Annotated in this window: 49 protein-coding genes and 1 other RNA gene (2 of these 50 running past the window's edge); 32 read left to right on the top strand and 18 right to left on the bottom strand. The window is 71.4% G+C overall.

Features of this window, described 5'->3' with window-relative positions; all coding sequences use genetic code 11:
• The 4 genes from ABZ463_RS03145 to ABZ463_RS03130 form a co-directional block, all read right to left on the bottom strand.
• Nucleotides 1–96: the 5' end (the start) of an Rv3235 family protein gene (locus tag ABZ463_RS03145; RefSeq protein ID WP_352009844.1), read on the bottom strand. The gene continues 390 nt to the left of window position 1, outside the view; 96 of the gene's 486 nt are visible here — the first part of the coding sequence; its start codon is at nt 94–96; the stop codon falls past the left edge of the window.
• 206 nt (nt 97–302) lie between these two features.
• Nucleotides 303–1610, bottom strand: a complete 1308-nt coding sequence (locus ABZ463_RS03140) for a PTS transporter subunit EIIC (RefSeq protein WP_352009843.1) — start codon at nt 1608–1610, stop codon at nt 303–305.
• Nucleotides 1611–1691: 81 nt separating this feature from the next.
• Nucleotides 1692–3095, bottom strand: a complete 1404-nt coding sequence (locus tag ABZ463_RS03135; protein ID WP_352009842.1) for a PTS transporter subunit EIIC — start codon at nt 3093–3095, stop codon at nt 1692–1694.
• A gap of 37 nt (nt 3096–3132) precedes the next feature.
• On the bottom strand, nt 3133–3873 hold the full coding sequence (locus ABZ463_RS03130) for a GntR family transcriptional regulator (RefSeq protein ID WP_352009841.1): 741 nt from the start codon (nt 3871–3873) through the stop codon (nt 3133–3135).
• 160 nt (nt 3874–4033) lie between these two features.
• Between ABZ463_RS03130 and ABZ463_RS03125 the strand changes: the two genes are divergently transcribed.
• The 7 genes from ABZ463_RS03125 (at nt 4034) to ABZ463_RS03095 (ending at nt 9979) form a co-directional block, all read left to right on the top strand.
• Nucleotides 4034–5068, top strand: a complete 1035-nt coding sequence (locus ABZ463_RS03125; RefSeq protein WP_352009840.1) for an SIS domain-containing protein — start codon at nt 4034–4036, stop codon at nt 5066–5068.
• A gap of 52 nt (nt 5069–5120) precedes the next feature.
• A complete protein-coding gene (locus ABZ463_RS03120; RefSeq protein ID WP_352009839.1) occupies nt 5121–5357 on the top strand; it encodes a PTS glucose/sucrose transporter subunit IIB in 237 nt (78 codons plus the stop codon).
• Nucleotides 5358–5422: 65 nt separating this feature from the next.
• Nucleotides 5423–5869 (top strand): PTS glucose transporter subunit IIA, encoded by a 447-nt coding sequence (locus ABZ463_RS03115; protein WP_352009838.1) that lies wholly within the window; start codon nt 5423–5425, stop codon nt 5867–5869.
• Nucleotides 5870–5946: 77 nt separating this feature from the next.
• Nucleotides 5947–6585, top strand: a complete 639-nt coding sequence (locus ABZ463_RS03110; protein ID WP_352009837.1) for an HAD family phosphatase — start codon at nt 5947–5949, stop codon at nt 6583–6585.
• 44 nt (nt 6586–6629) lie between these two features.
• Nucleotides 6630–6887, top strand: coding sequence for an HPr family phosphocarrier protein (locus ABZ463_RS03105; RefSeq protein ID WP_352009836.1), 258 nt, complete (start codon nt 6630–6632; stop codon nt 6885–6887).
• Nucleotides 6884–8566 (top strand): phosphoenolpyruvate--protein phosphotransferase, encoded by a 1683-nt coding sequence (gene ptsP / locus ABZ463_RS03100; RefSeq protein ID WP_352009835.1) that lies wholly within the window; start codon nt 6884–6886, stop codon nt 8564–8566. The genes ABZ463_RS03105 and ptsP overlap by 4 nt, the downstream gene beginning before the upstream one ends.
• Nucleotides 8567–8662: 96 nt before the next feature.
• Nucleotides 8663–9979: a glycoside hydrolase family 3 protein gene (locus ABZ463_RS03095; RefSeq protein WP_362772391.1), complete on the top strand. Its 1317-nt coding sequence runs from the start codon at nt 8663–8665 to the stop codon at nt 9977–9979.
• Nucleotides 9980–10022: 43 nt separating this feature from the next.
• Here the strand turns inward: ABZ463_RS03095 and ABZ463_RS03090 are convergent, their stop codons facing one another.
• The 3 genes from ABZ463_RS03090 to ABZ463_RS03080 form a co-directional block, all read right to left on the bottom strand.
• Nucleotides 10023–10148 (bottom strand): hypothetical protein, encoded by a 126-nt coding sequence (locus tag ABZ463_RS03090; protein WP_352009833.1) that lies wholly within the window; start codon nt 10146–10148, stop codon nt 10023–10025.
• 80 nt (nt 10149–10228) lie between these two features.
• Nucleotides 10229–14734 (bottom strand): HAD-IC family P-type ATPase, encoded by a 4506-nt coding sequence (locus ABZ463_RS03085; RefSeq protein ID WP_362772388.1) that lies wholly within the window; start codon nt 14732–14734, stop codon nt 10229–10231.
• A gap of 128 nt (nt 14735–14862) precedes the next feature.
• Nucleotides 14863–15117 carry a hypothetical protein gene (locus tag ABZ463_RS03080; protein ID WP_362772385.1) on the bottom strand — a complete coding sequence of 85 codons (255 nt, stop codon included), beginning with the start codon at nt 15115–15117 and terminating at the stop codon, nt 14863–14865.
• Nucleotides 15118–15133: 16 nt separating this feature from the next.
• On the opposite strand from ABZ463_RS03080, the gene ABZ463_RS03075 reads away from it, so the two are divergent.
• Nucleotides 15134–15742: a hypothetical protein gene (locus ABZ463_RS03075; RefSeq protein WP_362772382.1), complete on the top strand. Its 609-nt coding sequence runs from the start codon at nt 15134–15136 to the stop codon at nt 15740–15742.
• A gap of 198 nt (nt 15743–15940) precedes the next feature.
• On the opposite strand, the gene ABZ463_RS03070 is transcribed toward ABZ463_RS03075, so the two are convergent.
• Nucleotides 15941–17143, bottom strand: a complete 1203-nt coding sequence (locus ABZ463_RS03070; RefSeq protein WP_362772379.1) for an acyl-CoA dehydrogenase family protein — start codon at nt 17141–17143, stop codon at nt 15941–15943.
• An 82-nt stretch (nt 17144–17225) separates the two neighbouring features.
• Between ABZ463_RS03070 and ABZ463_RS03065 the strand changes: the two genes are divergently transcribed.
• The 7 genes from ABZ463_RS03065 (at nt 17226) to ABZ463_RS03035 (ending at nt 24656) form a co-directional block, all read left to right on the top strand.
• Complete coding sequence (locus tag ABZ463_RS03065) at nt 17226–17873, top strand: HAD family phosphatase (protein ID WP_362772376.1); 648 nt, start codon at nt 17226–17228, stop codon at nt 17871–17873.
• 103 nt (nt 17874–17976) lie between these two features.
• A complete protein-coding gene (locus ABZ463_RS03060) occupies nt 17977–18483 on the top strand; it encodes a hypothetical protein (RefSeq protein ID WP_362772373.1) in 507 nt (168 codons plus the stop codon).
• Between the two features lie 28 nt (nt 18484–18511).
• Entirely contained in the window at nt 18512–19162 is a 651-nt protein-coding gene (locus ABZ463_RS03055) for an HAD hydrolase-like protein (protein ID WP_362772370.1), read from the top strand.
• 111 nt (nt 19163–19273) lie between these two features.
• A complete protein-coding gene (locus tag ABZ463_RS03050; RefSeq protein WP_362773267.1) occupies nt 19274–19987 on the top strand; it encodes a haloacid dehalogenase-like hydrolase in 714 nt (237 codons plus the stop codon).
• A 555-nt stretch (nt 19988–20542) separates the two neighbouring features.
• Complete coding sequence (locus tag ABZ463_RS03045; RefSeq protein WP_362772367.1) at nt 20543–21400, top strand: hypothetical protein; 858 nt, start codon at nt 20543–20545, stop codon at nt 21398–21400.
• Nucleotides 21397–22590, top strand: a complete 1194-nt coding sequence (locus ABZ463_RS03040; RefSeq protein WP_362772364.1) for a S8 family serine peptidase — start codon at nt 21397–21399, stop codon at nt 22588–22590. Before ABZ463_RS03045 ends, ABZ463_RS03040 begins: the two co-directional genes overlap by 4 nt.
• A 107-nt stretch (nt 22591–22697) precedes the next feature.
• The gene (locus tag ABZ463_RS03035) at nt 22698–24656 is read left to right on the top strand and encodes an acetoacetate--CoA ligase (RefSeq protein ID WP_352009823.1); all 1959 of its coding nucleotides are present in this window, start codon (nt 22698–22700) and stop codon (nt 24654–24656) included.
• On the opposite strand, the gene ABZ463_RS03030 is transcribed toward ABZ463_RS03035, so the two are convergent.
• On the bottom strand, nt 24637–25287 hold the full coding sequence (locus tag ABZ463_RS03030; RefSeq protein ID WP_362772361.1) for a GNAT family protein: 651 nt from the start codon (nt 25285–25287) through the stop codon (nt 24637–24639). The genes ABZ463_RS03035 and ABZ463_RS03030 overlap by 20 nt on opposite strands.
• A 174-nt stretch (nt 25288–25461) precedes the next feature.
• Between ABZ463_RS03030 and ABZ463_RS03025 the strand changes: the two genes are divergently transcribed.
• Nucleotides 25462–26103, top strand: coding sequence for a hypothetical protein (locus tag ABZ463_RS03025; protein ID WP_362772358.1), 642 nt, complete (start codon nt 25462–25464; stop codon nt 26101–26103).
• Here the strand turns inward: ABZ463_RS03025 and ABZ463_RS03020 are convergent.
• The 3 genes from ABZ463_RS03020 to ABZ463_RS03010 all read right to left on the bottom strand — a co-directional run bounded on the left by ABZ463_RS03020 (nt 26075) and on the right by ABZ463_RS03010 (nt 30266).
• Nucleotides 26075–26716: a response regulator transcription factor gene (locus ABZ463_RS03020; protein WP_362772355.1), complete on the bottom strand. Its 642-nt coding sequence runs from the start codon at nt 26714–26716 to the stop codon at nt 26075–26077. The two genes, ABZ463_RS03025 and ABZ463_RS03020, sit on opposite strands and share 29 nt — an antisense overlap.
• Entirely contained in the window at nt 26694–28754 is a 2061-nt protein-coding gene (locus ABZ463_RS03015; RefSeq protein ID WP_362772352.1) for a histidine kinase, read from the bottom strand. Before ABZ463_RS03015 ends, ABZ463_RS03020 begins: the two co-directional genes overlap by 23 nt.
• A gap of 90 nt (nt 28755–28844) precedes the next feature.
• Entirely contained in the window at nt 28845–30266 is a 1422-nt protein-coding gene (locus ABZ463_RS03010) for an FAD-binding oxidoreductase (protein ID WP_362772348.1), read from the bottom strand.
• Between the two features lie 798 nt (nt 30267–31064).
• Between ABZ463_RS03010 and ABZ463_RS03005 the strand changes: the two genes are divergently transcribed.
• Nucleotides 31065–35945: an NAD-glutamate dehydrogenase gene (locus ABZ463_RS03005; RefSeq protein ID WP_352009817.1), complete on the top strand. Its 4881-nt coding sequence runs from the start codon at nt 31065–31067 to the stop codon at nt 35943–35945.
• Nucleotides 35946–35999: 54 nt separating this feature from the next.
• Here ABZ463_RS03005 and ABZ463_RS03000 read toward each other — a convergent pair whose 3' ends face one another.
• Nucleotides 36000–37061 (bottom strand): hypothetical protein, encoded by a 1062-nt coding sequence (locus ABZ463_RS03000; RefSeq protein ID WP_362772344.1) that lies wholly within the window; start codon nt 37059–37061, stop codon nt 36000–36002.
• 95 nt (nt 37062–37156) lie between these two features.
• Between ABZ463_RS03000 and prfB the strand changes: the two genes are divergently transcribed.
• Complete coding sequence (gene prfB, locus ABZ463_RS02995) at nt 37157–38275, top strand: peptide chain release factor 2 (protein WP_352009815.1); 1119 nt, start codon at nt 37157–37159, stop codon at nt 38273–38275.
• Nucleotides 38276–38309: 34 nt separating this feature from the next.
• Here the strand turns inward: prfB and ABZ463_RS02990 are convergent, their stop codons facing one another.
• Nucleotides 38310–38498, bottom strand: a complete 189-nt coding sequence (locus ABZ463_RS02990) for a hypothetical protein (RefSeq protein WP_352009814.1) — start codon at nt 38496–38498, stop codon at nt 38310–38312.
• Between the two features lie 235 nt (nt 38499–38733).
• Between ABZ463_RS02990 and ftsE the strand changes: the two genes are divergently transcribed.
• The 6 genes from ftsE to ABZ463_RS02960 all read left to right on the top strand — a co-directional run bounded on the left by ftsE (nt 38734) and on the right by ABZ463_RS02960 (nt 44440).
• Nucleotides 38734–39423 carry a cell division ATP-binding protein FtsE gene (gene ftsE / locus ABZ463_RS02985; protein WP_184713049.1) on the top strand — a complete coding sequence of 230 codons (690 nt, stop codon included), beginning with the start codon at nt 38734–38736 and terminating at the stop codon, nt 39421–39423.
• A gap of 36 nt (nt 39424–39459) precedes the next feature.
• The gene (gene ftsX / locus ABZ463_RS02980) at nt 39460–40368 is read left to right on the top strand and encodes a permease-like cell division protein FtsX (protein ID WP_352009813.1); all 909 of its coding nucleotides are present in this window, start codon (nt 39460–39462) and stop codon (nt 40366–40368) included.
• A gap of 80 nt (nt 40369–40448) precedes the next feature.
• Entirely contained in the window at nt 40449–40916 is a 468-nt protein-coding gene (smpB, locus tag ABZ463_RS02975) for an SsrA-binding protein SmpB (RefSeq protein ID WP_352009812.1), read from the top strand.
• Nucleotides 40917–40918: 2 nt separating this feature from the next.
• Nucleotides 40919–42802: a penicillin-binding transpeptidase domain-containing protein gene (locus ABZ463_RS02970; protein WP_362772338.1), complete on the top strand. Its 1884-nt coding sequence runs from the start codon at nt 40919–40921 to the stop codon at nt 42800–42802.
• A gap of 271 nt (nt 42803–43073) precedes the next feature.
• Nucleotides 43074–43458, top strand: a transfer-messenger RNA (tmRNA) gene (ssrA, locus tag ABZ463_RS02965).
• A 148-nt stretch (nt 43459–43606) separates the two neighbouring features.
• Nucleotides 43607–44440, top strand: coding sequence for an isocitrate lyase/phosphoenolpyruvate mutase family protein (locus ABZ463_RS02960; protein ID WP_362772335.1), 834 nt, complete (start codon nt 43607–43609; stop codon nt 44438–44440).
• 9 nt (nt 44441–44449) lie between these two features.
• Here ABZ463_RS02960 and ABZ463_RS02955 read toward each other — a convergent pair whose 3' ends face one another.
• The gene (locus ABZ463_RS02955) at nt 44450–45586 is read right to left on the bottom strand and encodes a trypsin-like peptidase domain-containing protein (protein ID WP_352009809.1); all 1137 of its coding nucleotides are present in this window, start codon (nt 45584–45586) and stop codon (nt 44450–44452) included.
• A 138-nt stretch (nt 45587–45724) separates the two neighbouring features.
• Between ABZ463_RS02955 and ABZ463_RS02950 the strand changes: the two genes are divergently transcribed.
• The 5 genes from ABZ463_RS02950 to ABZ463_RS02930 all read left to right on the top strand — a co-directional run bounded on the left by ABZ463_RS02950 (nt 45725) and on the right by ABZ463_RS02930 (nt 52579).
• Nucleotides 45725–46975, top strand: a complete 1251-nt coding sequence (locus ABZ463_RS02950) for a hypothetical protein (protein ID WP_352009808.1) — start codon at nt 45725–45727, stop codon at nt 46973–46975.
• Between the two features lie 56 nt (nt 46976–47031).
• Complete coding sequence (locus ABZ463_RS02945) at nt 47032–49365, top strand: acyl-CoA dehydrogenase (protein WP_362772330.1); 2334 nt, start codon at nt 47032–47034, stop codon at nt 49363–49365.
• Nucleotides 49366–49519: 154 nt separating this feature from the next.
• Complete coding sequence (locus ABZ463_RS02940) at nt 49520–50485, top strand: decaprenyl-phosphate phosphoribosyltransferase (RefSeq protein WP_352009806.1); 966 nt, start codon at nt 49520–49522, stop codon at nt 50483–50485.
• A complete protein-coding gene (locus ABZ463_RS02935; RefSeq protein WP_362772327.1) occupies nt 50482–51807 on the top strand; it encodes an FAD-binding oxidoreductase in 1326 nt (441 codons plus the stop codon). The genes ABZ463_RS02940 and ABZ463_RS02935 overlap by 4 nt, the downstream gene beginning before the upstream one ends.
• A gap of 28 nt (nt 51808–51835) precedes the next feature.
• Nucleotides 51836–52579: an SDR family NAD(P)-dependent oxidoreductase gene (locus ABZ463_RS02930; RefSeq protein ID WP_362772324.1), complete on the top strand. Its 744-nt coding sequence runs from the start codon at nt 51836–51838 to the stop codon at nt 52577–52579.
• Here ABZ463_RS02930 and ABZ463_RS02925 read toward each other — a convergent pair.
• Nucleotides 52576–53223 (bottom strand): TetR/AcrR family transcriptional regulator C-terminal domain-containing protein, encoded by a 648-nt coding sequence (locus ABZ463_RS02925; protein WP_352009803.1) that lies wholly within the window; start codon nt 53221–53223, stop codon nt 52576–52578. The genes ABZ463_RS02930 and ABZ463_RS02925 overlap by 4 nt on opposite strands.
• A gap of 89 nt (nt 53224–53312) precedes the next feature.
• Here ABZ463_RS02925 and ABZ463_RS02920 point away from each other — a divergent pair, with 89 nt between their 5' ends.
• The 3 genes from ABZ463_RS02920 (at nt 53313) to ABZ463_RS02910 (ending at nt 55522) form a co-directional block, all read left to right on the top strand.
• Nucleotides 53313–54800 carry an FAD-dependent monooxygenase gene (locus tag ABZ463_RS02920; protein WP_362772320.1) on the top strand — a complete coding sequence of 496 codons (1488 nt, stop codon included), beginning with the start codon at nt 53313–53315 and terminating at the stop codon, nt 54798–54800.
• A gap of 97 nt (nt 54801–54897) precedes the next feature.
• Nucleotides 54898–55254, top strand: coding sequence for a DUF1622 domain-containing protein (locus ABZ463_RS02915; protein ID WP_352009801.1), 357 nt, complete (start codon nt 54898–54900; stop codon nt 55252–55254).
• Nucleotides 55247–55522, top strand: coding sequence for a hypothetical protein (locus ABZ463_RS02910; RefSeq protein ID WP_362772316.1), 276 nt, complete (start codon nt 55247–55249; stop codon nt 55520–55522). Before ABZ463_RS02915 ends, ABZ463_RS02910 begins: the two co-directional genes overlap by 8 nt.
• 11 nt (nt 55523–55533) lie before the next feature.
• Here the strand turns inward: ABZ463_RS02910 and ABZ463_RS02905 are convergent, their stop codons facing one another.
• Both ABZ463_RS02905 and ABZ463_RS02900 read right to left on the bottom strand, forming a co-directional pair.
• A complete protein-coding gene (locus ABZ463_RS02905; protein WP_362772313.1) occupies nt 55534–56184 on the bottom strand; it encodes a LysE family translocator in 651 nt (216 codons plus the stop codon).
• A gap of 169 nt (nt 56185–56353) precedes the next feature.
• Nucleotides 56354–56586 carry the 3' end of a LysR family transcriptional regulator gene (locus ABZ463_RS02900; RefSeq protein WP_362772310.1) on the bottom strand. The gene runs 646 nt beyond the window's last position, so 233 of the gene's 879 nt are visible here — the last part of the coding sequence; its start codon lies beyond the right edge, outside the window; it ends in the stop codon at nt 56354–56356.

The raw sequence follows: 56586 nt of genomic DNA, 5'->3' as shown, positions 1-56586 counted from the left end.
CGCGGCGGCGGCCTTCGGGGAGGGCCGCTCGTCGTCGTAGAGCGGCTCCACGGTGGAGGAGGACGCGACGCGGGGGAGGTGCGAGGGGCGCGGCATGCTGGCTCCGGTTTCTCCTGCGAGGGGCTGACACAGCTAGGAGTTTCCGGTCCTGCCGCCGAATACGTGGCACGCCAGCTTTCCGGCGTCCGGTGGTGTTTCCTCCGTGAAGGGCCTGGAAAGGGCGTGGCGAATCACCCGAAGCTGGAGCGGTGCCCTGCGGTTCCGGCGTCCGGGCCGTTCCTTCCACGGACGACCGGAACGGGTCACGGCGAGGCGGCGGGGGCCTCCTCGGGCTCACGGCCAGGGGTCGCCAGGTTCAGCCTTCTGATCAGCACGGTGAACAGCAGGTAGTAGACGACGAAGTAGACCAGGCCGAAGCCGATGATCAGGGCGAGTTCGTGGGTGTTGGACTTGCCCGCGTTGAGAAGCATGTCGATGGCGCCGCCGGAGAAGGTGAACCCCAGCCTGGCCCCGAACTCGGCCATCAGGGCCATCGAGATCCCGGTGAGCACCGCGTGCACCGCGAACAGCGTGGGAGCGACGAAGATGAAGGCGAATTCGAGCGGTTCGGTGATGCCGGTCACGAACGAGGTGAGACCGGCCGAGAGCATGATGCCGCCCACGACGCCCCGCTTCTCCTTCGGGGCCGCGCGCCACATCGCGATGGCCGCGCCGAGCAGGCCGAACATCATGACCGGGAAGAAGCCGGTCATGAAGATCCCGGCGCCCTGCTCGCCCGCGAAGTAGCAGTTCAGGTCGCCCGCGGCGTTCTTGGTCGCGCCCTGGACCCCGGCGTGGCACTCGGGCAGGGTGAACCAGACGATCGTGTTCAGGAAGTGGTGCAGGCCGATCGGGATGAGCAGCCGGTTGGCCACGCCGTACAGTCCGGCGCCCGCGGTGCCGTGGGCGGCGAGCCAGTCGCCCACGCCCGCGAGCCAGTCGCCCACGGGCCGCCAGAGCAGGCCGAAGACGACGCCGAGGACGAGCGCGGAGACGGCGGTGACGATGGGGACGAACCTGCGCCCGCCGAAGAAGGCGAGCCAGGCGGGCAGTTTGATCCGGTAGTACCGCTCCCAGAGCAGGGCGGCGACGATGCCGATGACGATGCCCCCCAGGACCCCGGTCGGGTTCTGGACGCCGAGGTTGAGCGCGGGCACGGGCCGTCCGTCAGGGCCCACGACGGTCAGCGCCACCTTCTTGTAGACCTGGGAGGCCGGGGCCGAGGTGAAGAACAGCGTCCTGCTGACCCGGTCGAAGACGAGGTAGCCGACGAGCGCGGCGAGCGCGGTCGAGCCGTCGGCCTTGCGGGCGAACCCGATCGCCACGCCGATCGCGAACAGCAGCGGCAGGTTGTCGAACAGCGCGCCACCGGCCGCCGCGAAGACGCCCGCGACCTGGTCGAGGAAGAGGTTGTCCGTCCGCCCGAGCATGTCCTCCTGGCCGAACCTGAACAGCAGTCCGGCGGCGGGCAGCACCGCGATGGGCATCATGAGCGAGCGCCCGACGCGCTGCAGGATCGCCAGAGCCGACGCCCACCCCGAAGGGCCGCGCTCCACGGCCGCCGTGCCCATTGCCGGTCCCCCTGCCTGTCGATGGCGGGGGATGTCTGGTATCTACCACCGGGCGCGGCGGATACACGGCCTCAGGGCCGCTCAGCCTTCCGTTCTGCGGGGTACGGCCTCGGCGGGTTCGGGGGTCTCAGCGGGGGGCTCAGCGGGTTCGGGGAGTTGCTCGGGCGCCGCGGGGGAGCCGGACTCGGTGTCGGCCTCCGGCTCCCGGCCCGGCGTCATGATGTTCAGCTTCCTGATCAGGAAGCTGAACACGACGTAGTAGATCACCGCGTAGACCAGGCCCATCACGATGATGATCGGGATGCCCTCGGCGTTGGGGGCGGTGCCGTACAGGACGAGGTCGATCAGGCCGGAGGAGAAGCTGAAGGCGAGCTTGGCGCCCAGGGCCGAGGCGACCGCCAGGGAGATGCCGGTCAGGACGATGTGGACCACGAACAGGACCGGGGCGACGAAGACGAAGGCGAACTCGATCGGCTCGGTGATCCCGGTCAGGAAGGCGGTGAGGGCCGCGGAGACCATGATCGAGCCGACCGCGTTGCGGCGGTGCGGCGGCGCGGCCCGCCAGATGGCCAGGGCCGCGGCGGGCAGGCCGAACATCAGCACCGGGTACAGGCCCGCCTCGAAGCCGCCGAAGCCCGGGGCGCCGTTGTTGAAGCAGATCAGGTCCCCGGCGAGCCGCTTGCCGTTGACCACGCAGTCGGGGACCTGCGTCCAGACCACGTTGTTGACGATGTGGTGCAGCCCGAGGGGCAGCAGCGCCCGGTTGAACATGCCGTAGATCCCGGCGCCCGCGACGCTGTGGGCGGCGAGCCAGTTGCCGAACACGCTCATCAGGTTGCCGATGACCGGCCAGACGAAGCCGAACAGGACACCGATGATCAGACCGGCGAAGGCGGTGATGATCGGCACCAGGCGGCGTCCGCTGAAGAAGGCCAGCCAGGTCGGCAGTTTGGTCCGGTAGAACCGCTGCCACAGCGTCGCCGAGACCAGGCCCATCACGATGCCGCCGAGCACCCGGGTCGGGTTCTCCGCGCCGAGGTTGAGCACCACGTCGGGGACGCCCGGATGGGCCGGGTTGAAGAGCTTCTTGGAGATCGTGTCCTTCAGGGCGGGGTCGAACAGGTCGAAGAAGATGGTCATGCTGACCGCGTGGAAGACGAGGTAGCCCACGAGTGCGGCGAGCGCGGTCGAGCCGTCGGCCTTGCGGGCGAATCCGATCGCCACGCCGACGGCGAACAGCAGCGCCAGGTTGTCGAAGAGGGTCTGGCCCGCGGTGCCGATCACGTGGGCGATGTCGTCGAGCAGGACGTTGTCCGTACGGCCGATGAGGTCGTCGTAGCCGAGCCGCTGCAGCAGTCCCGCGGCGGGCAGGATCGCGATCGGCAGCATGAGGGAGCGTCCCAGGCGCTGGAGCACGCTCATCACGGCGGACCCGGCCGAGGGCGGGGCGGGAGGGCGTCCCGCGTCCGCTGAGGGGGAACTCATCGGACTTTCCTCCAGGGGGGTGGGGATCGCGAGGAGGTCAGGTGCGGCGTGCCGGGGTCTCCAGGACCGTGCGGAGCTGGTAGCGGTCGGCTCGGTAGGTGGAGACCCCGAGCTCGGCGCAGACGTTCCCGGCGAAGGAACGCCGCTGGAGCAGCAGCACGGCGCCGCCACGTGGCAGTTTCAGCAGGTCGGCGTCTCCGGGATCGGCGATTCCGCCGTCGATGGTCAGCTCACCTGCGTCGAGGATCAGACCGTACCGGCTTTCGAGCAGGGCGTACAGGGACCGGCCCGTCAGGTCGTGGGCGTCGAGGTCGGGGGCGAGGGACACCGGGATGTGGGCCCGCTCGATGCACATGGGCTCGTCGGCAGCGGTGCGCAGCCGCTCGATGAAGTGGACCTCGTCTCCGGGGTGGATGCCGAGTTCCCTGGCCAGGTGCGCGCTGGCCCTGACGATCCTGCGGTCGAGGTCGCGTGATCCCGGTTCCATGCCGCGGGCGCGCATCTCGTCGCTGAAGGAGGTCAGTCTGAGGGCCATCTCGATCTTGGGGCGGGCGACGAAGGTGCCCTTGCCCGCGACGCGCTGCAGCCTGCCCTCGGAGACCAGGTGGTCGACCGCCTGCCGTACGGTCATGCGGGACAGCTCGAAGCGCTGGCAGAGCTCGCGTTCGGACGGGATCGCCGCGCCGATCGGCAGCTCGTTGTTCTCGATCAGGTCAAGCAGGATCTCGCGAAGCTGGAAGTACTTGGGGACAGGGCTGTCCGGATCGATCTGGGCCACGAGATCCTCCCCTCTCGATCTGAGAAGTACGGATGAGTTATGGTTCGTACTGGTCTAGTCCGGACTAGACCACAGGCCGGAAAAGGGTGTCAATGTGCGGACCGGCGACGGATCGATAACGGCCCGATCTCCGTCCGTCCGACCGAAGGATGAGCGCGAGATGACGACCAAGATGCGCAGCGAGATCGCTGAGCAGCCCGCCGCTTTGCGAGCCACGCTGGACGCCCTCCTCCCCAGGGTCGAGGAGGTGGAACGGCTCGCGGGACAGACTCGCCAGCTGCTGTTCATCGCCCGCGGTACCTCCGACAATGCCGCAGTCTACGGCCGTTACCTCGCCGAGGCGCACGCGGGCCGCCTGTCGACCCTCGCCGCGCCGTCGATCGCCACCACCTACCGGCGCAAGCTCGACCTCGACGGGGTGCTCGCGGTCGCCCTCTCCCAGTCCGGCAGGACCGAGGAGATCGTCGAGACCCTCGCCTGGGCCAAGGACTGCGGTGCCAGCACCGTGGCCATCACCAACGGCGGCGAGCAGAGCCCCCTCGCCCAGGCCGCCGACCTGGCCCTGTGCACGCTCGCCGGTGAGGAGAAGGCCGTCCCGGCGACCAAGACCTACACCACCCAGCTCGCCGCGCTGGCCGTGCTCGGACTCGGTCTCGGCGCCGACGTCGACGCCGCCGACCTGCAGCGGGTCCCGGACGCGGTGGAGAAGCTGATCGCCGAGCCCGGCGACCTGGACGCGATCGTCGAGGGCCTGGCGGACAAGCCCGGCGTCGTGGTCTCCGGCCGGGGCCTGGCCTTCTCCACCGCCCTCGAACTGGCCCTGAAGCTCAAGGAGGCCTGCTACCTGCACGCCATGGGCCTGTCGTACGCCGACCTGCTGCACGGCCCGATCGCCGTGGTCGACGAGGACACCCCCGCCCTCCTGGTCGCCGCGGGCGAGGGCCCCACCCTGGCCGGGACCGTCGCGCTCGCCGAGCGGGTCACCGGGGCGGGCGCCTCCGCCTTCACCGTCGGCGGAGGCACCGCGCTCGCCGCGGCCGGCACCGCCGCGCTCAACGGCCCCGACCTCCCCGAGTGGGTCGCCCCCCTCGGCCTCATCGTCCCCGGCCAGCTGCTGACCGAGGCCCTGGCGCGCAGGCTCGGCATCGACCCCGACGCCCCCAGGGGTCTCAACAAGGTGACCCAGACGGACTGATCGTCTCGGGTCGTTTAGCCTGGTCAGAGACCGATGACGACTGGAGGACGACATGGCGGCTGACGCCCACGCGATCATCGCGGGACTGGGTGGCGCGGAGAACATCATCGAGATCGAGCCGTGCATCACCCGCCTGCGCACCGAGGTGCACGACGCCGCCAAGGTCGACCAGGCGGCTCTGCGGGCGGCGGGCGCGCACGGAGTGATGGCCGCGGGCAACATCGTCCAGGTGGTGGTCGGCCCCGAGGCCGACACCATCGCCAGCGACATCGAGGACATCATCGGCTAGGAGACGCCGGGCCGTCCTCTCACCCTCACCGGTGGGGGGACGGCGTGGGGCGCCAAGGGGGTGTGATGACCACCGTGCTTGCCCCGGTCGCGGGAGCGGCTCTCGCTCTGCGGGCCGTACCCGACCCGGTGTTCTCGCAGGGCCTCGTCGGGCCCGGGCTGGCGATCGAGCCGTTGAGGGAGCCGGGCCGGGCGGTCGCTCCCATCGCCGGTAAGATCGTGAAGCTCCACCCGCACGCCTTCGTCGTCGTCGGCGACGACGGCAGAGGGGTCCTGGTCCATCTGGGTATCGACACCGTCCAGCTCAGAGGTGAGGGTTTCGAGGTGCTCGCGTCGGAGGGTGACAGGGTGGAGGCGGGGCAGCCCGTGGTCGCCTGGAACCCCGCTGAGGTCGAGGCGGGCGGACGCTGTCCGGTCTGCCCCGTCGTGGCGCTGGACGCCGTCACGGAGGCCGTCACCAGGATCGCCGACGGTCCGGTGCGCACAGGAGACGAGCTCTTCGTGTGGACGTGAGCCCTTCCCCGGGGTGTGAGCCCTTCGCGCGGCAGTGGGGCCCGCGAAGACCACGACGATCTCTAGCGGGGACGACCATGGATGCTGCGTTGTTCGACCTGGACGGCACGCTCATCAACTCCGAGCGGCGGAGCCAGGCCATGTGGGCCATGTTGTTCGACAGGCACGGGGTCGGCCACGACCGCGACGCGTTACGCGGATTCATCGGGCGGCGGGGGCGTGACGTCCTGGCCGAGCGGACCGATCTCTTCCCCGGCGTCGCGATCGACGACCTGCTCGCCGAGGTCCGCTCCTTCCACGACCACCCGGGACTGCCCGAGGTCACCCAGGTTCCCGGCGCCGCCGACCTGATGCGCAGGGCCGCCGAGTACGGCGCGCGGATCGCCGTCGTCACCTCGGCCCACCCGGACTGGGCGGACAAGAGGCTCGCCGAGGCCGGGGTGAGCGACCTCGTGCTGACCGTCGTCTCCTCCCGGGACGTGACCGTCGGCAAACCCGACCCCGAGGGGTTCCTGCTGGCCGCGGAGCGGCTGGCCGTCGAACCCGCGCGGTGCGTCGTCTTCGAGGATTCGATCGCGGGGATTGCGGCGGCCAAGGCGGCGGGTATGACATGCGTGGGGATAGCGACGACCCACGAGGGCTCCGAGCTGGCCGAGGCGGACCTTGTGGTCACCGACCTGACGACGGTCGACTGGCCTCCATCCACCATTCGATGATCCGGGCGGTCTAGACCGCCCGGTCGACCCTGCAGGAGGAGCACGTGGCCCAGCGCCAAGTCACCGTTGAGTCCGAGGTCGGCCTGCACGCCCGCCCCGCCGCGACGTTCGTGCAGACCGCGGCCAAGGCGTCCCTTGAGGTGACCGTCGCCAAGAAGGGCGGGGAGCCGGTGAACGCCAAGAGCATCCTCGCGGTCCTCTCCCTCGACGTCCGGCAGGGGGACACCGTGGTGATCGAGGCGGAGGGCGAGGGGGCCGACGAGCTGCTGGACGAGCTCGCACTCATCGCATCGGCTCCATGAACGCGCTCACGGGGGTCGGCGTGAGCCCGGGTGTCGGATCCGGGCCCGGATACGTCCTTTCACGCGAGGTCCCCGTGCCGGACGCCGACGCCCGTCACGACGGTGACGCCGAGGCCGAGCGCGCCAGGGCCGCCCGCGCCCTCGAACGGGTCGCCGCCGACCTGGAGGAGCGGGGGGCCAGGGCGGGGGGCCAGGCCCAGGAGATCCTCAAGGCCCAGGCGCTGATGGCGCGCGACCCGGGGCTGGCCGTCGGGGTCGCCGGGCTGATCGACGCCGGGATGAACGCGTCGAGGGCCGTCTACGAGGGGTTCGGCGGATACCGCGAGATGATCGTCGGCGCCGGGGGATACCTCGGTGAGCGCGCGGCCGACCTGGACGACGTGCGGGACAGGGTCGTCGCCCTCCTTGAGGGACTGCCCGCCCCGGGGCTGCCCGCGCCCGGTGTCCGGCCGTACGTGCTGCTGGCCCGTGACCTGGCGCCCGCGGACACGGCGGCGCTGTCCAGGGAGGTGGTCGCGGCGTTCGTCACCGAGCAGGGCGGGCCGACCAGCCACACCGCGATCCTCGCCAGGGCCATGGGCGTGCCGGCCGTGGTCGCCTGCCCGGGGGCGGCCTCCGTCGCCGCGGGGACCGAGGTGCTCGTCGACGGCTTCTCCGGCCTCGTACGGCTCGACCCCTCCCCGGAGGAGGTGGAGACCGTGGCGAGGGCCGCGGCGGCGAGGCAGGCCGTGCTCGCGGCGGCCACCGGCCCCGGGGCCACCGCGGACGGTCATCCGGTGCCGCTGCTGGCCAACGTCGGCGGGCCGCGTGACGTGGAGGGGGCGTTGCGGCACGGCGCCGAGGGGGTCGGGCTCTACCGCACCGAGTTCCTCTTCCTCGACAGGACGGCGCCGCCCTCGGAGGAGGAGCAGGTCGCCGCCTATCTCGGGGTGCTCGACGCCTTCCCCGGCGGGCGGGTCGTGGTGCGCACACTCGACGCGGGGGCGGACAAGCCGCTGGCCTTCCTGCCGCCGCCCGGCAAGGAGCCCAACCCGGCGCTGGGCCAGCGCGGTCTGCGGCTCTTCCAGCGGTACCCGGAGATCATGGAGACCCAGCTCAGGGCGCTGGCCAGGGCGGCCGCGCGGTCTTCGGCCAAGCTCCAGGTGATGGCCCCGATGGTGGCGACCAGGCAGGAGGCCGCCTGGTACGTGGCGGCGTGCAAGGAGGCCGGGATCGCCTCGGCCGGGGTGATGATCGAGATCCCCTCGGCGGCCCTGCGCTCCGGTGACCTGGCGGCCGAGGCGGACTTCTTCTCCATCGGCACCAACGACCTTGCCCAGTACACCCTGGCCGCGGACCGGGAGGTCGGGGGACTCGGCATGCTGCACGACCCCTGGCAGCCCGCGCTGCTCGACCTGGTCCTCGCGGCCGTCAACGGCGCCGCCGAGCGCGGCAGGTCCTGCGGGGTCTGCGGGGAGGCCGCCGGGGACCCGGCCCTGGCCTGTGTGCTGGTCGGGATGGGCGTCACCTCACTGTCGATGGCGCCGACCGCGCTGCCCGCCGTACGGGCGGCTCTGTCGCTGCACACGCGGGAGCGGTGCGTGCTGGCCGCGCAGGCCGCGCTGGCGGCCTCCAGTCCGTCGGACGCCAGGGCCGCGGCCCGCGCCCACCTGCCGGAACTGGCCGGACTCGCCCTCTGAGGTCTTTTCCGTAACGGGGAGGCGCGGCGTGTCGGAGTCCGTGACGCGGATAGCGTGGAACCCATGGTTCGGTGTATTCGCACGACTGGTCTCGCAGTGATCGCGACGATGGTGGCCGGATGTGCCGCGACGGGGGCCTCGGCGCCTGTCAGGGCGGCGGAGAGCCAGGCCGGGAGCGCCTCGGCCCAGGCGGCCTCACCCTCGGTGGCATCTCCCTCCGCGTCCTCGCCTGAGCCGTCCACGGCCCCTCCTGCGGGCTCTCCCGCCCAGGTCGAGGCCGTGCTGCGGAAGATGAGCCTGGAGGAGAAGGTCGGCCAGCTCTTCATGCCGGTTCTGTACGGCCCGGCCGCCGACACCTCCTCGCCGGAGAACCGCGCCCGCTACGGGGTGGACACCCCGGCGAAGGTGATCGAGAAGTACCGTCCCGGCGGGGTGATCCTGTTCCCCTGGGCGAACAACGTCAAGGGCGTCCGGCAGGTCGTCGCGCTCACCAACGGGCTGCAGAAGGCCTCCCCGAGGATTCCGCTGCTCGTCGGCGCCGACCAGGAGAACGGCCGGGTGTCCCGCCTGGCGCCGCTGGTCACCGACATGCCGGGGGCCTCGGTCATCGGCTCGACCGGCGACCCGTCGCTGGCGCGCAGGGCCGCCAAGGTGACCGGCGCCGAGCTGAAGGCGCTGGGCATCAACCTCGACTTCGCCCCGGTCGCCGACGTGAACATCAACCCGCGCAACCCGGTGATCGGTCCCCGCGCCTACGGCTCGGACCCGAAGAAGGTCTCGCCCATGGTCGCCGCCGCGGTCCAGGGCTTCCACGACGCGGGCGTCGCCTCGACGGCCAAGCACTTCCCCGGGCACGGCGACACCAACGTGGACAGCCACACCGGGCTGCCGGTCATCCAGCACTCCCGGGCCCAGTGGGAGAAGCTGGACGCCCCGCCGTTCGCCGCCGCGATCGGTGCGGACGTCGACGCGATCATGAGCGCCCACGTGGTCATGCCCAAGCTCGACCCGTCGGGCGACCCGGCCACCCTGTCCAAGCCGATCCTGACCGGCCTGCTGCGTGACAAGCTCGGCTTCGACGGCGTTGTCTCGACCGACGCGCTGGACATGGCCGGGGTGCGCAAGAAGTACGGCGACGCCCAGGTGGCGGTGCGGGCCGTACAGGCGGGGGCGGACCTGCTTCTGATGCCGCCCAACTACTCGGCGGCCTACGACGGGGTGCTGACCGCGGTGAAGTCGGGGAAGATCTCCAGGGCGCGGCTCGACCAGTCGGTACGGCGGCTGCTGAAGCTGAAGTTCAACCGGGGCCTGCTGGTGAAGGCGCCGGTCGCCGACCCGGACGAGGCCGAGCGGGTGCTGCGTTCACCCGAGCACCGCAAGGTCGCCCGGCTCATCAACAGCCGGGCCCGCTGAGGGTCCCCTGAGGGGCCCGTCGGCGGGTCCGTGAGGGTCGGGGTCAGACGGGCAGGAGGCCGCCGCGACGGATCATGGCGAGGGTGAGCGACTGCACGATGCGCATGATGAGGGCTTCGAGCAGAAGAGCCACGGCCTTGGCGACGACCGAGCTCAAGAATCCGGACATGTCTACCTCAAATCACTGAAACGCTACTTCGGGGATAATTGCCGACATAGCGCCACAAATCAATACTTTGAGGTTTCCTTTTAATGAACAGACGGTGAAGGATCGCGGGTCCACCGCTCGAACGCCGTTCCGGCCAGTGTGGCCGCCAGGGAGCTGCCCAGGGCGATGCCCCATCCCACAGGTCCCAGCGGCCGGCAGCCGAAGAACAGGCAGATCACGGGGACGGAGACACTGGCCGCCAGGACGCCCATCGAGGCGATCACGGCCAGCAGGACCACCCGGTCCCGGCCGCCGCTGGCCAGGGTCTGGAACAGCTGCGTGGAGATCAGGGCGACCAGCGCGATCGTGTTCGCCCGTCCCCGCGTGCCCGTCACCCGCCCGACCAGCCAGGCCATCGACGCCGCCCCGGCCGTCGTCGTGGCGCGCAGGTAGATGTCCCGGGTCAGCGAGGCGCCCAGGGACGCCTCAGGACCCTCGGCCAGCAGCCGCTCCGGGCTGGTCGCCGCCGGAGGCCTGACCGCGACCGCCATCGCGGGCAGCATGTCGGTCAGCAGGTTGACCAGCAGCAACTGGCGGGCGTTCAGCACGCTGCCGCCGGTGAGCAGGTTCGAGCCGACCGCGAAGACGATCTCCCCGACGTTGCCGCCGAGCAGGATGCTCAGGGCGTCGCGGACCGAGCTCCACATGGCCCTGCCCTCGATGAACGCGTCCACGATCGTCTCGATGCGGTCGTCGGTCACCACGACGTCGGCCGCGGTCCTGGCCGCCGGGGTGGCGCGGGAGCCCAGGGCGATCCCGACGTCGGCGGCGCGGATGGCCGGGGCGTCGTTGGCCCCGTCTCCGGTCACCGCGACGACCTTCCCCGCCCGGCGCAGGCAGCTGACGATCCTGACCTTGTGCGCGGGGGTCGTCCTGGCGAAGACCGCCACCCCGGGAAGCCGCTCGACCAGGGTCGCGTCGTCCATCTCGTCCAGCTCGGGGCCGGTCATCACCCGCCCGCCGTCCAGCAGGTCGAGCTCGGCGGCGATCGCCGCCGCGGTGCTCGGATGGTCACCGGTGATCATGACGATCCTGACGCCCGCCCTCGTCAGGCGGCCGACGCTCTCGGCCGCCGTAGGCCTGACCGGGTCGGCCAGGCACAGGAACCCCAGGAAGGTCAGCTCGTCGACCCGGGAGTCGTCCAGGTCACGGCGGTCGGAGGCGGGCCGTTCGGCCACCGCGAGCACCCGGTAACCCTGCAGGGCGAGCCGGTCGACCTCCTCCTCAAGCCCCTTCCTCGCCGCGGCGGTCATGCGGACCGTACGGCCGTCGCGCAGCAGGTGCGCGCAGCCGGTGAGCACGATCTCGGGGGCGCCCTTGACGCTCAGCACGTGCCCGGAGGGGCCGAGGCCGAGCACCGCGTGGTAGCCGCGTCCCGGCTCGAAGGGCAGTTCCTCGACCCGGCTCCAGACGCCCAGCCCCTCCTGCGGCGTCACGTCGAGCCGCCGCGCCCCCTCGACCACCGCGCGGTCCGTCGGGTGGGCGATGGGCTTGCCGTCCTCGTAGCGGGGGCTCGCGCGCAACCCGGCGGCCACGATCCGCCGTAGCTCCTCGTTCAGCCGCTCCGTCGAGTGCTCGGAACGCCCGTCGGAGACCACCCGCAGGCTGATGCGCCCCTCGGTCAGGGTCCCCGTCTTGTCGAAGCAGAGCACGTTCACCCGGCCGAGGGCCTCGATCGTCGAGGGGTTGGGCACCAGGGTCTCGCGGCTCGACAATCGCCTGGCCGCGGCCAGTTCGGCGGCCGAGGCGATGAAGGGCAGCCCCTCGGGCACCGAGGCGACCGCGAGGCTCACCGCCAGGGCGAGCGCCTGCGGCATCGACCGCCCCCGCAGCAGGTCCGCGACCAGCACGACGACACCGGAGCCGATCGCGACCGGCAGGATCCTGCGGCTCAGCGTCCGCAGCCGCAGGTGAACCCCGCTCTGCGGGCGCTCGTCGGCCGAGAGCCGCGCGGTGCGCGCCGCCTCCGTCTCCTCACCCGACGCCACGACCACGGCCAGCCCGTGCCCCGCGGCGACCGTCGTGCCCTGGTAGACCATCGAGCTGCGGTCGGCGACCGCGGAGGCGTCCACCGGGGCGGGCGCCTTCGGGACCAGCAGGGACTCACCGGTCAGTCCCGCCTCGTCGATCTCCAGGCCGATCGACGACAGGATCCGGCAGTCGGCCGGTACGGCGTCGCCCGCCCGCAGTTCGATGACGTCTCCCGGCACGAGCGTGTCCGCCGTCGCCACCTCGGTCGTGTGCGCCGAGCCTCTCTCAGGTTCCTTGGCCTTCTTGCCCTTCTTGGGCTCTTTGAGGTCCTTGACGTCTTTGGAGAAGGGACGGCGCAGCCGTACGTGGTCGGCGACGGACTCGGTCAGGCGGTGCACGGCCCGGTTGGCCGACGTTCGCTGCCCGCCGCCGATGAGCGCGTCCACGATCATGACGCCGCCGATCAGCACGCCGTCCAGGACGGAGCCCACCATCGCGGACAGGCCCGCCCCCGCCGCCAGCACCGGGGTCAGCGGGTTGGCCAGTTCCTCAAGGGAGGCGCGCAGCAGCGAGTCGGTGCCGTCCGGCTCTCCCGGCGGCGGCGGAGGCCTGCGCCGTACGGCCTCGGACTTGGGCAGGCCGTCGAGGGAGGAACCGAGCCTGGACAGCACGGCGTCGACCGGCAGGGCGTGCCAGGGGGTCGGGTCGGCGCGCTCGGCGGGCGCCGCGTTGCCCAGTTCACGGGCCGTCCACTCGCCCACGACGATCGCGGCCAGCGCCGTACCGTCACTGACCAGGCGGGCCCTGCTCACGGAGGCGGTCCTGGGGCCGGTACCCGCGAGCGCCGCACCCGCCGCCGCCGTCGCCAGGCTGAGCCGTACGCACCGCTCACCGGCCCGTCTGGCCGGGGCCAGGCAGCTCAGCAGCAGGTGGGCCGTCTCCAGGTCGCCCAGCACGTCCGCCTCCCACGGCACGCCGTCGGGACCACCGAGCACGCCGACGCTCAGATCGGCCTGGGCCATCGCGGACGTCGACCGCCTGGAGACCACCGCGACCCCGTGGCCCTCCGCCTGGAGCGCGCGGATCCGCGTCGTCAGCCGGTGGCCTCCCGGGAGGGTCTTCGGCGGCGTGCCGTCCCCGCCTCCGCCTCCCACGGCGAGCCGCCTGACCACCTCGCGGGCACCCTCACCCGCCAGCAGCACCGAGCAGCCCTGGGGGGCGGTGACCAGCGCGTCCGCGATGGACACGAGTTCGGGCGCCAGACCGGCCAGGGCGACCGGCACGCCCCGCCTGCTCACCCGGACCGGCCGCAGCCCCAGGGAACGCCACTCGCGCCCCTCGGCGGCGGGAAGCCTGGCGGGTTCGGCCGCCCAGTGGCCGCGCTCACGGCGCGCGCCGGGATCGGTCGCGTCGAGCAGGCCGGGCAGCAGGGCGTTCAGCTCGGCGGGGTCGATGCCCTCGGCCAGGGGCACGACGCGCTCGACCGTCCACGAGCCGGTCAGGAACAGGGCGGCGTCGAGCACGACCGTGTCGAGGCCGTCCATCCGGCGCAGCGCGTGACTGTCGAGGACGACCGCGCCACGTTTGGCCAGGGTGCGCCCGACCGCGCTGGAGAACGCCTCCCGCCCGGCCTTCGCGGCACTGGGCGTCGCGGCGATCATCATGGCGAGACCGCGGTCACGGCTGCCGCTGACGACGTGGGTCAGCACCGAGACGCCGAGCGCCGCCGGGCTCGCCAGTCGTTCGAACCGCTCGACGGGACTGTGCTCAAGCGGCGTGGTCCTGGTCCTCCTGCGCCTGCGGACGTGCCGGTAGGCGCCCTCGTCGGAGGCCAGTTCCCGCGCGCGCGAATCCCAGGCCCGCCGTGCCTCACGGGCCTCCACGTAACGCTCGGCGGCGGAGACCGCCTGCACCAGCAGCCCGACGGGCTGGAGCGCGAGCGTGCCCGTGACCACGTTCGCCGTCGTGAACAGGGCGGAGGTGGCCTGGTGGCCGAGATGGCGGGTCAGTCTCGTCCGGATCGCCGGGGTGGACTCGGCCAGGTGCAGCAGGGCGGGGACGACCGGGGACAGCGGCGGAAGGTGCGCAAGCCGCCCGGCGACCGCGAGTCCCGTTCCGAGGGCGCTCGCGCCCAGCCTGATACCCGCCCGGGTGCGCTGCTCGACCACTCTGGCCAGGGCCGGTCCGGGGCCCCGCCCCGCCGTGCCCTCCGCCGCGCCCTCCGCCTCCCGCGCCTCCTCGTCCTCCTCCTGCTCCCACTCGTCCTCGTCGTCGAGTTCCGCGACGATCGACAGCAGCCTCTTCAGGTCGACGACTCCGTCGTCGCCGCCGACGAAGACGGTGCCCAGCACCCCGTTGACCTCGGCCCGCTCGACCCCGTCGAGCGCGAGCAACAGCGTCTCAAGCCGCCGGGCGAGCCGTTCCGTGCCGGGGCCGCCGATCGCGCGCAGGTCCACGTGGAAGCCGCCCGGGGCCGCCCGTACCGCGCGGGGACGAGGCAACGCCCTGCGCACGGCGTCGGGTACGGCCTCCCACAGCGTCTCGGCGGAAAGCGTGAGCACACGTGACAGCAACATTCGGCTCTCCAGACGGGTCACTCGGGCCTGACGGCCATGACGGAGCCGTACGGCCCGCGCGGGCGGGCCGGACGGCGGATGGTGCTTTCCTGGCGGTCAGGTCACGGGAACACGCCGGAGCAGCCGTGTCACCGCGCGGAGGCTCTGGCCCGCCCCGAGCGGCTCATCCCACGGGCGCGCTGGGCGATCACCGTGCCGACCCCGATGGCCGCGGCGACCGGCCACTCGATCAGGCCCGCGACGGCCAGCGCGCCGAGCCCGCCGTAGTAGACCATGCGCTCGGGCGGCGGCAGGAACGACTTGGCGGCGTCCACGGCCTGGCCCGCCTCCTGGCGGTTGACGTGCGGCATGTGGAGGTGCGGGGCGTGGAACTTCACGGTCATCATGGGCAGGTTCACCGTGAGCCCGCGCTTGCCGCCGCTGCCGTTCGCCCGGTGCGTCGAGGTTCCCGCCGAGCCCTGCGTCGTGGCCTGCTGGGCGGTGTTCCTGCGCTGCGCGGTGGTCCCCGTTGTCGAGGCCCTGGCCGATGTCCTCGTTGAGGCCCTGGTCGAGGTCTTGGCCAGAGACCTGGCCCGGGGCTTGGCGGTCGAGGTCGTCGAGGTCGTCGAGGGCTTGGCCGCCGAAGACGTCGCCGGGGACTTGGTCGAGGCGCCGGTCGAGGTCTTCGCCGGAGCCTTGGCGCGGGACTTGGCGGGTGACTTGGCCGATGCCCTGGTCGCTGTGGTCCCGGTGGTCGGTGCCTTGGCGGTCGAAGCCCTGGTGGTCGAGGCCCTGGTGGTCGAGGCCTTCGTCGCCGGGGACTTGGCCGGGGTCCTGGCCGAGGTTCTGGCCGAGGTTCTGGTCGGTGACTTGGCCGAGGTGCCCGCCGAGGACCGCTGCGTGGTGCTCGGCCGGGTGGTCGTCTTCGCCGCCGAGGATGTCGCGGTGCTCTTCCTCGCGGCCGGTTTCCGCGTGGCGGATGGGCTTGACTTCGAAGCCGTACGGCTCCGCGTCGTGCCACCTGTCTGACTTACGGTCATGGCCCCTCCCCAAAGGAGTCGAGGGATCGTTCCAACATCGTTCCAACATGGTGCCCGCGAGCGGCGGCGACACCTCTCACGTGCGGTTATTCGGCGCTGGGGCGTTCTTTTAGCCTTCCTCACCCCAGGTCTCCGAAACGCGGTCGCGTTCCAAGAATCGGACATTAAGGAGGGAAGGGTGGTGATGTCAGGAAAGGTGAGGCTTGAGCTCACGGCGGGCGACGGCCCGCAGATGTACCTCGTCGGGACCGCCGAGAATGCGCATCGCGCGGGCGTGGACGTACATCGAGGCCAGCGGGACGTCGTCGGAGACCCCCAAGGCGCCGTGGACCTGGATGGCCCGGTCGATCACCTCACAGGCCACCCTGGGGGCGACGGCCTTGACGGCGGAGATCTCGGCGGAGGCGGCCTTCGCACCCACGGTGTCGATCATCCAGGCGGCCCGCAGTCCCAGCAGCCTGGCCTGGTCGACGGCCAGCCGCGACTCGGCGATCTGCTGCTGCACGACGCCCTGCTGGGCCAGGGTCACGCCGAAGGCCACCCGGTTCGCGGCGCGGGCGCACAGCAGCTCAAGGGCACGCTCGGCCATGCCGATCGCGCGCATGCAGTGGTGGACACGCCCGGGACCGAGACGGGTCCGCGCGATACGCAGGCCGTCGCCCTCCTCACCGAGGAGGTTCGCCACGGGCACCCGCACGTCGGACAGGACGAGCTCGGAGTAGCCACGTTGCTCCTGGTAGCCGAACACCGGCAGGTGGCGGACGACCTCGACGCCGGGGGTGTCCATCGGGACCAGCACCGTCGACTGCCTGCGGTGCGCGGGGGCCTCCGGGTCGGTGTTGCCGAGCACGATCACGACCCGGCAGCGCGGGTCGGCGGCACCGCTGACGAACCACTTGCGGCCGTTGACCACGTAGTCGTCGCCGTCGCGGACGATGGAGGTCGTGAGGTTCGTCGCGTCGCTCGACGCCACGGCGGGCTCGCTCATCGCGAACGCCGAGCGGATGCCGCCCGCGAGCAGCGGGGTGAGCCAGCGGGCCCGCTGCTCGGGCGAGCCGAAGGTGTGCAGCAACTCCATGTTGCCCGTGTCGGGGGCGGCGCAGTTCAGCGCCTCGGGGGCCAGGTCGGGGGAGCGGCCGGTGACCTCGGCGAGACTGGCGTGGTCGAGAACGGACATCCCCGACTCCGAGGGCAGGAACAGGTTCCACAGGCCACGCGAACGGGCCTCCGCCTTGAGGTCCTCGACGACCGGGGGCAGACGGTGGTCCCCGTGTCCGGCGGCCTGCCGCCAGGCGTGGTAGACCGGCTCGGCCGGGTAGACATACGACACCATGAAATCGGTCAGGTCGGCGAGGTACTCCTCCGCCTTCGTGCTGAGCGCGAAGTCCATGGCGGTCAGTTTGGCACCCCCCTTCGCCGGTGCTCCGCACAGGGCGGACCTAACCTGGAACGGGTTCCACGAAGGAGGCCGAATGCTCAGAGGCGTACTGATCGACTGGGGCGGCGTGCTCACCGTGAACATGACCGAGGCGATCACGGAGTGGATCACCGTGGACCGCATCGACGCGGACCACTACCACGAGGTGATGCGCGAGCTGGTCGCACGCGCCTACGACGGCGTCCGTGACGGCGAGGAGAACCTCGTCCACGCCCTGGAACGCGGCGAGATCTCCGGACCGGACTTCGAACGGCGCCTGGCCGCCCTGCTCGTCACACTCGACGGCGTCCCACCGGTCGCCGAGGGCCTGCTGACCAGGATGTTCGCCGGGTTCCGCCGGGTCGAGTCCATGTACGGCATGCTGCGTGAGGCCCGTGCCGCGGGAGTGCGCACCTGCCTGCTGTCCAACTCCTGGGCCAACGAGTACCCCCGTGAGGGCTGGGAGGAGGTCTTCGACGCGGTGGTGATCTCGGGGGAGGTCGGCATGCGGAAGCCGGAGCCCGGGATCTTCGAGCACGCCCTGGGCACGCTGAACCTGACCGGTCCCGAGTGCGTGTTCGTCGACGACGCCGAGGTCAACGTCGCCGCCGCCCGGGCCCTCGGTATCGTCGGCCTCCACCACAGGGACCCGGAGCCGACCATCGCCGAACTGGAAAGGCTGCTCGGGACGCCACTGCGCTGACCGGTGGTGCGCCGTACCTCGCGGGCCGGGCGGCGGAGCTGTCACACTCGATGGGTGATCGGCGCCGGACGGCGCCACGTCGGAAGAACAGATCGAGGCATCGATGCGCGTCTACCTGCCGTGCACGCTCCCGGCGCTGGCCCGTGTGGCCACGGTCGGGGAGCTCGGCCCGGCCCCGCTGACCGGTTACGCGGTGACTCCCGCGCTGGTCGAATGGTACGCCTCGGGTGACACCGAGGAACTGGAGTACGTCGCCCTGACCGAGGCGGCCAGGGCCTCCCTGCGGATGATCGCCGAGGACAGGGCCGACGGCGTCAAGGCGCCCGCCCGCCGCGTGGTGATCGCCGCCGAGGTCCCCGACGACGAGGTGAACGGCGGGGCCGACCTGGAGGAACGCGCCCGGGTACGGCTGTCGATCGCGGTTCCCCTCAGCAGGATCGCCGCGGTCCACGTGGACGAGGAGGCCGCGACGTCCGACGTCGAGGCCGCCGTCTCCGCGCTGCCCGCCGCGGACCTCGGTGACGACGACGCCCGCTTCACCGTGGACGGCGCCGAGGCCAACGAACTGCTGTGGTACGCCACCCAGGAGATTCCCGACCTGATCGGCTGAGTTCTGGGCGGTTATCCTGGAGAACGATATGAGACACATCGTTTGGGACTGGAACGGCACACTTTTTCACGACATCGACGCCGTTGTCGGCGCCACGAACCTCGTGTTCGAGCCGTACGGGATAGCCGCCTACGACGCGGACGGTTTCCGGGCGGTCTACATGCGCCCGATCTGGACGGCCTACGAGCGCATGCTGGGCCGCCCCCTCGACGACGGCGAGTGGGAACGCCTCGACGCGGGCTTCCACGACCACTACCACCGGCTGATGCTGGAGTGCGGCCTGACCGCCGACGCCGTGGGCGCGCTTGAGGCGTGGAGCGCCACGGGCAACCGTCAGTCGCTGTTGTCCATGTGGACGCACGACCGGCTGGGGCCGAAGGTCGCCGAGTTCGGCATCGACCACCACTTCAGCCGGATCGACGGGCTGCGCACCGACTCGGGAGCGCCCCCGGCCATGGGAGGGCACAAGGCCACCTCGATGGCGGCCCACATCGAGGCGCTCGGTGTCGACCCGGCGAACGTGCTCGTCATCGGTGACAGCGTGGACGACGCCCACGCGGCCCAGTACGTCGGGGCGCGCGCCGTCCTCTACACCGGCGGCATGACCAGCCGGGCCGACCTGCACGCCCTCGGTGTCCCCGTCGTGGACACCCTCACCGACGCCCTCGACCACGCCTGAGCGTCGGTTTCGTGCGTGCGGGTGCCCGGCGGGGCGGTTCGGTGATCGTGAGGCGGGCGGCGGCCGTACTCTGGGGCCCGACGGGTCCTCACCCCCACCCCGGAGGCCACGATTAGCCGTCTCGTTCTCTGGAACGTCGACCTCACCCTGGTCGACGTGTCCATCCTCACCCGTGAGGCGTACGCCGACGCCTTCCGCCAGGTCACCGGACGGCCCCTGGTCAAGCTCACCCAGCACAACGGCCGTCCCGACTCCGAGATCATCTTCGAGACGCTGGCCATCAACGACATCGTCGCCGAGGACGCCCACCTGCCCAGGTTCCTCGACGCCCTGGCCGAGGCGTTCGCGGCCCGGCGGGGGCGGCTGGCCAGGGAGGGGCGGATGATGCGGGGCGCGGCCGAGACGCTCAGGGCCGTGGGCGGACTCGGCGGCACGGTCCAGTCGGTGCTGACCGGCACCATCAGGAGCAACGCCGTACACAAGCTGAAGGCCTTCAAGCTGGACAGGTACGTCGACTTCGAGGTCGGCGGCTACGGCGAGGAGGTCTACCCCAAGGCCACCCTCCTCCAGGTCGCCCAGGGCAGGGCCAGGCAGAAGTACGGCGCGGCGTTCGACGGGACCAACACGGTGCTGATCGGCGACTCGGCCAGGGACGTCCAGGCCGCCAAGATCGCCGGAGCCTCCATGGTCGCCGTGGCCACCGGCCGCTCCCTCCCGGCCGAGCTCCGGGAGGCGGGCGCCGACGTCGTTCTTCCCGACCTGTCCGACCCCTCAGCGGTGGTGGCCGCCGTCGAGAGCCTGACGACCCCGGTCCACAGCGCCTGACCGCCTTCGTTCCCATGAACGGTGTGCCCGGCGGGAGAGCGGCGGTTCGGTCCGTCCGGGGACCGGTGGGTGCCGGGTGACGTGTCCGGGCCCTTGCGTCGGCTCGGGGGCTCGTCTGCCGGCCACGGACCGCTGCCGTCTCTGACTTGGAGTGAGGGGTCGGCGCCCCGGGCGTGCCGGGGTTCCACGACGGGAGCGCCGTCCATCCTCTGGGGATGTCTCAGAGTGACGGATGCGACGTATGGGGTTATTTGGATAAATGGTGTAGTGGGAACTGCGGTGTTGGAACGGGCGTTTCCCCCTCCTGGAATGCAGCACGCATGATCGGGAGCGACGATGAGCCATCCCCCACCCGCTAACCGGCCTCCTACGGGGGGACAGGGGTCGGGGCCGTACCCACCACCGGGCGCACCGTGGCCGGCGTATCCCCCGCAGGGGGAGCCCTACGGGCGGCCTCAGCAGCCCCCGCAGCCGCAGGCGCCGACGCCCCAGCCCTACCCTCAGCAGCAGCCGTATCCGTACCAGGCGTATCCGCAGCAGGGGCGGGCGCCCCAGATGTACCCACCCCAGGGACAGCCGGGTACGCCGTACCAGGGCGCCCAGCCGTCGGCGCCGCCCCCGCAGAACGGGCAGGCGCCGTACCCGCCGGGACCCCAGGAGTCCCAGGCCGCGCCGAGGCGGGGGATCGGGCGGATCGTCGCGGGGACCCTCGTCGCCGGGATCGGGCTGGTGGTGGCGCTGGGCGGCGGCACGATCGTTGCCCGTGCGGTCGCCAACAGCGAGCAGAAGGTCATCAGCAAGGAGTACATGCGCAACCTGTGGCGCAACGTGCCCGTCGAGACGGTCTTCCCCGCCTCCATCGGGGTGCGCGACCCCGACGCGACCGTCAGTGTGGAGAAGGGCTGGACCAGGGCCGCGATCTCGCAGGAGACCTCCTGCAAGGCGGCGCTCTCCGGGCGGTTCGCGGCGGCGGCGACCAGACACGGCTGCGTGGCGGCGCTGCGGGCCACCTACCTCGACCCCGGTGGCGGGACCGCGGCCACGGCCGTCGTCCTGGCCCTTCCCAACGAGAACGACCGCAGCGATCTCACCGACGTGCTCACCCGGACCCAGGACGACGAGGGCGGGGTCGAGCAGGCGGTGCACGCCCTCGGCGTTCCGGGCGTGCGGTGGAAGGACGGCGCCCGGGCGGGAAGCGGAGGAATCAGCGTCTTCGCCCCCTACGCCACGCTGTTCGTGGTGGTCACCTCGGGCCCGGTCGACGGCCGGGTGGCCGGACACGTGCCGCAGCCCTGGGGGAAGGGGCGGTTCAAGCAACAGGAGGACCGCGAGCCGTGGAAGATGACGGCGTACGGTCTCGCCCAGACGCTGTCCACGCGCCTGAAGACCGAGGCGGAGAAGGTGCGACCATGATCCGCCGGACGTTGACCGCCGCCCTGCTCGGCGTCGCCCTCCTCGCGGGTACGGCGGCGCCCGCGCTGGCCGAGGCGCCGCACGGCTGGGAACTCCAGGTCATGAAGGTACGGCAGGCGCAGACCCTGGCCCAGGGCAAGGGGGTCACGGTCGCCGTGCTGGACACCGGGGTGATGGCGAACCATCCGGCCTTCAGGGGGCGCGTGACCTCCGGTCCCGACTTCGTCGGCGGCGGCGCCAGGCCAGGCCGGTCGTACTGGGGCGCGCACGGCACCGCCATGGCGTCGAGCGTCCTCGCTGTCGCCCCGCAGGCGCGCGTGCTGTCCGTGCGGGTCATCTGGGACCGGGAGGACCCCGCGCGCAAGAGGGCGGAGGAGTCGGCGAAGAAGAGCAAGAAGGTCGGACAGGAGGAGAGCCGCAAGTGGGCCGGCGCCGTGGCCAAGGGCATCCGCTACGCGGTGGACCACGACGCCAAGGTCATCTCGATGTCCCTCGGCACCGACGAGTGGTCGTGGGCGGGATACGAGGAGGACACCGCCGCCGCCGTCGACTACGCCTCCAGTAAGGGCGTCGTGGTGGTGGCCAGTTCGGGCAACGGCGGATCGACCGACGCCATGGACCTCGACGCCAACAACAGGGTGTCCTACCCGGCGGCCTTTCCCAGTGTGATCGGGGTCGCCGCGGCGGGCCCCGACGGCGCGCGGGCGGAGTTCTCCCAGGTGCACACCTACACCACGATCGCCGCACCCGGTGTCGACATCTACGCCGCCCGCAACCTGGGCGGCTACGAGCCGGGCAGCGGCACCTCACCGGCGGCGGCGCTGACCTCGGGCACGGTCGCCCTGATGCTGTCGCGCAACCCCAGGCTGACCATCAGGCAGGTCCGCGAGATCCTGACCAGGACCGCGATGAAGCCCCCCGCGGGCTACACCCTGTATCTCGGCCACGGGATCGTCGACGCCGCGGCGGCGGTCCAGGCCGTGGACTCACCACCCCCGGCGGCGAAGGCCGTCGCCTACACCGGCAAGAGGTATCTCGGCGGTGGCCCGGTCGGCTCGCCCGTCGATCACCCGCCCGTCGACTCCGACTACCTCGTCATCGGCGGAACGGGACTCGGTGTCGGGCTGCTCTGCCTGGTCGGCGCCTTCCTCCTGTTCCGCAGGCCCCGCCGTCACCGCGCCGCCCGCTGAGACCGTCTCCGGTACGGCGGGCACGTGGGGGCGGGCCACACCGTGTGCCGGGGGAGTGTGTGCCCGAGGGGGATGACATTCCGGTGGGCCGTCGGGAGGATGGGGGCATGGTTGAGGAAGGTACGCTCCTTTGGGAACCCACCCCCCAGACCGTGCGGGACGCCAAGGTCACCCGTTACATGGAGTGGCTCGGCAGATCCGGTGACTACCAGGATCTGTGGCAGTGGTCGGTCGACTCGCCGGCTGAGTTCTGGGCGTCGCTCTGGGACTACTTCGGCGTGGTCGGGGAGCGAGGCGCGGGGCCCGTCCTGTCCGGGACGATGCCCGGGGCCGAGTGGTTCGCCGGATCGACGCTGAACTACGCCGAGAACGCGCTGCGCGGGGCGGAGGCCGACCCTGGGCGGCTCGCGGTGGTCTTCCGCGACGAGTCGGGGTCACGCCGTACGCTCACGCTGGGCGAGCTGGCCGGGGAGGTCGCGCGGGTCCGCGCCGGGCTGGCCGCGCTGGGCGTCGGGCGGGGAGACCGGGTCGCCGCCTACGCGCCGAACGTGCCCGAGACGCTGGTCGCCTTCCTCGCCACCGCCTCCCTCGGGGCCGTGTGGTCCTCGTGCTCCCCGGACTTCGGCGCCTCAAGCGTGATCGACCGCTTCACCCAGATCGAGCCGAAGGTGCTGGTCGCGATCGACGGCTACGCCTACAACGGCAGGTGGTTCGACCGCTCCCAGGTGGTCGAGGACATCGCGGCCAAACTGCCGACCCTGGCCGCCCGGGTACGGATGCCCCTGTACGGCGCGCCGCCCCGGGAAGCCGGGGAGAGCGGGGAGGCCGGGCACCGTACGGTCGAGTGGTCCGAGCTGCGGGCCGTGGAGGGGCCGCTCGGCTTCGAGCCGGTGCCCTTCGCCCACCCGCTGTGGATCGTCTACTCCTCGGGCACCACGGGGCTGCCGAAGCCGATCGTGCACGGGCACGGCGGCGTGGTGCTCGAACACCTCAAGGCGCTCTCCTTCCACCAGGACCTGGGGGAGGGCGACGTCTTCTTCTGGTACACCACGACCGGCTGGATGATGTGGAACTACCTCGTCGGCGGCCTGCTGGCCGGTTCGACGATCGTGCTGTACGACGGCTCGGCCACCCACCCGGGGACGGACGCGCTGTGGCGGCTGGCCGCCGAGGAGGGTGTCACCTACTTCGGCACGGGAGCGCCGTACATCGTGGCGTCCATGAAGGCGAACCTGCGCCCTTCGGGGCTCGGGGCGCTGCGGGGGGTCGGTTCGACCGGCTCGCCGCTGCCGCCGGAGGGCTTCGCCTGGGTGCACGACACGATGCCCGAGGTGCAGCTCGGCTCGTTCTCCGGCGGCACCGACGTGTGCACCGGCTTCGTCGGGGCGGTCCCGCTGCTGCCGGTCAGGGCCGGGGTCATCCCGTGCCGGTGCCTGGGGGCCAGGGTCGAGTCCTTCGACCCGTCGGGTGGTCCGGTGACCGGCGAGGTCGGGGAGCTGGTGCTGACCGCGCCGATGCCGTCGATGCCCGTCATGTTCTGGAACGACCCCGACGGGACGAGATACCGGGAGAGCTACTTCGCCGACTATCCCGGGGTGTGGCGGCACGGCGACTGGATCAAGATCCTGCCTGACGGCGGATGCGTGATCTACGGCCGTTCCGACTCCACCCTCAACCGGGGTGGAGTGCGGATGGGGACCAGCGAGTTCTACCGGGTGGTCGAGCGCTTCGAGGAGATCGCCGACAGCCTGGTGATCGACACCGGGCAGCTCGGCCAGGAGGGGCGTCTGCTGCTCTATGTCACGGTGGCCGAGGGGGCGAGCCTGTCCGACTCGCTGATCATGCGGCTGCGCCGGGCGATCAAGGAGGAGCTGTCCCCCAGGCACGTGCCCAACGAGATCGTCGAGGTCCCCGGCATCCCCCGCACGCTCAGCGGCAAGAAGCTGGAGGTCCCGATCCGCAAGATCCTCCTCGGCGTCCCCCCGGAGAAGGCGGCCAACCTCGACGCCATGGCCAACCCGGAGATCCTGTCCTACTTCGTCCCGGTCACCGATCCGGGGAAGTAGGGGCCGCGCCGAACAGCGGCAGGCAGGGTTCGAGACCGTGGATCCCGACCCCGAGCCCGCCTGCCCAGTCCTCGCGGGCCAGGCGCAGGCGCAGGGTCGTCACGGGCTCGCCCTGCCTGTTGTGGATCTGGACGCCGTCGTCGGCGTAGCCGAACTTGCGGGAGACCGCCAGGGAGGCGTGGTTGTCGGCGAACGCGCCCGAGGTGGCGTAGCGGGCGCCGAGACCCTCGAAGGCCAGGTGCAGTACGGCCGCGCGCATCTCGGTGCCGATGCCCCTGCCGTGGAAGCGCCTGCCCAGCCAGGAGCCGCTCGTGACCTCGCGGGTGACGGCGAAGTCGGTGGCCGCTATCGCCTGGGTGCCGACGACCTCTCCCTCGAAGACCACGGCGAACGCGCAGGTCCACTCGGCGGGGGTCCAGGCGCCCCACAGGGAGAAGTGGTACTGGATGGTCCTGCGAGCCCGCTCCTGCGGCTCGGCGTCGCTCCAGGGCACGATGAAGGGCATCGTGCCCTGGTCGTGAACCCCCTCGACGGCGCGGTCGGCGAGCCGGTCGAGGTCGTCGAGGGAGGGCAGGCGGAGTTCGAGACGTGGGGTGGTCACCCGTAGTCCGGTGAGGGGCCAGTTGCGCATCCCCCGATGCTGCCGTTCCGCCACACGCGGGTCCAGTCGTTTTGGAACCCGCAGCCCCGCCCGGCCCGAGGCCCGGGATTCCTCCCGGTCGCCCGGGACAGAGGGCTCATGTGCCCCGGGACACCCCCTGGATTCGATGGGCAAATGCTGAAAAATCCGGATTCGTTCCGTCGGGTGGTCGCCGGAACCGCCCTCCTCGCCTGGCCCGTCCTCGAATTCCTCGCCTTCCTGACCTCGCCCCCCTCCGCGACCCACGACCCCGCCGTCTTCCGGGAGCATCCCGACCTCGTCCAGGTCAGCGGCCTGCTGTTCCTCTGGGCGACGCTGGCCCTCGTCCCGGCCGTCCTCGGCCTGGCCCACCTGCTCCGCCGCCGGGCCCCGATGGCCGGGAACGTCGGCGCCGCGCTGGGACTGCTCGGCGCCGGGCACGCGCTCACGCTCTTCACCACCGACTTCTACGACCTGGCCCTGGCCCAGACCCTGCCGGACGTGCAGGCCGAGGCGGTCACGGCCCGGGCAGGCGAGCTGTGGGGCTTCCTGTACGGCATGCTGCTGCCCGGCTTCCTGACGCACATCGGGCTGTTCGTCCTGCTCGTCGGCCTGCTCACCGTCAGGATCGTCCCCTGGTGGGTGCCGGTCACCGCACTCGTCGGAACCCTCACGCCGTTCCTGACCCAGGACCGGGCACCCGCCGTACAGGCGCTCGGCGCGCTGTTCCACCTGCTCGCCTACGGCTGGGTCGCGCTGCGGGTGCTGCGGGCCTCGGACAGCGCGTGGAGGGCGGGCCTCACAGCCCCGCCCGCCTCGCCCGTGTGATCGCCTCGGCCCGGTCGTTCACCTGGAGCTTGGTGAAGACGGCGGAGACGTGGTTGCGAACCGTCTTGTGGCTCAGCCCGAGCCTGGCCGCGATCTGCGGGTTCGTCAGGCGTTCGGCCATCAGGCCGAGCACCTCCCGTTCCCGCCGGGTCAGCTCGGGCAGCGCGGGTCCCTGGCCGGTGGACGCGCGCTCCCGCTCGGTGAAGTAGCCGACCAGTCTGGCCGCGATGGCGGGGCCGAAGATGGCCTCGCCGTCGGCCGCCGCCTGCACCGCCCTGACCAGTTCCGCCCTGCGCGCGCCCTTGAGCACGTAACCGCGGGCCCCGGCCCGCACGGCGGCGAACACCGAGTCGTCGTCGTCCGACATGCTGAGCACGACCACCCGGATGTGCGGGTGGTCGCGGACGAGCCGCCCGGTCGCCGCGACCCCGCCCATGCCGGGCATCGTCAGGTCCATCAGCACCACGTCCGGCTGCAGCCGCCCGACCACCGCCAGCGCCTGCTCCCCGCTGGACACCTCGTCGGCGACCTCGATGTCCTGCGCGGTGGACAGCAGTGTGCGCAGCCCGGCGCGGAACCCGGCGTGGTCGTCAACGAGCAGGACCCGGATCATCGTGATCCCCTCCCTCACGTGCGGGAAGCGTGACCCTGACCAGGGTCCCGCCTCCTGGACGGTCCTCGGCCGCGAACGTGCCGCCGAGTTCGAGCGCCCGCTCACGCATCGACGCCAGCCCCACCCCGTCCGTTCCGGAGGGCCCCGAAGGTCCGGAGGGTACGGCCCGCAGCCCGTCGCCGTCGTCGGACACCTCAAGCATGAGCGTGCCCTCGGACACCTCGACCCGCAGCCACGCCTGGGACGCCCCGGCGTGCCTGCGCACGTTGGCCAGCGCCTCGGCCGCGACGCGGTAGGCGGCCACCTCGGTCGCCGCGGGCAGCGGCCCGAGCCCGTCCGGGGCCCGTACGGTCACCCGCAGGCCGGGCGGCTGCCGTACGGCGTGGGCGCGCAGGGCGCCGAGCAGGCCGAGGGTGTCGAGCGCGGGCGGGCGCAGCCCGTCGACCAGGGTCCGCACGTCGGCGACCGCGGCCTCGGCGTCGGCGACGATCTCGGTGAGCAGCCGCCGGGCGGGCCCGTCCTCGACCAGGTCGCACGCGGCCTCGGCCCGCATGGTCAGCGCGGCCAGCGTGGGGCCGAGCCCGTCGTGCAGGTCGCGCCTGAGCCTGCGGCGCTCCTCCTCCCTGGCCATCACGAGCCTCTCCCGCGAGCGCCGCAGGTCGGCGGTCAGCCGGGCGGCGTGCGCCGCGATCGCGACCTGCCTGGCCAGGTCGGTCAGCACCCGCAGGTCACGGGGGCCGAAGCCGCTCTCTCCTGGCCTGGGCGACAGGACGAGGTCGCCCGCCCGCTCGCCGTTGTGGGTCAGCGGCAGCCGTACCAGGGTGCCGGAGGGGGTGCCGAAGGCGTGCCGGGTGCCCGCCGAGGTCTCCACCGCCGCGTAGGGCAGCCGCAGCGCCTCGGCCACCGAGCGCGCCACCCCGGGCAGCACGCCGTCCGGCTCCCCGCTGTTCTCCAGGCGTTTGCCCAGACGGGTGAGGGCCGCGTAGGGGTCGTCCCGCTCGCCGTACATCAGCAGGTTCACCCAGCCCTGCAGCCGCCCGCGCAGCGGCGCGAAGGCGAGGGCGACGAGCCCGGCGGCCAGCACCGAGACGGACAGGTCCCCGCCGGGGAAGACCGCGCCCAGATAGGCCGCGACGGCCACGTATCCGGCGCTCACGCAGCCGGACAGCAGCGTGTACACCAGGGTCCTGTTGACCACCAGGTCGATGTCGAAGAGCCGGTGACGCAGGATCGCGACGCAGACGGCGGCCGGGAGCAGCGCCGTGGTTGCCGAGCCGAGCTCCCAGAGGGTGTCGGTCGCGGGCCAGATGCGCCCGGGGACCGCGTCGGTCAGCCCGGCGGCCAGGCGGGCGGCGACGACCAGCATCTCGACGCCGACCGCGTAGGCCAGCCACATGATCTGGCGGCGTTCCACCCCGCAGCTGCGCAGCGCCCTGCGGACCAGGTCGGCGCCGCCGACGACGAAGACCACCGCCATGAGGGCCGTCATCGCGGTCTCCGCCACCGGCGCGGGACCGGCCAGCGCCGCGACCCCGAGCGGGTTGACCACCCCGGTGCCGGCGCCGGTGCCGACCTGGTTGTTCTCACCGGGTCTGAGCGCGCTGAGCAGCATGACCGGTACGGCGGCGGCGAGCGTCAGACGGACCAGGCGCCGCAGGCCGGGGGAGGAGAGCGTCCCGCCCGGGAAGATCATCGGGATCAGGGTGATCGACAGGTTCGCCGGGACCCACAGCCAGGTCTGCGGCCAGGCGGCTGCCCGGGCGAGCGGCAGCGGGGGGCCGGTGACCAGGCCGAGGATGGCGTACTGGCCGCAGGCCTCCATCAGGGCGAAGCACAGGCCGCCGAGCGCCAGCGCCCGGCCGACCGGGTGCTCGGGGCGCCGCGAGCCGATCAGGCCGCCGGCGAGCGCGCAGGCGGCCACGAAGACCAGGTGACCGAGCCCGAGCGGGCCGACCCCGTTACGCGTGGCCAGTACGGCGGCGGCCACGACCAGCAGCGACGTCAGGGCGCAGCAGGCCCACGCGAGGCGCACGGTCATCGTGTCTCCCGAAAGCCTTCCGAGCCGGTCGCCACACCGTACCGGTGTTCTGTCCTGGTTCAGGAGGGCCGGTGTCCCGGGACACCCGGGTCAGAACCCCTGGGGTATCCGGAAGAGACGGCCGGGGTCGTAGGCGGCCTTGACCCGGGCGAGCCTGGTGGCGTTCGCGCCGTAGTAGGCCGAGCGCCAGCCGGCCAGCCCGGGATCGACGTAGTTGACGTAGGCGTGGTCGCCGAAGTGGGGGCGCATGGCGTTTCTGGCGTTCGCGGTCCAGGAGGCCGCGCCCGCGCGGTGGGCGTAGTACTGGACGCTGTAGAGCGCCGCCCGGTGCGGGAAGGCCGTCGCGTCGGGCCGCACCCGCCCCACGGCTCCGCCGAGGGCGTCCAGCAGCACCGTGTGGCTGCCGGGCCTGGCGACCTGGGCCACCAGGGTCCTGATCCCGGCCTCGGACAGCGGGGCGTAGGCCATGTGCGACCTGCCGCTGAAGGAGTCGCGCGGCAGCCTTCCGTCGCGGGTCTGCCCGGGAAGCGAGCCCTGCCGGTGGCACTGGGAGACCGTGAGCGTCGAGCAGCCCCCCATGATCATCATGGCGTGGCTGTAGGACGTCTGCTTGACGAAGGAGGAGGAGACCGGGCCGATCGCGCTCGTCAGCCGGTCGAGCAGCCGCTCGCACTCCGCCCTGCCGCCCAGGTGGAGGCCGCCGATCTGCACGTCCATCCCGCCGTCGCTGCTCAGGTGCATCGTGGACCACAGCTCGTCGGGTACGGCCCGCGACCACGACTGCCAGGCCTTGAGCGCCTTGGCGGCCCTGGCCCACGGCCAGTGCAGGAAGAACACCGTGACCTCGCGGGTCGGGTGGGTCCTGAAGCCGAAGGAGACCGCGACCCCGAGATTGCCGCCGCCCCCGCCCCGGCAGGCCCAGTAGAGGTCGGGCTCGTGATGGGCGTCGCACGTCAGCAGCCGCCCGTCGGCCGTGACGACCTGGACGGACTCCATGACGTCGCACGTCAGGCCGTACTTCCTGGACACCACGCCGATCCCGCCGCCGAGCGTCAGACCGCTGACGCCGACCGTGGGGCAGCTGCCCGCCGGGATGCTCACCCCGTGCGCGGCGAGCCTGTCGTAGACGTCGACCAGCTTGGCGCCCGCCCCGACGACGGCCCGTCCGCCCGAGTAGGAGACCTTGCTCATCCGGGAGACGTCGAGGACCAGCCCGGGGCCGCTCGACCAGCCCGCGTAGGAGTGCCCGCCCGACCGTACGGCCAGCGGCACCCCCATCCTCCTGGCGAAGGTCACGCACTCGGCCACGTCGGAGGGGTTGGCGCAGTAGGCCACGCCCGCGGGCCGTACCGCGTCGAAGGCGGTGTTGAACAGGCGGCGGGCGGCGTCGTAGGAGGCGTCGCCGGGCCGTACGAGGGTGCCGTCGAGACCCCGGCCGAGGGCGGTCCACTCCGCCGGGGTCGGACGTGGCGAGGAGGAGGGGGAAGCGGCTCCGATGGTGAGCGCGGCCATACCACCGAGCCTAAGGAACGTCCGCCTGTCCGGAGCGGGCTGCATGGTTGTTCTCCCCGTTGGGTGCTAGTCGTCTGTCCGGTGAGACGGCCGCGCCTACGGTCTGGTTGGTTACATTCACATCACGTCGCGGCTAATGGGGCCTTTGTCGGTGTGTGTGGTGATCGCGGTGGGGAGCCGCGGGGGATGTCGGCGTGGCGAGGGTGCCGTGGATCGCGGAAGCATAATCTTGGGGCGGAGGGCCGAGACGGGGACGCGGCGCGGCCGGCCGTGGGAGACTGGGGAACCAATCGGGTGCGGTCGGTCCGGGTTTGCGCCGCCGGTGAGGCGACGGGGATCCCGGGCTTCCGAGGGCTTCCCGACCCTCGACCGATCCCGGATGGAGCGCTCCACTTCCCCTGATGTTGGCCGTCCGTCACATTGACGTTTCACGGCTTTTCGGGTGGTATCAGAGCGGCGGCATGCTCAGGTCAACGGAGACCGGGGCGGGTGGCCGCTGGAGGTGTTGTGCCACGGGCCGTGCCCGCTGGACGGGGAGTCGGAGGGGTGGGCGATGGGCGGTCAAGTCCTGTCGCGCACGTCCGGGAACCGGCGCGCCATGAGCCCGCCTCGCGGCGGGCCGTCCACGCGGTGGCCGGGTGACAGATCCACGTAGGACCGGGCAGAGACGACCTAAAGCGACGTCTCTCTCGGTAGGCGGCATATGCCGCATTACTTCCCTCCTACTCGGGAACTACGACATTGATCGAAGATCCCTCTTCTAATACGAAAAATCCCTCACAAAGGAGTGAGAGCGACATGCCGCTCGACGAGGCGAAGGATGAGCTGCTGAGGAGTGCCGCCGAGATCTGCGGGCACACACCCGGCGGCGACCACGGGAGTGACGAGGAGGCACTCGACTTCCTCAGGCTCTACTACCGGCATGTCGCGCCAGAGGACCTGCTGGACCGCAACCCGGTCGACGTGTACGGCCCCGCGACGGCCCAGCGTCAGCTCGCCGACAAGCGTCCCCAGGGCCGGGCGCTGGTGCGCGCCTACACCCCCAGCCTGGAGGAGCACGGCTGGGACCCCGGCCGCTCGGTCATCGAGGTGGTGACCGACGACATGCCCTTCCTGGTCGACTCCGCGACCATGGAGCTCGACCGGCACGGCGTCACCACCCACCTGGTCGTCCACCCGCAGATGCGGGTGCGCAGGGACGTGACCGGCAAGCTGCTCGGCGGGGACCGCGACCAGGCCGCCGGGCAGGAGATCACCGAGTCCTGGATGCACTTCGAGATCGACCGGCAGAACGACCCGGCCGTGCTCAAGCAGCTGGAGACCGACCTGCAGCGGGTCCTTGAGGACGTCCGCTACGCCGTCGAGGACTTCGCCAAGATGCGGGCGCTGGCCCTGCAGACGGCCGAGGACGTCTCGGTCAACCCGCCCCCGCTCGACCTCGCGGGCGTCGAGGACAGCCTGGAGCTGATGCGCTGGCTGGCCGACGGCCACTTCACCTTCCTCGGCTACCGCGAGTACCGCCTTGAGGAGGGCGAGCAGGGCGACGCGCTGCGCCAGGTCCCGGGGACGGGCCTGGGCATCCTGCGCCACGACAAGGCGGGCTCGGAGAGCTTCGCCGCGCTCTCGCCCGAGCTGCGCGCCAAGGCCCGTGAGAAGCAGCAGATGCTGATCATCACCAAGGCCAACGCCAGGGCGACCGTGCACCGCCCCGCCTACCTCGACTACGTGGGCGTCAAGCTGTTCGACGACGCGGGAGAGGTCGTCGGCGAGCGCCGCTTCCTCGGCCTGTTCACCCACGTGGCCTACAGCGAGTCGATCTCCCGCATCCCGGTGCTGCGCCGCAAGCTGGCCGAGGTCCTCGACCTGGCCGGGCTCGCCGCCGACAGCCACGACGGCAAGGACCTCATCGAGATCCTGGAGACCTTCCCCAGGGACGAGCTGTTCCAGACCTCGGTCGAGCAGCTGCTGCCGATCGCGCTCGGCGTGCTCAGGCTGCGCGAGCGCAAGCAGGTCAAGGTCTTCCTGCGCCCCGACGACTACGGCCGCTACATCTCCTTCCTGATCTACCTCCCGCGTGACCGCTACACCACCCAGATCCGCATCAAGATGCAGGACCTCCTGCTCAAGGCGGTCGGCGGCACCTCCTGCGACTACAGCGCGATGATCGGCGAGTCCGCCCTCGCCCGGCTGCACGTGGTCGTGCGCGGCGAGCGCGGCAGGCCGCTGAACGTGCAGGAGCTGGACGTCGAGGAGCTTGAGGGCAGGCTGGCCGCGGCCACCCGCTCCTGGGACGACGACCTGGCCACCGCGATCACCGAGCTGAGCTCGGAGGAGGAGGCGCCCCGCCTCGTCCGGCGCTACGCCACGGCCTTCCCCGAGGGCTACAAGGCCGACTTCCCGCCCAGGCTGGCCGTCGCCGACCTGCGCCGCCTTGAGGCGCTCGCCGACTCGCCGCCGGACGAGATCGGGATGAACCTCTACGAGCCCTACGACGCCCCCGAGGGGGAGCGCCGCTTCAAGCTCTACCGGATCGGCGCGTCCATCTCCCTGTCGCACGTGCTGCCGCTGCTGCAGCGCCTGGGCGTCGAGGTCGTCGACGAGCGTCCCTACGAGATCGACCGCGACCGGGACCCGGCGACCAAGGACGCCTGGATCTACGACTTCGGGCTGCGCTACGACCTGTCGCCCGAGGTGGACAGGGACGAGTTCAAGCGGCTCTTCCAGGACGCCTTCGACGCCCTGTGGCGGGGCAGGGTCGAGAGCGACGGCTTCAACGCCCTGGTCCTGGCGGCCGGGCTGACCTGGGAGCAGGCCGAGATCCTGCGGGTCTACGCCAAGTACCTGCGCCAGGCGGGCACCACCTTCAGCCAGGACTACATCGAGCGGGTCCTGCTGGACAACGTACGGCTCGCCCGCCTGCTGGTGCGCCTGTTCGAGGCCAGGCACGACCCCAGGCGCGAGGAGGAGGTCCGCTCCGACCTGTCCGAGGCGCTGCACGAGGAGATCCTCGGCGCCCTCGACGACGTGGCCTCCCTGGACGAGGACCGCATCCTGCGGGCCTACCTGGAGATGATCGACGCCACGCTGCGGACGAACTACTTCCAGACCGTGGACGGGGCGCGCAAGCCGTACGTCAGCCTGAAGCTCGACTCGCCGTCGATCGGCGTGCTGCCGCTGCCGAGGCCGAAGTTCGAGATCTTCGTCTACTCGCCGCGGGTCGAGGGCGTGCACCTGCGCTTCGGCAAGGTCGCGCGAGGCGGCCTGCGCTGGTCGGACCGCAGGGAGGACTTCCGCACCGAGGTCCTCGGCCTGGTGAAGGCGCAGATGGTGAAGAACACCGTCATCGTCCCCACCGGCTCAAAGGGTGGCTTCGTGGTGAAGAATCCGCCGAAGTCCGGCACCCGTGAGGACCTGCTGGCCGAGGGCGTCGCCTGCTACCGGATGTTCATCTCCGGCCTGCTCGACGTCACCGACAACCTCGTCGACGGCGTGGTCGTCCCGCCCGCCGACGTGGTCAGGCACGACGGGGACGACACCTACCTCGTGGTCGCCGCGGACAAGGGCACCGCCACCTTCTCCGACATCGCCAACGCGGTGGCCAAGGAGTACGGCTTCTGGCTCGGGGACGCCTTCGCCTCCGGCGGCTCGATCGGCTACGACCACAAGGCCATGGGCATCACCGCCCGCGGCGCCTGGGAGTCCGTCAAGTACCACTTCCGCACCACCGGCGTCGACATCCAGACCACCGACTTCACCGTGGTCGGAATCGGCGACATGTCCGGCGACGTCTTCGGCAACGGCATGCTGCTGTCCCAGCACATCAGGCTGGTCGCGGCCTTCGACCACCGGCACATCTTCATCGACCCCGACCCCGACGCCGCCAGGAGCTACGCCGAGCGGGCCAGGCTCTTCGCGCTGCCGCGCAGCTCCTGGGCCGACTACGACCCCGCCCTCATCGGGCAGGGCGGCGGCGTCTGGCCTCGCACGGCCAAGTCGATCCCGGTCTCCCCGCAGGCGCGCGCCGCGCTCGGCATCGCCGACGGGGTGACCTCGCTGGCACCGAACGACCTGATCAGCGCCATCCTGCGGGCCCCGGTCGACCTGCTGTGGAACGGCGGCATCGGCACCTACGCCAAGGCGTCGAGCGAGTCCAACGCCGACGTGGGCGACAAGGCCAACGACGGCCTGCGGGTCAACGGCTCCGAGCTGCGCTGCAAGGTGGTCGGCGAGGGCGGCAACCTGGGCTTCACCCAGCTCGCCAGGATCGAGTTCGCCCGCGAGGGCGGCCTCGTCAACACCGACTTCATCGACAACTCCGCCGGGGTCGACACCTCCGACCACGAGGTGAACATCAAGATCCTGCTGGACCGCGCGGTCCGGGACGGCGAGCTGACCGACAGGCAGCGCAACGAGCTCTTCCTCGACATGACCGGCGAGGTCGGCGAACTGGTCCTGCGGGACAACCACGACCAGAACGTGGTGCTGGCCGCCGCCCGCGCCCAGGCGTCGGACATGCTGCACATCCACGCCCGCCAGCTGCGCAGGCTCGAACGGGCCGGGCTGGTCAACCGGGAGCTGGAGTTCCTGCCCTCGGACAAGGCCCTCGCCGAACGGCGCCAGGCCGGGCTCGGGCTGACCGCGCCGGAGTTCTCGGTGCTGCTGGCCTACACCAAGCTGGTCACCGACGCCGAGATCCTCGCCTCCGACCTGCCGGACGATCCCTACCTGGCCTCCTGGCTGGTGTCCTACTTCCCCTCGGCGCTGCGCGAGCGCATGCGGGAGCACATGGACACCCACCCGCTGCGCCGGGAGATCATCACGACCGGCGTGGTGAACGACCTGGTCAACTCGGGCGGCACCACCTTCATGTTCCGCCTGGGTGAGGAGAGCGGCGCCTCGGCGCCGGACATCGCCCGCGCCTACCTGGTCACCCGCGAGGTCTTCGACCTGCCGAGCTTCTGGCGTCAGGTCGAGGAGCTGGACAACAAGGTGGACACCTCCACCCAGATCGCCATGCTCCTGGAGTCCCGCAAGCTCGCCGAGCGCGGCACCCGCTGGCTGCTCGGCAACCGGCGCACGCCGCTCGACCTGGCCTCGACGGTGACCTTCTTCGCCAAGGGGATGAACGGCCTGCTGCCCCACCTGCCCAAGCTGCTCACCGGCTCCGACCTGGCGGGCTTCGAGGAGCGGCGCGACTCCTTCGTCGCCAGGGGGGTGCCGAACGAGCTGGCCGAGCGGGTCGCCTCGATGGTCCCGGCCTACTCCACCTTCGACCTGGTCGAGGTGGCCGTGCAGGCGAACCGTCCGGTCAACGAGGTCGCCGAGGTCTACTTCGACCTGGCCGACCGGCTCCAGCTGGCCAGGCTGCGCGAGCGGGTGATCGGGCTGCCGCGCGACAGCCGCTGGAACTCCATGGCGCGGGCCGCCCTCCGCGACGACCTCTACGCCGCCCACGCCTCGCTCACCCGGGACGTCCTGGCCCACAACACGCCCGGACTGACCCCGGAGGAGCGCCTGGCCCGCTGGACGGAGGCCAACTCGGCCGCCGTCTCCAGGGCCCGGCAGACCCTGTCGGAGATCTGGGAGAGCGACAACTTCGACCTGGCGACGCTGTCGGTCGCGCTGCGCGCCATCCGCACGCTGGTCGCCTCGACGAGCCTGCCGCTCGGCGAGTCCTGACGGCACCGCCGCCCCGTACGGCCAGGCCGGCTGTACGGGGCGGCGGGGCGGGCGTCAGTTGGCGGAGACCTTGGTGACCCCGCCCAGGTAGCCGATCACCCGGGCGAGGCCCTTGCCCGTCTTGGCGGGCACCGTGCTCACGTACTGGTGCGTCTCGACCGTGCGCAGTTCCTTGCGCGCGCCCGTCGCCGAGGCCAGCCGTTCGGCGTTCGGCGGAACCCTGATGTCGGCGCACGGCTCGATCTTGGCCGTCACGGTCGTGGTCCTGATCAGCGAGTACATGATCATGGAACCCCCGTCCGCGGTGCGCAGGGCGTGGACCGGGTAGTTGCTCGCGCCGAAGATCGAGTCGTAGCCGAGACAGTCGCTCTTGTACTTCGGCCGCTTGCCCTCGATCTCCTCGGCGTAGTCCGTGGTGTGCGGGCCCTTCTCGATCAGGCCCGCGGCGAAGCCCGCGCTGCCCTCCTCGGCCGAGGTCGCGTGCAGCGGCGCCATGAGACGGGGACTGATCGCCGTGGTCGGGTCGTCGTCGTCGAGCTCGGTCGCGTAGCCCCCGGCGTCCTTGGCGATCTCCGGGATCCTTTCCCCGGGGTCGAGCAGCGAGGTCGAGCTGAGATACCACTCGTGCCCGCCGTACTTGGTCAGGACCAGGACGGCGGGGCGCCGCTCGCCCGCGCTGTCCTCGCGCTCGACGACCGCGGCGAACCAGAAGGGGGCCCGCTGGACCCTGGGCACCAGCAGCTCCGGCCTGCCCCAGGTGTAGTGCGGCAGCGGGCCCGGCGTGCTGTTGAAGGCGGCCATGGTGAGCGCCTCCTGGGAGTCGCGGGTCTGCTCCAGGAGGTTCCTGCGGTCGGCCTCCAGGTGTGGTGTCGCGCTTTCGAGCACCGCCTGCGCGCCGAGCACGCTCGACAGCGCCCTGCCCGCCTCGGCCAGCGTGACGGGAGGCTCCCGCAACGCGGCCGGGACCGGGCTTGAGGCGGGACCCGCGGTCTGGGCCCCCTGAGCTCCCTGTGCGCCCTGCTCGCGTGCGCCGCCGCCCTGGTCCGCACAGGCCGCGGTCGCGGTCATCAGGGCCAGGGTGAACACGAGCAGCCCCCGTCCACCACGTCCCCGCACGTCCGCCTCCTCACGGTCTCCGGCGCCCCATGCTAGCCAGCGCGCGGGCCCGGCCGTACACAACGGGGTGCGTCGGTCGCGTACCCTTTACAGACGTGGCACTCATCGATCCGGTAGAAGAGATCAACGAGCTCATCGGCACGCTGAAGAACATCCAGGACGTGCTCGACCTCGGCGCGATACGCAAGCAGATCGAGGAGCTCGAAGAGCAGGCCGCGGCGCCCGACCTGTGGAACGACCAGGAGCGGGCCCAGAAGGTCACCAGCAAGCTCTCCTACCTGCAGGGTGAGGTCAACAGGATCGAGGGGCTCGAACGGCGCCTCGACGACCTGTCCGTCCTGTACGAGCTGGCCGCGGCCGAGGAGGACGAGGACACCCGCGAGGAGGCCGACCGCGAGCTGGCCGCCCTCAGGAGCGAGGTCGGCGCCCTTGAGGTACGCACCCTGCTGTCGGGCGAGTACGACGCCCGTGAGGCGGTCGTCACGATCAACTCCCAGGCCGGTGGCGTCGACGCGGCCGACTGGGCGCAGATGCTCCTGCGGATGTACCTGCGCTGGGCCGAGCGCAAGGGCTACCCGACGGAGGTCTACGAGACCTCCTACGCCGAGGAGGCGGGCATCAAGTCGGCCACCTTCACGGTCAAGGCGCCCTACGCGTACGGCACGCTGCGCGGCGAGCACGGCACCCACCGCCTGGTGCGGATCAGCCCGTTCGACAACCAGGGCCGCCGCCAGACCTCCTTCGCCGGGGTCGACGTGGTGCCGGTGGTCGAGACGACCGACCACATCGACATCAACGAGGACGACCTGCGGGTCGACGTGTACCGCTCCTCGGGCCCCGGTGGCCAGGGCGTCAACACCACCGACTCGGCGGTCCGCCTGACCCACCTGCCGACCGGCATCGTGGTCTCCTGCCAGAACGAGCGTTCGCAGCTGCAGAACAAGGCGACCGCGATGGCGGTCCTGCAGTCCAAGCTGCTGGAGCGCAAGCGGCAGGAGGAGGCGGCGGCGCTCAACGAGATCAGGGGCGAGTCGACCACCTCGTGGGGCACGCAGATCCGCAACTACGTGCTGCACCCGTACCAGATCGTCAAGGACCTGCGGACGGGCACGGAGGCGGGCAACCCGAGCTCGGTCCTCGACGGAGACCTCGACGAGTTCATCGAGGCGGAGATCCGCTGGACCCGCCGTCAGGAGTCCGGCGTCGAGGGGTAAGGCTTTTCGTGACGGCCCGCCCGGTGGCGGGCCGTCACAGGCCCGCCAGGTGCCGCAGGGCCACGGTGAGGAAGAACAGCACGATCAACAGCAGCGCGACCGTGGCGGGCGTCAGCCCGCCGAAGCCGTGGTGCATCCGGTCGCGGTAGGCGCGGCACTGGGCGCAGCGGCCCTCCGCCACAGGGTGGGCGCATCGGGCGCAGACGAGGTCTTCACAGCTCATGAGAGCCTCCGTCTCCTAGGTCAGAACTACTTTATGTGGTCGTTACCGGGCGCCGAATCGTTTTGTTTCCGTTATGGACGTTCCATGCCAGTCTTCCCCCTAGACTGGGCTCCGGCCAACCGGAACGTCGATCGTTAGCAAAGAGCGGCGCCCCCCGGCCGGCGAGAGGCGGAAGTGAACCTCTGCCACCACCGCGACTGTCCTAACCCCTAGACTGGCATGCCGTGATGCGCCCGTGATCCATTTTGATAATGTCACCAAGGTCTACGCGAACCAGAAGCGGCCCGCGTTGGACCACGTCAGCGTCGATGTCGACAAGGGCGAGTTCGTGTTCCTCGTCGGCCCCTCGGGGTCCGGGAAGTCGACCTTCCTCCGCCTGGTCCTGAAGGAGGAGCGTCCCGACTCCGGGGCGATCCACGTGGCCGGCAAGGACCTCGCCCGACTGTCCAACTTCAAGATCCCCCACCTGCGCCGCCGTATCGGCTGCGTCTTCCAGGACTTCCGGCTGCTGCCGAACAAGAACGTCTACGAGAACGTGGCGTTCGCCCTGGAGGTCATCGGCAAGCCACGCCGGTTCATCCGCAAGGTCGTGCCCGAGGTCGTCGAACTGGTCGGCCTTGAGGGCAAGGCCCACCGGATGCCCGACGAGCTGTCCGGTGGCGAGCAGCAGCGGGTCGCCATGGCCCGTGCCTTCGTCAACCGCCCTATGATCCTGCTGGCCGACGAGCCGACGGGAAACATCGACCCGGCGACCAGCATCGGCATCATGAAGGTGCTCGACCGGATCAACAGGACCGGTACCACCGTCGTCATGGCCACGCACGACGCCGCCATCGTCGACTCCATGCGCAAGCGCGTAGTGGAACTGGAGGACGGCAAGATCGTCCGTGACCAGTCGCGTGGCGTGTACGGCCAGGCGTACTGACCCAGGACCTCAAGGAAGCGAAGCGACAGGAAGAGCATGCGGGCAAACTTCATCTTCTCCGAGGTCTGGATCGGCCTCCGCCGCAACCTCACGATGACGATCGCGGTCATCGTGACCGTGGCGATCGGCATGGCGTTGCTGGGCGTCGGCTTGATGATCAACTCTCAGATCTCCACCATGCGTGACTTCTGGGTGGACAAGGTCGAGATCTCTGTCTTCCTGTGCAAGAAGAACGACGCCTTCCCGCAGTGCAAGGGCAGCGGTGGCGTCAACGCCCAGGAGCAGGCCGCCCTCAAGGCGCAGATCGAGTCCATGCCCCAGGTCGAACGGGTGGAGTTCGAGAACGCGGCCCAGGCCTACGCGAACTTCCGCGAGCAGTACAAGGACAACAACGTCCTGCTCTCGGTGCTGCAGGTGTCTGACATGCCCGAGTCGTTCAGGGTGAAGCTCAAGAACCCCGCCGACTACCCGGCCGTCATCGAGCAGGTCAAGGGCGCGGGCGGCGTCTCCTACGTGGTCAACCAGCAGGAGATCCTGGACAAGTTCTTCGGGCTGCTGGAGAGGCTGCGCTGGGCCGCCCTGGTCGTGGCCATCGTCCTGGTCTTCGCGGCCACCCTGCTGATCGGCAACACGGTGCGTCTGTCGGCGTACAACCGCAGACGTGAGACCGGCATCATGCGGCTCGTCGGCGCCTCGAACCTCTACATCCAGCTTCCCTTCGTCATGGAGGGGGTCATCGCGGGCCTGATCGGAGGTGTGGTCGCCGCGGTGATGCTGATCGTCAGCAAGGTGTTCCTCTTCGACGGCGTGCAGATCTACCTGGCCAACACCAGCCCGCTCACGTGGGAGACCGTCGCCTCGACGATCAGCCTCACGATGGTCATCGGCGTGCTCATCTGTGTGCTCGCCTCGTTCGTCACGCTCCGCCGCTACCTGCGGGTGTGAGCGCCCGGGAGCGCGCCCGCCGGGCGCGCTCCCGCCTCGGGACGCGGCCGGCCGTCCCGGTCCCCGGTAGGCTCGGGGGCATGCCACGTGAGACCGGGCGGAAGGTCATCGCCCAGAACAAGCGTGCCTGGCACGACTACCACATCGAGGAAACCTACGAGGCTGGTCTCGTGCTCCAGGGCACCGAGGTCAAGTCACTCCGCCTGGGCAGGGCCTCTCTGCTCGACGGATACGCCCTCCTCAAGGACGGCGAGGCTTGGCTGATCAACGTCCACATCCCCGAATACACCATGGGGACGTGGACCAACCACGCGGCGCGTCGCACCCGTAAGCTTCTGCTCCACCGCAAGGAGATCGACAAGCTGGTCGCGAAGACCAAGGAGAGCGGCCTGACGCTGATCCCGCTCGCGATCTACTTCAAGGACGGCAAGGCCAAGATCGAGATCGGCCTCGCCAAGGGTAAGAAGGACTGGGACAAGCGGCAGACCCTCGCGGAGAAGCAGGCCAAGCGTGAGATGGCTCGCGCTCTCAGGCACAGGAACAGGTAATTGTGACGGGGAAGGCTCGGCGGACCGTCGCCGCGGCACTGACGCTGGCGGTGACGGTCCCCATGCTGTCGGCCTGCTTCGAGGAGCCTTCGGCCCACGAGGCGGTGCGTGACTTCCTGGTCGGCTGGCAGACGGGCGACTACGTCGCGGCGGCCAGGCGTACCGACGGGGACGAGCGGACGGTCAGTAAGGCCCTGGAGAACGCCAAGGTCCAGCTCGACGCCGCGTCCTTCCGTTTCAAGGTCAAGGGCATGCGCCGTACGGGGGACGAGACGGAGGCCGACTTCGACGCGGAGGTCGACCTGGGGGAGAACAACCCCCTGTGGCAGTACACCGGAAAGCTCCCCCTGCACCTGGTGGACGGCCGCTGGAAGGTGCGCTGGTCGCCCAGCGTGCTCCATCCCGACCTGCACGAGGGGCAGCGCTTCGCGGTCGACGTCATCCCCGAGGGGCGTAAGCCGATCCTCGACCGCAACGGCGACCCGCTCCAGCAGGAGGCCACGCTGTACGTGGCGAACGTCGTCCCGGCGTCGCTGAAGGATCCGGTGGCGGTCTGCGAGCAGCTTTCGAAGATCACCGGCTTCCCCCAGGACCGGCTGCTGAGCCGGATCAGGTCGGCCAGGCCCAACGTCCAGGTGCCGCTGGTGACCTTCGGACGCGCCAAGTACGCCCAGCTCAGCGACAAGCTGGCGGCCGTTCCCGGCATCGTCGTCTCGCCGCAGAAGCAGCCGGTCGCCCCCGACTCGCCCGCCCAGATCGTCGGCACCGTCACCGCGGTGACCCCGGAGACCGAGCAGCAGCTCGGCGGTCCGCAGCGGGCGGGCGACACCGTCGGCAGGACCGGGCTGCAGAAGGCCTACCAGGAGCACCTGACCGGTTCGACGGAGACACGGGTCATCACGGTCGACCTGAAGACGAACCAGCAGGTGGCCGAGCTGCGCAAGTGGCGGCCCAGCCGCTCGACCTCGCCGGTGCGCACCACGCTCGACGGCCCGGCCCAGAAGGCGGCCGACGCCGCGCTCTTCGGCGGCACCCCCGGCATGCTGGTGGCGGTCCAGGCCTCGACCGGTGAGATCCGCGCGGTCGGCAGCACCAAGGAGTACAACCAGGAGAAGGACGCCCTGGCGGGCAGGTTCCCCGCGGGCACCACGTTCTCGATCATGACGGTCGAGGGGCTGCTCAAGGCGGGGATCAGCACCAAGCAGCGGCTCGCCTGCCCCGTGGAGCGCAGTGTCGGCGGCGCCCGTTTCCACCAGGCGGACCCGCCGGGCGGGACGGCGCCGAGCATCCAGGGTGACTTCGCCAGCGGGTGCGTGACCGCGCTGACCGCGCTGGCCCGCAGGATCGACGGCGCCGAGCTGACGGCCAGCGCCGCCAGGTTCGGCATCGAGTCGCCGTGGACACTGCCGCTGAAGTCCTTCAGCGGCTCGGTCGGCCCCCTGCGTACGGACGCGGCCACCGCCAGGGCCATCGCCGGGCAGAACGTGCTGGTCAGCCCGCTGTCCATGGCCCTGGTCGCCGGGGCGGTCGCCTCGGGCACCTGGCGTCCGCCGGTCCTGGTCACCGACCCGCACAGCCCGGACCCCGCGGCCGAGGCGGAGCCGCCGAAACCGCCGAGTCCGATCAAGATCGACGACAAGGCCATCGCCACGCTCCGCACCCTCATGCGGTCGGGAGTGGTCGCGGGCTCCGCCAGGTCCGCCGCGGCGCCGGGCGACCCGGTGCACGGTGTCACGGCCGCCGCCACGCAGAGCCGTAAGCCGCTGGCCTGGTTCGTCGGCTGGCAGGGCGACATCGCGGTGGCCGTGCTGATGGAGAGCGCCGACTCGACCGCGGGGGCGACCGTCGCGGGCCGTTTCTTCCAGAAGTTGCACACCGAGTCGTGACGGTCTGAGATTTTCTCCTCGCCCTGAGCAACCATCGGGTGCCCGGCCTGCGTCTTCCCAGATGACCGGGCACCGCTTGGGGGGTTGCGGACCCGGTCGCCTCGATGGGACCGGGGCCTCGTCTCGGGGGAGGCCTCGGTCCCGTCATGACCGGCCGGCCCCGCCGGTCGCCGGGGAACGAGCCGTTCACCGGGAATCGAGTTGGCGTTACCGGTGTTGTACCGGGTATCTTCGGATCCTCGGTCCCAGGACCGGGTTGACAATTCAACAGGGGGGTGACTGGTTTCGACTTTGGCTTTGCAAGCCAGGAGAAGCGGGTCGAGGACTGCGGACATAACCTCGTTAACACTGTGACCGCAACCAACAAGTGCCAATAAGACGCACTCCGAAGTCAGCCAGGCTCGCCTGGCGCTCGCCGCCTAAGCAGCGAGTGACTTCTGCCGGCCCGGGAGCGCCTCCGGCCCGGATCCGGCATCGCTAGGAGGCTCAACCGATCGACCCGGCCACGGGGAAGATCGGGAAACCAAACAGTGGCTGAGCCCGTCGGCGTCTTGCCTGTGTGATCGCCGGGGCTGAGAAAAGCAAAGCAGGCTGCACCCGGAGAAGCCCTGTCTTGGAGTTGAAGGACGCGGGTTCGATTCCCGCCACCTCCACCCCCGTTCCGTGCCCCGCGCACGGAGCAGATCGTCTGAGGGCGGTCGCACGGACCCGAGTCCGCGCGGCCGCCCTCGGCGTTTTTCCGAAGTCGCGACTCGAACGGGTTTTCCCCTCCTGGAAGAGGATCGAACTGGTTTACTGTTCGCCATGACGACCCTTCGTGAGAGAGCAGAGCTGTTCCACTCGTTGCACCGGGGCGGCACGCCGCTGGTGCTCGCCAACGTCTGGGACGTCGCCGGCGCGCGTCTCGTGGAGGAGGCCGGGGCCGGGGCGGTCGCGACGACCAGCGCCGGGGTCGCCTGGAGTCTCGGCGCCCCCGACGGTGACCGGCTCGACCGTGACCGTGCGATCGACCTGATCGCCAGGATCGCCGCCGCCGTCGACCTGCCCGTCACCGCCGACATCGAGAGCGGCTTCGCGGACACCCCGGAGGGGGTCGCCGAGACGGTCGGGCGGGTGATCGCGGCCGGTGCCGTCGGAGTCAACATCGAGGACGCCCTGTACGGCGGGGACACGCCGCTGCGTCCCGTCGAGGAGCAGTGCGAGCGGCTGGCCGCCGCCAGGCGGGCGGCCGAGGAGGCGGGGATCCCCCTCTACGTCAACGCGCGGACCGACGTCTATCTGCGTCAGGTCGGCGAGACGCCGAAGGAGCGGTTCGAGGCGGCGGTCGAGCGCGCCGAGGCCTATCTCGCGGCCGGGGCCAGTGGCGTCTTCGTGCCCGGGGTCGTCGATCCGGAGACCGTCGCCGCGCTCACAGGAGCCGTGGCGGCTCCGTTGAACATCCTGGTGGGGCCCGGGGCCCCCACGGTCGCCGAGCTGGCCGAGCTCGGTGTCGCCCGGGTCAGCCTGGGCTCCTCGATCGTGGGAGCCGCCTACGCCGTGATCTGGGAGGCCACCCGGGAGGTCCTCGCCTCGGGCACCTACACGCCTCTTGAGGGCGCCCTGGATTACGGCAGGCTCAACGCGATCCTGGGCGGCTGAGAGGGCCGGTCAGTCGCTCGGCAGCTGGCCCAGCGTCACGGTGACCGTCGCCCTCGACGCGTCGGCGCGCAGGAGCTGGACCTGGGCGCGGTCGCCGGGATTGAGGCCCGCCATGGCCTCGGCCAGGGCCTGGGTGTCCAGGGTGGGGGCGCCGTTGATCGACAGGATCACGTCGCCACGCCTGATGCCCGCCTTCGCGCCGCTGCCGCCGGGGGCGACCCGTACGACGCCGACACCCGCGGGCCTGCCGTCGGAGCCGATCACCGTCTGCACGGTGATCCCGAGGGCCGCCCGGTGGGTGTTGGTGACCTTGCCGTGCCTGATGATCTGGTTGGCGATGTCGGTCGCGGTGTTCGAGGGGATCGCGAACCCGATGCCGGGGGCCTGACCGCCGCCGAGCTCCGGGTTGACGGCCGTCAGGGTCGGGATGCCGATGACCTCGTTGGAGAGGTTCACCAGGGCGCCGCCGCTGTTGCCGGGGTTGATCGCGGCGGAGGTCTGGACGGCCCCGGTGATCGTCGCCCCGGGGCCGCCCTCCTCCTGCGGTTCGCTGACCGTACGGCCGAGCGCCGAGATGATGCCGTTGGTGACGCTGCCGGACAGGCCCAGGGGGTTGCCCATGGCGAGGACGAGCTGCCCGACCCGGAGCTTGCTCGAATCGCCGAACCTGGCGGGCTTCAGCCCCGTGGGGTCGTCAACCTTGATCACGGCCAGGTCGCCGAGCCCGTACGCCTTGACGAGCCGTGCGGCGCGGGGTTTGCCGCCGCTGGCCAGTGTCACCTCGAAGGTTGTGGAACGTCCGATGACGTGGGCGTTGGTGATGATGTGTCCCTGTGTGTCGTAGATGACACCGGAGCCGAGGCCGCTCTTCGTGGTGATCTGCACGATGGACGGCAGCACCGTGGCGATGACCTGCTCGTACTTGGTCTCCAGGGCCTCGGGTCCGACAGGGGAGCCGCCCGGCGGTGGGCCGATGGGGGCGCCGGGGGAGGCGCCGTCCGCCGAGGCCCGCGGTGGCGTGGCGACCGTCGTGCCCGGTTGTGAGGGCTCGGGGCCCGCCGCCGGTGGTCTCGCGCTCTGACCGCATCCCGCGAGCGTCATGACGACGGCGACGGACAGCGCGGCCCGTGAACTCCATCCCTGCATGCGGGAGTATCTTCCCAGCTCAGCGCGGAAGATGCTCTTGACGGGGAGCGGCGGACCGGCCCCTTCCCCGGTGTCTCGTGGCCGAAGCGTGATGGTATGCGTTTCGCCCATCAGGTGAGGTGGCATAGCCTGGCGCTCATGGCGGATGTTGGCGGCGACTCCTCCGGGGGCCCTCACGATGGATACATCCCGTCCTACGACGCGCCCACGGCGCCCATCCCCGCCATCCGCGCCGAGGACGGCACGCTGATCAACCCTCGGGTGCCGCGCCGGTTCCCCATCGGCGACGGCGAGGAGACCGTGCTGGTCCCCAGGCCCGAGCTGCCCGCTGAGCCGTCTCCCGAGCCGGAGCCTGAGGCGGCCGAGGAGCAGGAGTCCGTCTGGCTCTTCCCCATGGCGGGCTTTCCCGGGCTCGAAACGGACGAGAGGGAGCACGCCCCCGAGGCGCCGGAGCCGGCCGAGTCGCCCTCCGGTGGCCTGTCCGGGGTCTGGGCCTGGGAGGCCGCGGCCAGGAACGCGGCCGGAGACTCCCCCTCGAAGCCCGTCTGGACGCCCGCTCCGGCCGAGGAACCCGCGGTCAGGCCGACGCCGTCCCTCGTGCCCGGCCCGCCGCCTGCGCTTTTCGCGCCCCCGGCGAAGCGGCGCAAGGAGGGCCTGCTGACCCGGATCGGGGACATCCCCGTCCGGTTCGTCTACAGCGTCGGCGCCGCGCTCGTCACGGCCCTGGCGGTCTTCCTGATCTTCGTGCTGTTCTCCGGCGACAGGCCCCACAGGATCGACCAGTCGGGCAGCGGGGCCGGATCGGGAGCCGCCGTCGTCTCGCCCGCACCGTCACCGTCCGCGGTCGCCCTGCCCGGCCTGCCCCCGACGACGAAGTTGCGGGCGCTGCCCGGCACGCCGAGCCCGGTGCTCGGCGCGGTCACCGACAGCAGGGCGGCGATCACCTACGCCAAGCTGGGCAAGCCGTGGCAGGTGGCCGACATCCCCTCCTTCTCCGCGGGCCAGCAGGTCGGTACGGCACGGCAGCCGGGCACGATGGTCGTCTCGGGCCTGCTCCCCGGCGCCTCTCCCCAGGCCGACCTGAAGACCGACGCCGAGTTCCGCAAGGCGGCGGCCGGCGCGGTGAGGTGGACGGTCGCCAACCACTATCCGGCGGGCGCCAAGGTGGCCTGGACGGCGTCGCAGAAACCGGCCACGGGCAAGGGATGGACGCTCGGCTACCGGGTGACCTACACGGTGAAGGGCAAGCGGCACACCTCGCAGGCGGCGCTCACGCTGCTGGACATCGGCCGCCGCAAACCGGCCATCCTCTTCGTCACCGTTCCGGACACCCGCAAGGAACTCTGGGCTGATATCGCGCCGTTGGTGGCAAGTGCCCGGGCGCTCTGACGGAAACACATTCTAGAATCTGCTTCTGTCACTGAACCCTGTCTGGAGGCTCTGTCATGGCGATCGGGTTGGGGGAGGAGCACCGGGAGCTTCGCGAGTCGGTGATCGGCTGGGCGGCGCGGAACATCCCGCCCGAGGTCCTGCGGGCCGCCGTACAGGCCCCGCAGGAGACCCGTCCGGCGTTCTGGACGAGCCTCGCCGCCCAGGGGCTCCTCGGCCTCCACCTTCCCGAGGAGTACGGCGGCAGCGGATACGGCCTGCTGGAGACGGCCGTGGCCGTCGAGGCGCTGGGGGAGCGGGTCGCCCCCGGCCCCCTCCTGCCGACCGTCCTGGCGAGCGCGGTGATCCTGGCCTCGGACGGCAAGGCCCGTGCCGAACTGCTCCCCGGGCTCGCCGACGGCACGCTGACCGGCGCGGTCGCGCTGACCCACCCTCCGGCCGGTTCCCTGACGGGCACCCGCGGCGAGGACGGCACACTGACCGTCGGCGGCGTCGTCGAACCGGTCCTGGGTGGCACCCTCGCCGACGTCCTGGTGCTCCCCGTCGCCATGCGGCAGGAGCGGGTGTGGGTCGTGGTGGACGCCTCAACGGTGACCGTGACACCGATCCAGGCACTGGACCTCACCCGGGGAGTGGCCAGGGTCGAGGCCGAGTCGGTCGAGGTGCCGCCGGGGCGGGTCCTCGACGGCCTGCGCTCGGAGCGCGTCCACGACCTGGCGGCGATCCTGCTCGGGGCCGAGGCCGCGGGCGTGGCCGCCTGGTGCGTGCGCGCCGCCTCCGAGTACGCCAGGGGCCGCGTGCAGTTCGGCCGTCCCATCGGGCAGTTCCAGGGGGTCAAGCACAAGGCGGCCCGGATGCTCGTCGCGCTCGAACAGGCCCGCGCGACCGTGTGGGACGCCGTCCGGGCCGCGCGGACCGCCGAGGAGGACGGCGTCGCACGGACGGCCGGGGGTGACGTCGCACAGGAGGCCGGGGAGGGCGCGGCCGTACGGACCCTTGAAGAGGACGATGCCGCGCGGGCGACCGGGGAGGCCGTCAGGGAGGCGGCCTACGCCGCCGCGGTCGCCGGGGTGGTCGCGCCGGACGCCGCCGTCGGGTGCGCCAGGGACGCGATCCAGATCTTCGGCGGCATCGGCTACACCTACGAGCACGACGTCCACCTCTACTACCGCCGCGCGCTGAGCCTGCGCGCGCTGCTCGGCCCCTCCGCCGGGTGGGCCGACAAGGTCGCCGGGCTGGCGCTGGACGGCGTGTGCCCGCAGATGGAGATCGACCTGCCCGAGGAGGCCGCCGGGCTCCGTGAACGCGTCCGCGCCGAGGTCGCCGGGTTCGCCGGGCTCGAAGGCCGGCGGCAGCGGCGGGCGCTGGCCGAGGCCGGTTACGTCATGCCGCACCTGCCCAGGCCGTGGGGGCGCGAGGCCACACCCCTCGAACAGGTGCTCATCCTCCAGGAGCTGCGGGCGGCCCGGGTCAGGCCACCCCAGATGATCATCGGCGCGTGGGTCGTGCCGTCGATCGTCGCCTACGGCACCGCCGAGCAGCAGGAACGCTTCCTGCCCCGCACCCTCAGCGGGGAGACGGTCTGGTGCCAGCTGTTCTCGGAGCCGGGCGCGGGCTCCGACCTGGCCTCCCTCCAGACGAGGGCGGAACGGGTTGAGGGAGGCTGGCGGCTCAACGGCCAGAAGGTCTGGACCTCGATCGCGCACATCGCCGAATGGGCCATCTGCCTCGCCCGCACCTCCTCGACCGGCTCCAAGCACGAGGGCATCACCTACTTCCTGGTGGACATGAAGACCCCGGGCGTCACGGTCAGGCCGCTGACCGAGATGACCGGGGAGAGCATGTTCAACCAGGTCTTCCTCGACGACGTGTTCGTCCCCGACGAGCTGGTCGTCGGCCAGGTCGGCGACGGCTGGCGGGTCGCCCGCAACACCCTGTCCAACGAGCGGGTCCTGCTCTCCTCGGGGACGGGCGGCACCGGCTCCTCGATCCGCGACCTGCTCGGGTTCGTGGGCAGGCTCGGCCGCGAGCTGACCGCCGTCGAACGCCAGGACCTGGCGGAGGTGCTCTGCGAGGGCCACTCGATCGACGCGCTCGGCCTGCGGGTGACGCTGCGGCAGCTGAGCGGCGCCGAACCCGGCGGCGACGCCTCGGTCCGCAAGCTGCTGTCCACCTCACACGCCCAGCACGTCGCCGAGTGCGCGGTCGGCCTGCTGGGCGCCGCGGCGGTGACCGCCGCCGACCGTACGCTCGGCGACGCGGGCCACTGGAACCGCGCCATCCTGGCCACCCGGGCCATGACGATCTACGGTGGTACCACCGAGGTCCAGCTGAACATCATCGGTGAACGGCTGCTCGGCCTGCCCCGCGACCCGGAACCCGGCAGGTGATTCGCGCCGCTACTGTACGGTTTCGGCCTGGATGACTTTTCCCATCGTCAATGACCTTGTGGACGACGCCACAGGAAGGCAAGAATCAGATCACCATGCCCAAGGTGACAATTCCCCCCACGCCTCCTTCGGGCCCCGTCCCAGTCGTGAAGCGATGAGCGGTTCCAGCCGTGAGGCGACGAGCGATGAGACGGTGCTCGGACCGCCGCAGGCCGAGCCTGAGCCACCCGTGGACGTCGAGCCGGCGCGGAGGTTCTCGCCGGTCGCCCTCCTGCGCGCCTGTCGGCCCCGCCAGTGGCTCAAGAACGGCCTGATCTTCGCGGCCCCCGCCGCGGCGGGTGTGCTGTTCACCGTGCAGGGAATGCTGGACGCGCTGATCGCCTTCGCCGCCTTCTGCGTCGCGGCCAGCGGGGCCTACCTGCTCAACGACGCCTCCGACGTCGAGGCGGACCGCCGTCACCCGCGCAAACGCCACCGCCCGATCGCCGCGGGCCTGGTCCCGATACGGCTCGCCTGGGCGGTCGGGATCGCGTTCGTTCTGCTGGCCCCCGCGATCGCCGCGCTGTCCGGTGGCTGGCGGCTGCCGCTCGTCGTGGCGGGCTACCTGTCGCTGACCTTCTCCTACACCTACTACCTCAAGCACCAGGAGGTGGTCGACCTCGTCGCGGTCGCGGGATGCCACGTCATCCGGGCCTTCGCCGGGGCGATCGCCGTACAGGTGCCGGTGACGAGCTGGTTCCTCGTGGTCATCTCGCTCGGCTCGCTGCAGCTCGTCGCGGGCAAGCGCGAGACCGAGCTGCGCGCCGCGATGGGCAACGAGACCGGCAACGCGACCCGGGCCATCCTGGCCGCCTACACGCCCGGCTATCTGGCCGGGGTCAGGATGATGGCCTCGGGAGCCATGATCGTGACCTACTGCCTGTGGGCGCTGAACGAGCACTCGGGGCCCTTCTACCCGATCAGCATCGTCCCCTTCGTGCTGATCGTCCTGCGGCACAACCTGCTGGTCGACCGGGGCGTCGGCGAGGAGCCCGAGGAACTCGCCCTGCGTGACCGGCCCACCCAGCTCTTCGTCGCCCTTCTCCTTCTTCCGCTCCTGATCGGGATCTACCTCACATGACCCTGCTGACCGGCTGGGGCCGTACCGCGCCGACCGTCGCGCGAGTGGCCAGGCCTCGTTCACCGCAGGAGGTCGCCGACCTCGTACGGCGGGCCTCGGACCGGGGCGTCGCCCCCAGAGGGCTCGGCCGGGCCTACGGCGACGCCGCGCAGAACGCCGGAGGACTCGTCCTCGACTGCACCTCGCTGACCTCGTGGTTCCTCGACGAGTCCACCGGGCTGGTCACCGCGGGCGCCGGGCTCAGCCTGCACGACCTGATGACGGCCCTGGTGCCCAAGGGCTGGTTCGTCCCCGTCACACCGGGCACCAGGCACGTGACGGTCGGCGGGGCCGTCGCGGCGGACGTGCACGGCAAGAACCACCACGTGGACTCCTCCTTCGGCGCCCACGTGCGCTCCCTGACGCTGGTCACCGCGGACGGCGGCAGCCGTACGGTGACACCGGCCGACGAGCTGTTCTGGGCGACGGTCGGCGGGATGGGGCTCACCGGGGTGATCGTCGAGGCGGTCTTCCAGTGTGTGCCGATCGAGACCTCGCGGGTCCGGGTGGACGTCGAACGCACCCGTGACCTGGAGCACACGCTTGAGACGATGACCGCGACCGACGACCGTTACCGCTACACGGTCGCCTGGATCGACCTGCTCGCCTCGGGGGCCAGGATGGGCCGCAGCGTGCTCACCCGGGGCGACCACGCGAGCCGCGCCGAGCTGCCCAGGGGGACCGAGCCGCTGGCCTTCGCGCCGAGGACGCGGCTGAAGGCACCGCCGTGGGCGCCGAACGGCATGCTCAACCCGCTGACCGTGCGGGCCTTCAACGAGGCCTGGTACCGGAAGTCGCGTCCGGCGACGGGGCTGATCCAGGAGATCGGGCCGTTCTTCCACCCGCTGGACTTCGTCGAGGGCTGGAACCGGGTCTACGGGTCGAACGGTTTCGTCCAGTACCAGTTCGTGGTGCCCTTCGGCGAGGAGGCGACGCTGCGGCGGATCGTCTCCAGGCTCTCGGCCGAGGGCGTGGTGTCCTTCCTGACCGTGCTCAAGCGGTTCGGCCCCGGCACGCCGGGGATGCTGTCGTTCCCGATGCCCGGCTGGACCCTCGCCCTGGACATCCCGGCGGGCCGCGCGGGTCTCGCCCGGCTGCTGCGGGAGTTCGACGGGTGGGTCATGGAGGCGGGCGGGCGGCTCTACCTGGCCAAGGACTCCCGCATGTCGGCGCGGTCCCTGGTCGCGATGTACCCCAGGCTCGACGAGTGGCGCAAGATCCGCGAGGAGGCCGACCCCGCCGGGGTCTTCCGCTCCGACCTGGCCAGGAGACTCGGGCTGTGAAGACGACAGGTTGTGGGAGGCTCGTCCGATGAAGAACGCCCTGGGCTCGGTGGACACCGTGCTGCTGCTCGGCGGGCGCAGCGAGATCGGTCTGGAGATCGTCCAACGGCTGGTCCGCGACGGTGCCCGCAAGGTCGTGCTGGCCTCGCGGGACCCCGGTGGGACGCCCCCGGCGATCGGCACCGCCGAGGTGCACCTGCTTGAGTTCGACGCCTCGGCGCCGGAGACGCACGGGGAGGTGATCGAGGCCGCGGTGAAGCTGGTCGGCGACCTCGACGTGATCATCCCCGCCTTCGGGGTGCTGGGCAGCCAGGAGGTCTACGACGCCGACCCGGTGGCCGCCGCGCGGGCGGTCGCCGTCAACTACGGCGGGCACGTCTCCGCGGGGCTCTTCGCGGCCCGGCGGCTGCGCGAGCAGGGCCACGGCACGCTGGTCGTCCTGTCGTCGGTCGCGGGAATCCGGGTGCGCAGGGCCAACTTCGTGTACGGCTCGGCCAAGGCGGGCCTGGACGGCTTCGCCCAGGGGCTGGGTGACGCGCTGCACGGCTCGGGCGCCCGGGTGATGGTCGTCCGGCCGGGCTTCGTGATCGGCAGGATGACCAAGGGCATGTCCCCGGCGCCGCTGTCCTCGACTCCCGGCCAGGTCGCCGACGCGGTGGTCGCCGGGCTGCGCTCCGGCGCCGAGGTGGTGTGGGTGCCCGGCGCGCTGCGCGCGATGTTCGCGGTGATGCGTGTCCTGCCCCGCGCCGTGTGGCGGAGGATGCCCCGTTAGTCCTCTTTCAGGAGGGCGCGCATGCCGTCGAGGATGATCCGCAGGCCGTACTCGAAGCTCGCGTCCCCGTCGTCGTCGAAGAGGTGGTGGAGGGCCCGCAGGGTGAGGGGGAAACGCCCGGGGTCGAGGGAGGCGGCCAGCAGTCCCTCCTGGTAGGGGTTGCCCGCCTCGCCGTACGCCTCGCCGGTGCGGGCCTGCTCCTCGATGGTGAAGCCGATCGTGTAGTGCAGGAGCGTGGGCAGGGAGCGGGCGGCCACGTCGAGGGGGAAGCCCGCGTCCCCCAGGGTCCGCAGGGCCAGTTCGGTGGTCCGGAAGATGGCCGGGTCGGTGACATGGGTGCCCGCCATCATCCGCGCTCCGTCGCGGTAGCACAGCATCGTACGGCGCAGCAGCCGGAACCTGTCGGCGAGCCACTCGTCCCAGGGGGTGCCGCGTCCGGGCAGCTCAAGCCCCACGGTGCTCTCGGCGAACACGATCCCGGTCATGACGTCGAGCAGCTCCTGCTTGTTCTTGACGTGCCAGTAGAGGGCGGGGGCCTGCACGCCGAGCTCCCTGGCCACCAGGCGCATGGTGAGCCCGTCGAGGCCGACCTCGTTGAGGAGTCGCAGTGAGGTCCGCGCGATCTCCTCGGCAGTGATCTTCATCCCGTTCTCCGTCCTGTGCCCTTGACAGCTTAACATCGTTCAATTAATCCTTAACGCAGTTAAATTTAACGGCGTTAAGGGGGGCGATCATGGAGAAGGCGGACGTGGTGGTCGTGGGCGGCGGGCCGACCGGGCTGATGCTCGCGTGCGAGCTGAGGCTGGCGGGAGTCGAGGTCGTCGTGCTCGACCGGCTCGCCGAGCGCGGCCGGGAGTCACGGGCGGGGGGCATTCACGCGCGCACCATGGAGGTTCTCGACCAGCGGGGCCTGCTCGGCGGTTTCCTCGACGTCGGACGGCGACTGCAGGCGGGGCACTTCTCCGCGCTGCCACTGGACTTCAGCGGCCTCGCGACCAGGTATCCCTTCCTGCTCATGGTCCTGCAGACGACCGTCGAACGGCTGCTTGAGGAGCGCGCCGCCCAGCTCGGTGTGCGGGTGCGCTGGTCGTCCGGGGTGACGGACCTGCGCCAGGACGCGACCGGCGTCGAGGTCGAGACCGAAGGCGGCGGCAGGCTGCGCGCGTCCTACCTGGTCGGCTGCGACGGCGGGCGCAGCACGGTCCGCAAGCTCGCCGGGATCGGCTTCCCCGGAACCCCGGCGACGATGACCGCGCTGCTCGGCGACGTGTCGCTCGCCGACCCGCCCAAGGATGTGATCTTCCAGGAGCGCAGGGAGCACGGCTCCTTCACGGTGCTGCCCTTCGACCAGGACTGGTACCGGGTGATGACCAACGAGTACGACCACGTGGCCGACCGGGACGCCCCGGTGACCTTCGAGACGCTGCGGGAGACGCTGGTCAGGATCGCCGGGACCGACTACGGCATGCACGATCCCCGCTGGGTCTCCCGATACGGCGACGCCGCCCGGCAGGCCGAGCGCTACCGCGAGGGCCGGGTGCTGCTCGCCGGGGACGCGGCGCACATCCACTTTCCCGCGGGCGGCCAGGGGCTGAACACGGGCGTGCAGGACGCGTTCAACCTCGGCTGGAAGCTCGCCCTGGTGGTCGACGGCACCGCGCCGGAGGAACTGCTGGACAGCTACCACGCCGAACGGCACCCGGTCGCCGAGGAGGTGCTGCGCAACACGCGGGCGCAGACGGTGCTGGGGCGCCCTGGAGAGCAGATGACCGCGCTGCGCGAGACGTTCGGCCGCCTCATCGAGGTGGACGAGGTGAACCGGCTGCTCAGCGGCGTGATCACCGCGCTGGACGTCCGGTACCCGCTGGGCGGGGACCACCCGCTGCTCGGCCGCCGGGTCCCCGACCTCGACCTGCTGACCCCGGACGGCCCGGTCAGGCTGTACGGCCTGCTGCACACGGCCAGGCCGGTGCTGCTCGATCTCGGGCAGGCAGGGGAGGCGGGGGAGGTCGTCAAGGGGTGGGACGGCCGGGTCGACCTGGTCGAGGCGGGCTGCGCGGACCGGGTGTGGACCGTGCCGGGCGCCGGTGAGGTGCCCGCGCCCCGGGCGCTGCTCGTGCGCCCGGACGGCCACGTCGCCTGGGTCGCCGGGGCCTCCTCCGAAGGTGACGAGGCCGCTCTGCGCGCCGCCCTCACCACCTGGTTCGGCCCGGCCCGCTGAGGCTCGGCCCTGAGGCCCGGCCCGCTGAGGCTCAGCCCGCTGAGGTCGCCCAGGGGCGGGGTCGCTTGGCCCGTGGGTCAGCGGGTACCAGCACCACATGCCTGATCTCCTGCCGGAGGAGAGCCTCGGGGAGGTCGTCAACCTGCTCGTCCGTCTCGTCGAGGCGGCGGGCGCGATCGTCATCTTCGCCGGGGCGGTCACGGCCTTCGCGCGGTTCCTGCTGGCCGCGGTGCGCGGGGACGGTGATGGGTTCGTCACCGTCCGGCTGTTCCTGGGCAGATTCCTCGCGCTGGGGCTGGAGTTCCAGCTGGCCGGTGACGTGCTGCGGACGGCCGTCTCACCGAGCTTCGCCCAGATCGGGCAACTGGCGGCGATCGCGACGATCAGGACCGCGCTGAACTTCTTCCTGAGCAGGGAGATCGAGCGGGAGAGGAGCATGATCGGCGATGGCTGACCTCCTCGGGACAGCCGTCGTCCTGATCGTCACCATGGGACTGGCCGCCTCGTTCGCCGTGCTGGCGCGTGGCGGCGGACCCGGGGGCGCGATGGCGGTGCTGCTCGACTTCCTCGTCGCGGCGGGACTGCTGCGCCTGTCGCGGGCCCAGACGTGGACGGCGATCGCCCTGGCGGCGTTCACGGTGGTGGTCCGCAAGGTCGTCGTGGCGGGCTTCCTGACCCGGCCGCGAACGCCTCGGCCGCGAACGCCCGCCGAGACCCGTTGAGGGACCCGCCCTCAGGCCCTGGCGGCCTGGGCGCTCTCGCCGGTGAACGCCGCGACGGCTCCCAGGCCGAGATAGACGACGCCGCTGGTGACGTTCAGGCGGCGCCGGGCACGGGCCGAGCCGCGCAGGCGTCCGGCGAGCGCGGAGGAGAGCAGGGCGAAGGCCCCGTCGCTCGTGAGGCCCAGCACGATCCAGATCAGGCCGAGCACCACGATCTGCGGCGCGATCGGGCCCCGGGCGGGGTCGGTGAAGTGCGGGAGGAAGGCCAGGAAGAAGATCGCGGTCTTCGGGTTCAGCACGTTGACCACGAAGCCCTCCCAGAACAGCCGCGACCTGGAGGCGGTCCCGAGTTCGGCGGGGGCGTCGCCCTCGGTACGGGCCGCCATCAGCTTGCGGACGCCGAGCCAGACCAGGTAGGCCGCGCCCAGGTACTTCACCACGGTGAACGCGGTCGCGGAGGCGGCCAGCAGCGCGCTGATGCCCAGGGCGGCGGCGGCCACGTGGACCACGGAGCCCAGGTGGATGCCCATCACCGACAACATGCCCGCGGTACGGCCCTGGGCGACGCTGCGGGTCACGATGTACAGGACCGCGGGGCCCGGTACGAGCAGCAGGGCGAGGGTCGCCGCGGTGAAGAGAGCGAGCGTCGTCAGGTCCGGCATATCCGGATCGTAGAGGGGTGACCTGGCCGTTCGCCTCAGGTTTTTCCACCGTACGGCCCCGCCCGGAGCCGTACGGCCCGGCTCGGGATCGCGGCCTGGCCGTACGGCCTCGTCCAGGGCCTTGTCCGGGGCCGCGGCCTGGGTCGCGGCCTGGCCGTACGGCTCCGCCTCAGGGGACGTCGGTCGCGCGGGCCGCGGCGGTCAGGGCGGTCAGCAGGGCGGCCGTCGCCGGGGGAGGGGGCGGCTCGCCGTACGTGGCGGCGTGGATGTGCCGGGTCGAGCCGGGCACCTTGACCGCGTTGACCCCCGGGTTGCGGTGCGCGCGCAGGGCCAGGCCCGGCAGGAGCGTCACCCCCATCCCGGCGGCGACGAGGGCCTGGGCGGCGACGACGTCGTCGGTGG

The organism is Streptosporangium sp. NPDC020145 (genome assembly GCF_040631275.1).
Lineage (GTDB): Bacteria > Actinomycetota > Actinomycetes > Streptosporangiales > Streptosporangiaceae > Streptosporangium.
This window is presented reverse-complemented; position numbering and strand designations above follow the sequence as displayed.

Excerpts from the sequence above, each read along its gene's own strand:
- ABZ463_RS03020 (WP_362772355.1), bottom strand. The coding sequence starts at position 26,716 with ATGATCCGGGTCCTGCTCGTTGACGACCACGCCGGGTTCCGCGCCGGG.
- ABZ463_RS03110 (WP_352009837.1), top strand. The coding sequence starts at position 5,947 with ATGGATGCTGCGTTGTTCGACCTGGACGGCACGCTCATCAACTCCGAG.
- ABZ463_RS02955 (WP_352009809.1), bottom strand. The coding sequence starts at position 45,586 with ATGCAGGGATGGAGTTCACGGGCCGCGCTGTCCGTCGCCGTCGTCATG.
- ABZ463_RS02910 (WP_362772316.1), top strand. The coding sequence starts at position 55,247 with ATGGCTGACCTCCTCGGGACAGCCGTCGTCCTGATCGTCACCATGGGA.
- ftsX (WP_352009813.1), top strand. The coding sequence starts at position 39,460 with ATGCGGGCAAACTTCATCTTCTCCGAGGTCTGGATCGGCCTCCGCCGC.
- ABZ463_RS03125 (WP_352009840.1), top strand. The coding sequence starts at position 4,034 with ATGACGACCAAGATGCGCAGCGAGATCGCTGAGCAGCCCGCCGCTTTG.
- ABZ463_RS03135 (WP_352009842.1), bottom strand. The coding sequence starts at position 3,095 with ATGAGTTCCCCCTCAGCGGACGCGGGACGCCCTCCCGCCCCGCCCTCG.
- ABZ463_RS03115 (WP_352009838.1), top strand. The coding sequence starts at position 5,423 with ATGACCACCGTGCTTGCCCCGGTCGCGGGAGCGGCTCTCGCTCTGCGG.
- ABZ463_RS02925 (WP_352009803.1), bottom strand. The coding sequence starts at position 53,223 with ATGAAGATCACTGCCGAGGAGATCGCGCGGACCTCACTGCGACTCCTC.
- ABZ463_RS03010 (WP_362772348.1), bottom strand. The coding sequence starts at position 30,266 with ATGGCCGCGCTCACCATCGGAGCCGCTTCCCCCTCCTCCTCGCCACGT.
- ABZ463_RS03060 (WP_362772373.1), top strand. The coding sequence starts at position 17,977 with ATGCGCGTCTACCTGCCGTGCACGCTCCCGGCGCTGGCCCGTGTGGCC.
- ABZ463_RS03030 (WP_362772361.1), bottom strand. The coding sequence starts at position 25,287 with ATGCGCAACTGGCCCCTCACCGGACTACGGGTGACCACCCCACGTCTC.
- ABZ463_RS03080 (WP_362772385.1), bottom strand. The coding sequence starts at position 15,117 with ATGACCGTGAAGTTCCACGCCCCGCACCTCCACATGCCGCACGTCAAC.
- ABZ463_RS03090 (WP_352009833.1), bottom strand. The coding sequence starts at position 10,148 with ATGTCCGGATTCTTGAGCTCGGTCGTCGCCAAGGCCGTGGCTCTTCTG.
- ABZ463_RS03055 (WP_362772370.1), top strand. The coding sequence starts at position 18,512 with ATGAGACACATCGTTTGGGACTGGAACGGCACACTTTTTCACGACATC.
- ABZ463_RS02905 (WP_362772313.1), bottom strand. The coding sequence starts at position 56,184 with ATGCCGGACCTGACGACGCTCGCTCTCTTCACCGCGGCGACCCTCGCC.
- ABZ463_RS03085 (WP_362772388.1), bottom strand. The coding sequence starts at position 14,734 with ATGTTGCTGTCACGTGTGCTCACGCTTTCCGCCGAGACGCTGTGGGAG.
- ABZ463_RS02935 (WP_362772327.1), top strand. The coding sequence starts at position 50,482 with ATGACCCTGCTGACCGGCTGGGGCCGTACCGCGCCGACCGTCGCGCGA.
- smpB (WP_352009812.1), top strand. The coding sequence starts at position 40,449 with ATGCCACGTGAGACCGGGCGGAAGGTCATCGCCCAGAACAAGCGTGCC.
- ABZ463_RS03065 (WP_362772376.1), top strand. The coding sequence starts at position 17,226 with ATGCTCAGAGGCGTACTGATCGACTGGGGCGGCGTGCTCACCGTGAAC.
- ABZ463_RS03120 (WP_352009839.1), top strand. The coding sequence starts at position 5,121 with ATGGCGGCTGACGCCCACGCGATCATCGCGGGACTGGGTGGCGCGGAG.
- ptsP (WP_352009835.1), top strand. The coding sequence starts at position 6,884 with ATGAACGCGCTCACGGGGGTCGGCGTGAGCCCGGGTGTCGGATCCGGG.
- ABZ463_RS02940 (WP_352009806.1), top strand. The coding sequence starts at position 49,520 with ATGAGCGGTTCCAGCCGTGAGGCGACGAGCGATGAGACGGTGCTCGGA.
- ABZ463_RS02945 (WP_362772330.1), top strand. The coding sequence starts at position 47,032 with ATGGCGATCGGGTTGGGGGAGGAGCACCGGGAGCTTCGCGAGTCGGTG.
- ABZ463_RS02930 (WP_362772324.1), top strand. The coding sequence starts at position 51,836 with ATGAAGAACGCCCTGGGCTCGGTGGACACCGTGCTGCTGCTCGGCGGG.
- ABZ463_RS03005 (WP_352009817.1), top strand. The coding sequence starts at position 31,065 with ATGCCGCTCGACGAGGCGAAGGATGAGCTGCTGAGGAGTGCCGCCGAG.
- ABZ463_RS03015 (WP_362772352.1), bottom strand. The coding sequence starts at position 28,754 with ATGACCGTGCGCCTCGCGTGGGCCTGCTGCGCCCTGACGTCGCTGCTG.
- ABZ463_RS03140 (WP_352009843.1), bottom strand. The coding sequence starts at position 1,610 with ATGGGCACGGCGGCCGTGGAGCGCGGCCCTTCGGGGTGGGCGTCGGCT.
- ABZ463_RS02915 (WP_352009801.1), top strand. The coding sequence starts at position 54,898 with ATGCCTGATCTCCTGCCGGAGGAGAGCCTCGGGGAGGTCGTCAACCTG.
- ABZ463_RS02920 (WP_362772320.1), top strand. The coding sequence starts at position 53,313 with ATGGAGAAGGCGGACGTGGTGGTCGTGGGCGGCGGGCCGACCGGGCTG.
- ABZ463_RS02990 (WP_352009814.1), bottom strand. The coding sequence starts at position 38,498 with ATGAGCTGTGAAGACCTCGTCTGCGCCCGATGCGCCCACCCTGTGGCG.
- ABZ463_RS03035 (WP_352009823.1), top strand. The coding sequence starts at position 22,698 with ATGGTTGAGGAAGGTACGCTCCTTTGGGAACCCACCCCCCAGACCGTG.
- ABZ463_RS03040 (WP_362772364.1), top strand. The coding sequence starts at position 21,397 with ATGATCCGCCGGACGTTGACCGCCGCCCTGCTCGGCGTCGCCCTCCTC.
- ABZ463_RS03070 (WP_362772379.1), bottom strand. The coding sequence starts at position 17,143 with ATGGACTTCGCGCTCAGCACGAAGGCGGAGGAGTACCTCGCCGACCTG.
- ABZ463_RS02960 (WP_362772335.1), top strand. The coding sequence starts at position 43,607 with ATGACGACCCTTCGTGAGAGAGCAGAGCTGTTCCACTCGTTGCACCGG.
- ABZ463_RS02950 (WP_352009808.1), top strand. The coding sequence starts at position 45,725 with ATGGCGGATGTTGGCGGCGACTCCTCCGGGGGCCCTCACGATGGATAC.
- ABZ463_RS03045 (WP_362772367.1), top strand. The coding sequence starts at position 20,543 with ATGTACCCACCCCAGGGACAGCCGGGTACGCCGTACCAGGGCGCCCAG.